Here is a 56,475-nt window from a genome sequence, read left to right on the forward strand (position 1 = left end):
GGCAGCGCGTCCTTCACGCCGCGTGAGGCGGGCCGGAAACCGCCCGACAAACCAGACCGAGCGCCTCCCACCGTCAGCACCGAACCTGCGGAAGAGCCAGTTCCGGATGTCGCTTGATAGCCGGCGGGCTCACCGGGACGACGAGCGACGCAGCTGATGTCTCTGCTGCGCTCAAGCACCAGATCGGCCCCTGGCTACTCGCGGCTTCAGCCAACCTTGGTTATTCCTGGGCCGACAACAAACGACTGATCGACTTCGGTGGCGCTACTGCCACGGCGCGCAGCAAGTCCGGGATCCTCAGCGCGGGCGGTCGGCTGAGGGCGAGTTATCAAATCTTGTTCGGCGATTGGTATCTCAAGCCCTACGCGGATCTCGATCTTCTCTACAGTTTCAGCCCCGCCTATTCCGAGACCGGGGCACCGGGCTTCAACCTCGACATGCGGCCAGTCGCCAAAACGCTGGTGGCATTCAGCCCGATGATGGAGATCGGCGGCCGGATAGACCTCGACGTGGGGCGATGGGTCCGCACCTACGGCACCCTCGGCCTGTTCGCGACGGAATCGGCAATCCCCGATCGCCTCGGCGAGGTCGGTTGGGTTTCCAGATCAGTCTCGGCGGCGGCATCGAGGTGGCCGGCGAGTATCAGGGCTAGATCGGGGACCACTTCCTTTCACATGCCGGCACGGCCCGGATGCAGGTGCGGTTCTGAAGAGATCTGCTGCCAACCGCACCAAGGCCGACCGCGAGTGATCTGATGCGATGGGGCGTCCGCTTGCCACGGCATTCGCCCAGATGCGGACCATCGTCACACCGACAGACGCGGGCTTCCCGCTTTTGATCCATGCCCGCCGTTTGGAGTGCCTTTCCGGCTTCCGGAAAGAGGTCATGCATCGATCGTTCGGCAGATGCGACTGGAGCTGACGTTCGGAGGTTGCGGAAGCCTATCCCGGGGCCGGGCTCGATCGCCGCTTACGGCCGACCCTGCCCGCCCGAATGCGATCGAGGCAGAGCCCCACCTGAGCCAGGCCGCCTTGACACGGCACGCTCGCCCGGAGAACCCGTGTCGAATGGACGAGTCGACCGCTGCAAGCCTTCTCGAGGCGATTGGCAACCCGGTCCGCCTGCGAGCCCTGATCGAGCTCAGGCGTGCAGGGGATGCCGGCCTATCGGTGGGTGCGCTCCAGGAGCGGCTTGGAATCGATGCCAAGTCGACTCTGTCAAATCATCTGCGCCAGCTCGTGCATGCGGGACTGGTCACCCAGGAGAGACGCTCCACAGTGCTGCTGTGCCGCGCCCCGGCCGACCCGTTGGCGGGTCTCATCGACTTCCTGACCCGGGCTGCCCTCACCTCCGTCGATGAGCATACCGCATAGGTACACTCCATCGGCAGCGGAAACCGGGCTGGGTTCGAGCGGCCTCGTCCAGTCAGCAGTGCCCGCAACGCCGAAAGCCTACTGATCCGCCGGCGCCCGCAGACCCATCTCTTCCTCGACCGGGCTGCCATCGAGGGGCGGCAGCTTGACCCGCGCGATGGCTTTCCGGGCAGCGCGCATGGCCGGTCCTTCGCTGTAGACGTCCAGGGTGATGGAGCCGCGCGCGTGGCCGACGATCGCCGCGATCATGGGGCCGGGGACGCCCGCGCGCTCCATGCGGGTGATGAACCACCGCCGGAACGAGTGGAAATTCACCAGGGAACGGCGCTTGCCCGGCACCTGTTCGTCGACGCCCACGTTCCGGCGATAGAGGGTGAAGTGGTTCGAGGTCTTGAAGCTGCGTTCCCGCATCGAGCCGGTCTTCCGCACCGGGGGCCATTCCGGGAACAGGTCGTCCTCGGGAGCTTTGTCCATCCGCCGCCGGGCGACGACCAGCACAAGGTCAGGATGGATTGGCACGTAGCGGTCGCCCGGCTCGCTCTTCTGCGCCTTGAACTTGAAGCAGTTCCTGTCCGTATCCTGCACCTTGAGGTCCACGATCGCATCAAGGCGCGCGCCCGTGAGGGCGCCGATCAGCATCAGATCCTGCATGTGCGGCGAGGCTGGCCCGCGCAGCAGGTCTACGACCTCTTGGTCGGTGAACGCGCGCTCCTTTTTACCGGACTTCCTCTTCGGTCGGCGGATGACGATGCCGGCGAATGCGTTCTTCCCCGCCGCCGCGGGAAGACGCGGCGCCATCCACTGCCAGTAGGCCGCAAGCCGCCCGACGTACTTCTTGCACGTCACGTGGTCGAGGCCAGAGTTCGCCACGAGATGGTCGACGAATGCGTGCGCGACGCTGACGTCGATCGCTTCCAGAATGGGGGGAATCTCCTCGCGCTCGCACCAAGCCTTCAGCATCCTCAGGGCACGCGCGTCGTCCGCCAGCGTGCGTTCCTTGACGTCGAGGCCCTTCAAGTACTCCTCGTGCTTGAGGTCGAAGGGCGTGACGCGGCCATGGGCTACGGCGGAGAAGAGCATCGCCTTCGCCGTCTGCTCCGGAAGGGCCCGCTCGACATGCGTCGGTCCTTCCTCGGGATCTTCCGCCGGGATCCAGCGCGCATCCTTCCACCGGATCTCCGCGTGCCGCTCGTACACGACCCTGTCGAACTCGTCTCGATCCTCGGGGGTGCCGTCACGCTTCAAGTCGCGCGCGACCTTGGACAGCTCGACGGCGAGATTGAGATCGTCCTCCGACGGCTGGCCTACGCTCGCGAGCGCGGCGGCGATCCGGCGCTTGAACCGCTCCACGTGCGGCTTCTTGCGCGCGTTCGCCTGCCGCAGGCTATCCGTGTCCAGGTTGTGAACGAGCTTGGTGGCGCCGACAGCCCTGCGGACCGCGGCCGGCACGAACACCACGACGCGCCAGCTGGCGCCGTGGAACTCCAGGTACGCCTTTCGAGGATCGGCCGGACGCGGCATGCCATCTCCCGTCTTTGAGCGTTGGGGCGGATCGGGCGGCCGCAGACCCACAGAAGCACTTCATCCGCAAAGAACTGGTTCTATGCACCCGCGAGAGCCGAGGCGAACGGAAGGCCGCCAATAATTCCATTATTCGAGGATCTACAAATTATAAGCGCCCGGCGTGCTTTTGTCGAGCCCAGCGATTCGAGCTCATGCCCACCGATTCGTCTCGGCTAAACACGAACTGCCGGTGGATGCTCAAGCCGCGAGGGACGAACGCTGGCGAGTAGGCCTTGAGCTCCGTACGTTCCTTGCGCCTGCGGAAGCCAACCACGCCATGGCGATGCATCCGAAGTGAAGTCGCGTGGGAGCCTGTTTCGGAAGCGCCCAGGGGAGCCGCGCGCCCTTCGCGAGAAAGGCGTGGGACAAGGCGGCTCCCAAATCTCCCGTGGATCGGGTGATCGCGCCTCTGCATTCGTCCAGGCTGTAGCGGCCTACCATACCGATCCCGAGTCCGATGCCGCCAGGAAACCCGGCCGGCCCGAACCATTCGGCCGCGGCGGACCCAGAACCCCAATCATCCGATCGACCGAACCGCGCCGACCGCTGCCGAACGTCGAACCGAACTCGCGGGGTGCCGGATCCAAATCCACGGCGCGTCAACTTCACGTCGCGAACCCCAGGGGCGGCGAAAGGCTGCCCTCGATGCCTGATGAAAGCTCGGGCGACGATGCCAGAACGCCGGCCCATGACGAGGATGCATCGACTCTTTGCCACCTGACACGGCGAACTACGAAACGCCCCAAGCCCCGATCCGACGGTGCTATGGCTCCGATGGCCATTGTTGCCTTCGCCCCCGTAATCAACACCTTTCCGCCCGGCCAAAACTAGACCTCCGACCCATGATGCCGTATAGTTTCATCATTCCAAAAATATAGTACAAGCGCCCGCTTCTTCGCAGGCGGGTTCGGCGTCCCGCCTGCGGCCGGGCGATCGAGGAAGCGCTTCACCTGCTCGGGCCCGTCACGTCGGCTCGTCGAATAGCCCGGAAATGCCCCGCTACCCGGCAGCCGCATCCGGCGATCACTTCGCGCTCGGCGTCGGCGGTTCACCGGACGCCCCATCGTCGACCGGCTGCCGCATCGCGATTCGCCAAAAGCATGGGAGGCATCATGAACGCCCCTGTTCGCATCCGGAGGCCGATCGCGCCGTCCTTGGTGCACCACCGGCTCGTCAGGAGGGCGCTGTCCGACGCCGGAACGGGGGCGATGACCGCTCACCCCGGAACGGGGATCCGCCCGGGACGCCGTGCCTTCTGGATATTCTCTGACCTTCGCCTTGACGAGAATCCCGGATACGTCCTGCCCGAGGCGCCGGATTGCGATGCCATCCTGGTCGCCGGGAACATCGGGGCTGGCCTATGCGAGTCGCTCAGGCGGCTGGCGGCCGCGCTCGGCGGGCGGCAGGCCGGCCGCCCCGTGTTCGTCGTGCCCGGGAACGTCGAGTACCGCTCGGCGACGCCGCTGGTCCAAGCGCTGACCCGTGGGCGGGAACTCGCCGATAGGCTTGGCTTCCACCTCCTCTCCGACGCTGCCGCTCGTTTCGGGCCCCCGGAGGGTAACGGCACCGTCGTCATCGGCGCCACCTTCTGGACGGACTGGCGCCTGGGCGCGTCGCCGGAACTCCCCAGCGCGCGGGTCATGGCACGCACCGCAGGCGAGGATGGGAAGTCGATCCAGCTAAGGCGAGGACGGGCTCTGACGCCGCTCGACTCCCTCGCGATGCACGCGCGTTCGCGCGCCTTCATCGAGGACGCCCTGACCAGCGCGATGATCCAGTCGACAGGTTTCGCGGCCGGCGTGAACGCGTGCATAGACTGTGCACGCAAGGACGACGTCGCGGTGGTCCTAACCTGCCACGCGCCCAGCCCACGTTCGCTGCCCGACGATTGGGAGGGATGGTACGAAGACGGGTGGGTGGCTGCGTCACGGGCCTCGGAGGCCGAGGGCGCAATGGAGGCTTGGGGCGCCCCAAGGCTCTGGGTCCACGGCAACGTGCCACGCGCCGTTGATCGCCGGATCGGCCGGACGCGCGTCGTGGCGAACCCTCGGGTGGGCGAGCGCGGCTATGCCGGATTTGATCCGGCCCTCGTGGTCGAGGCCTGAACCGGCAGGGCGGTCCTGTCGCGGGCGCGCCGGAACAACGGCGTCGCCCGCCCTGCCATCACGCCACGCGAGCCCGGACCTCGGATCCTCGGAAGGCGCGCACCTGTGGATAAAAAGGGCGGCCGTCGCGTTCGGCAGGACGTGGCCGTCACGGAGCTTCGATGGCCAGCCGCTGGAACGACCGGTCGCAAACCTTCGATTCCGACCGATCGAGAGAGCCGATCCCCAGCCTTACGGTCACGCCATCTCGATGTCTCGCAGTGGTGCGGCCTCGGCGAATGCGGATATCAATCGATCTCGCCATGTGTCATTATAAAAATCCCCGGCTGTCGCTCAATAGCTCTGTGCGGTCCAAATCCACGACTAATCAATCTCTTTGAGTTGGGATTCCGCCAGGCGTCATAATATTCGGTCACTCAACGTCAACGATACGATCCCTGCTATTCTTGTTAGGGTTTCGGTAACCTTCCCGGCATGCCTACGGGCCGCCACGTGATGACCGGAGGGTTGGCATCGGCTATAGTTCGATTATTGCGGAACAACAGAACGAAAGGAAGAACAAGGATGGCCAGGATCGCTTACTTTTCCGACGATGAGGCCGGAACGCACTGCGCGCGGCTGACCTGCCTCGGCCTCTCCCAGCTGGACGGGAGCACGATCCTCGCTCTGCAGGAGCCGGTGCCGGTGGCCGGGCACGCGACGCCTCCCGAGGGCGTGTCAGTGGTCACCCTCGAGGACCGCGCCAACGCGTTCGATCTCGAGCGACTGCTTCTCGACGCCGAGCGGCGCGGAGCCGACGTCGTGGCGGCGCTGCCGCTCGCCTACGCGAGGGACAGGGTGGTCCGTCACCAGTTCGAGGCAGCCATCGCCGTGGGACGCGAGCCCGTCTCCGCCACGCGTGCCCTCCGTGCGGCGCAGTACGTCGCGACCGATCCCTGCGGGGCGCGCGGGAGGGCCTACGACCCAGTGCCGGTCTGGTTCCTCGCCGGGACGGATCAGTCGGTCCTCGCGACGAAGGCGAGGCTCTCTCCTGCGTGCGGGCCGCGCCTGCCTTTCGCGGCGCGCTCGCTGCCGATGGCGCTCCCCCGCATGTCGCCGCGCTCGCTGGACGACATGCGCGCCTGGCGGGGGGATGACGCCGTCCTCGGCACGGCGACGTTGCTCGCCGCGCTGGCCCTCGCGATCGCATCGGATCCGACGGCCGCGGCGATCGATGCCGCCGCCATCGCCGCCATGATGGCCTCCAGGCAGCTGCCGGCGGAGCGCCGGCTGGCCGATCGTCTGGTTGGCCTCGCCGAGGCCTACGGGCGCCTGGCGGCTGACGACGGCCCGGGGCGCCCGGAAAGCCCGGGCAGGCAGGCCGCGCGGTCCCGGGACCGGCGGCGCCTCACCCCGCGCCCGCCGGTCTCGGCCGATGCCCGCGAGGCGCGCTGGGCACGGCCGCCCCGAGCGGGCTGCGCCTGAGCGGCCGGCGACCGGAAGGACCCCGAAACTGACGAGGAGGATGGGATGGTTGCCAACGGATCGAGTGCGCCGCGCGCCACCGGCATCGCGCGTGGCGTGCCTACGGGCAGGGGATCGGGGCGGCCCGTGGACCGGGGGCGCCGCCGCACGGTGGTCGGACGCCCTGGGCCGCGGGCGCGGCCGGTGCCGGTCGTCCGGCCCGCCGTCGCCGCGCCGGACGCCGAGGACATGCGTGGCTACGAAGAAACCGACGACGGGATCGACCCCGCGTTCGACGAGTGCAGCGACATCGCCGGCCACATTGATGGCTTGGCCGCGCGCGTGAGGCGCGGGCTGTGCCGCTGGGACGATGACGATCCCTGGACGGAGGCCGACTGAGCGGCCCGTCGACAGCGTCCCGCGCCGCCAGGGCGCGGGCGGAACGACTGCCACGCCCCGAAGGAGTCGCCCATGCAGACCTGCCTCGCCTTCCCGCCCGTCACCGCTCCAACGACGCGTGACGCATCGGCCCGCCGCGCGTCGCGGGGGGCCGCCCCGGCCGGGCCGAGCCGCGGGACCGCGGGCGACGCGGTCCCCGGCTCCGTCCTGGCCCTCGACATCGAGACCGTGCCCGACGCGCGCCTGATGCCGGCCGACTGGCCCGAGGACCGTTTCCCGAAAAACGCCTGGCACAGGATCGTCGCGATCTCCTTCGTCACCGCCGACATCCTGCCCGGCCTCGACGGCCGCGAGTCCTACGCGGTGAGCGACTGCCGGAGCGGTGGCGAGCCGGGCTGGGACGAGGCGCGCCTGCTGGCGGCATTCTGGAGGTTCTTCGACGCGGGCCGGTACCGGGTCGTGACGTGGAACGGCCGCGCCTTCGACATGCCGACGATCCTCGCGCGGTCGATGATGCACGGCATCGACGCGGCCGCCTGGTTCCGCCGGGGAACCAAGTGGGAAGGCTACGGGCACCGCTTCGCCGCCGATTGGCACACGGATCTGATGGACGCCATGTCGGGGCACGGCGCGTCCTCGCGCATGACCTTGGAAGAGGCCGCCGTCACGCTCGGCTTGCCGGGGAAGCTGGGCGAGCATGGGTCGCACGTCGCGGGGTTGGTCTCCGCCGGGGAGATCGACAGGGTCCGGGCGTACTGCGAGACGGACTGCATCAATCTCTTCGCCCTGTACCTGCGCTGGGCTCACCTGACCGGGCGGACGGACGTCGACGCACACGACCGGGCGATTCTCGGCCTGACGGATTTCCTCGACCTCCGGCGCGGGACGCGGCCGCACCTCGGGCGCTTCCTCGATGCCTGGCGACTCTCCGCGGACGGGGCCGTTACGATCGGCGCGAGGCGGGCCGCGGCCGGTCCGCCGGCGGTCGTTCACGGAACCTCGCCGATGACGCGCCAGCCGACCCCGGGCGAGGTTTCCGGCTAGGCGATCGATCCCGTTCCGTCGCCGCCCGTCCGCGATCCCGCCCAGGCGGGCGTCCCGTTGTGCCGCCCCGGCAGGCGGCCGTTCGCTGGCGGCAGGTTCAGGGTCCGGGGCCCACCACGCTTTCCGGTGGTCACAGCGAGGTCCGATGCGCGCCGATCCACGTGATTTCCGACGAAAAGGGCCGCGGCGCCGACGGAGCCGGCGCCGCGAACCGCTGCACCTATGGCGGAGCGCGGGACTCGGCGCGGTCGACCGGCGGGAGGCCGACCGGCTCGCCGAGTGCCTGACGCACGTCGAACTTCTCGGCGAGCCGCGCTGGCGCGCCGCGCGAAGCTGGGATGCCGCCGAAGCCGCCGGCGTCGCCCTGCGCCACCTCCGCCGGCATGGGGCCGCTGGTGCCGGGGCGGACGTCGCGATGAGCGCGGTCCTGCTCCACGCCCTCCGGGGCTGCGAAGCCTCCCGCGCCGTCGTCGCCCATGCCCAACGCCGGCTGTCGTCCAGCGGCCGATGAACCGCCCCGGCCCCCAGACCGATGAAGGAGCCCGAGATGAAGAACGTTGCCCCTACGGATGACGGCCAGGCCCGGATCCTCATGCGTCGCGTCCTGGACTACGCGGCTCGGAGGGCGGGCCGCGAACGGGCGGACCCCGACGACACGGACGACGCGGTGCCACCTCCCCCACCCCGTCCCGACCTCCTGGGGGCGGCCTTCCTGCTCGGCCGCGCCGCGACGGCGGCTGGCGTCGACCTCACCGAACCCTCGTCCCGAACCGGCGCGTACGTGGTCCGGGTGCCCTCGGCGTCCTGGGTGGCGCCGGTGTCAAACGCGTTCGGGATCTGTGTCTTCGGGTCGGCCGATGCAGGGCAGGATGGCGATGCGGGCCGCTCGTCGCGGTGGGTGGTCCCCGGATCCGGGCCGGTGGTGTTCCTGCGCGACGGCACCGGCAAGGACCATCGCCCGGATGCGGGCAACGACGCCGTGGGCGAGGCCGTGCACGTGGGGCGGCCCGTCGTCGGCTTCTCGCCGGATCCGGACCGGTCGTTGCCGGCGGACCTGCTGCGTGTCTGCGACGCGCGCCTCGAGGTGGGCACGCTCGATTCGGTCGCCATCTCGCGGGTGGTAGCCTGCGTGGCCGGTCCGGGGCTGCGGGCTCGCCTCGACGGAAACCTGACCAGGTTGTGCGACCTTTCCGACCTGCGGCTGGCCGTCGCCGCCCGGCGCGGACCGGACGGGTCGATGGCGGCCCTGCGGCGCCTGCTCCGGGCGAAAGTCCCCGCCCGGCCCGGACCGCGCCTGGAGGACCTCAGCGGCTACGACAAGGCCAAGGATTGGGGCCTGGCGCTGGTCGACGACCTGCGCCGGTGGCGGGCGGGGGAGATCGGGTTCTCGGAGTGCGAGAGTTCGATCCTGCTCTCTGGGCCTCCCGGCTGCGGCAAAACGCAGTTCGCGGCCGCGCTCGCCCGCAGCGCCGATCTGCCCTTTCTGGCGGGCTCGCTCGGCCAATGGCAGGCCGCCCGTGACGGCCACCTCGGCCATACGCTCGGCGCGATGCGCGCGTTCTTCGACAGGGCGCGGCGCGGCCCCTACGTGGTGTTGATCGACGAGATCGACTCATTCGGAGACAGGAATAATTCATCTCACGACCATCGCGGCTTCGGCACGCAGGTCGTCAACGCCCTCCTCGAGATCCTGGACGGGGCGGCAGGGCGCGAGGGCATCGTCGTGGTCGCCGCCACGAACAACCCGGAGGCCGTCGACCCGGCCATCCGCCGTTCGGGGCGGCTCGACCGCCACGTCCGGATCGGCCGCCCGGGCATGGACGCGCTGCGGGGCATCCTGCGCACGTGTCTGGGAAGGACCCTGGCCCAGGCAGACCTGACGCCGGCGGCGGCCGAGGCCGCCGGGATGACCGGCGCGGATGTCGCCGCGGCGGTGAGGCGGGCGGCGGGGACCGCCCGCCGGTCCGGGCGGAGGATGGCCATGGCAGACCTGCTGGCGGCCCTCGCCGGCGAGCGCGCCCGCATGCCGACGCAAGTTCGGCTGCGGGCTGCCATCCACGAGGCAGGGCACGGGCTGGCGGTGCTCAGGCTGCGCAACGCCGGGCGGGTGGAACTGTCGCTTCAGGCGGGTGGCGGGATCACGGAGGCGTTCGACGATCCTGACCTGCTCGACCAGACCGAGAGTTCGATCGAGCGCTTCCTGACGGTCCTCCTCGCCGGCCGTGCCGCCGAGGAGGAGGCGCTCGGCGAGGTGTCCGCGGGTGCCGTCTCGGATCTGGCGACCGCCACGCGGGTCGCCGGCCTGATGGAGGCCCGCTGGGGTTTCTCCCGCAAGCATCCCCTGGTGAGCGTGGGGACCGACGCCATCGCCGACGTGGCGCGCATGCCCTGGCTTGCCGGGCCGATACAGGAACGCCTGCAGGCGGCCTACGACCGTGCGCGGAGCCTGATGCGCGACGAGTACGATGCGCTCGGACGGCTCGCCGAGGCCCTGTTCCTGTCGGGCTTCCTCGACGATGCGCAGGTGCGGCGATTCGTCGACGGGCCCGGCCCACGGGAGGGATCTGTGCCCGAGGCCGCGGAGGGACGCGCGAGGCCTTGAGGCGACTTCCCCGGCGCACTCTCGCTGGCGGCATCCGGCGGCGGTCCGTCCCGGGCGTCCCATCGTTGTCGGCCAGGGCCGGACGCGGGGATGGACGGGGCCGCGCACATCCCCGCATCGCGGCTCGACGGCCCTGCCGGTGTGCGGTCGTGGGTGGCCGGCGGCCGCGCCGGGCTCATGGGACAATCCGTGGTTGCCAAGCCGTCCCCCGGCACATCGCCGGCTTCAACGTCCGCAGCCCCGGCCTCGCGACGACGGCGTACCTGGCCGACGCCGTTGGGCGGCGGCCGAACCGCGCCAATCCACGATCGGGCGATGTCGTCGTGTTTTGCCCAAGCGGGGTCCGGGTCGGGTGTTCGGCGCGCGCCGCTCGCACGCCGGCCCGGCGGCAACCGCTAGCCCGTCGGCGCAGCGGTCAGACCGGACCGAGGCATGGCTTGGGGTGAACCAGAGACGTCCAGCATGCAAATCGTCGGTCAATAAAGGCCTGGACCTTCACCGTAAAATGATCAACGATGAGAAGGCCTGATCGGAACGCGGAGACAAAACCGCTTCCGGTCTCAACTGGTTACCGTTGAGATTAAACCTCCTTCGGATCCCGTTTCATTCCATCCGCCTCCAGGTTCGACCGCGGCTGCGGACGCAGTCGACGCGGAGGATCCCGCGAGGTCCTAATCAAGATCGTGTCATGAAGGACCGAATCCCGCGGAATGCCCGCTCCGCAGCCGACCGGAGTCGGGTGGCGGGCCTCGGGCGCCTTCGGCATGACGTCGCGGCGGCGCAGGCGGGCTGTCGCGACGAACCTAGGGCTGACCCGGGACCGGCTTCCCGGCGAACAACGAATCGCTAATCTCGAACGTACGGAGATGGAAGGAACAGCACGTCATGAACGTCGAAGCACGCCTCAAAATGCTTGAAGACAAGCTTGCCATCCTGGAGGCCACCGTCGACGGCAGCGAGGAACAGACGCGTGAGGCAACCGTGTACGTTGTCGGGATCGTCACGCGTTTCCTTCACGAAAAGGGACTGATCGACGAAGGCGCGCTGATGAACTACGTAGAGTCCTTCGAAGGCGCTTCGTCGGATCGCGAGGATTACATGGGGCAGATGGCCGGCCGGCTCGCCGCGATGATCGATTTCCACGAGCGTTATCCGGGGGATTTTGACCTACCCGGGGGCGGCACGGCGCATGGGTGAGAGTCGAGGGACGGTCGCGGCACGATCCGGCCAGGCGGCGGTTGCCGGAAGACCGTTCATCCCAGGCCTGTCGGGCTCGCGCCCTCGCTCTCGCCGTGCTCGACGTTTCCGGCGGCGGTCACGCCTCGAACGCGAGCCGGGCGCACTGCCCCACCGATTTGCAACCGTTTCGTGAGACCACCCGGGATGGAAGCCCGGCACGGGGCTGCCGCCCGGGTCGGCACGGAGATGAGCATGCACGGGGATCTGAAATTCGGGCTCGAGCTCCTCGGAAAGACGGTGGCCCGCGCCGCGACCGGGATCGCGGCGACGAACGACGGCGGACGGGCGGTGAGGAAGCGCATCGTGCGTGCGCTCGAGGCCCTTGAGGCCCAGGGCTTGGCCTCCATCGTGAGGACCGCCGACGGGGCCGTCGCCGGGGCCGAGCTGACCACGGCGGGCCTCGCGCGCGGGCGGGCGATCGCCGCCCGCTCGGCGCCGCCCGAGAGGCTACCGGGCGACGTGATGGATGTTGCGATCGTCCGGGGGCGGGACGACCCTGGGACGTGATGGCGGCAACCGGCTGGCCATTTGCATCCCCAGGGCTGCAAAACAGGACGGCCTAGGCCGCATGCCTACTCATTCGAGCGAGACTCGATCCTTGGGGCGTGCTCCTGCGCGTTCTGTCGGCTCCGGGGCTCGAGCGCGTCCCTGTGAAAGGCGCGCGGGAGTTCGGCGTGATCACCGGGGGCGCGAGGGCGGCTGACCGATCTTGGACGCAAGCTATGCCGATCATCCGGACAAGCGTCGGTAGGCGTGCGCGTACGGCGGGATGCGGGTCCGAATGGCCGAACGGATTCAGGGCTGCAGAGGCCGGCTCCCGATGCGGGCGTGGATCGGAACGGCCGAATGCGTTCCGCAGCTGACGGTGCGAGAACGGTGTGTTCGTCACCGCCGGGATTCAGAGTGGCGGCTTGATGAGGTCGAGTTGCGACCTGTGGCACCATGCGCCTGAGGGCTTCTATCCGCGCCATATCGAGGCCGCGTTCGACGCAATCGAGAACCCGAGCGCTCGCGCGAGGAGAGCGCGAGGAGCCGGCGCTAAGCCTCAGCATGGCCGATCACGCTGGCGACGAAACAGGAAGTTGGATGGCCCCCCACGTCGACCTCCAGCTCTGTCTCGATCAAACCTACGTCGACCAAGTTCTCCCGATCCGGCTGCCGCGAATGCCGCCGATCGTAAAGAATCTGCGCGCTAGCATTGAGAGTATCCGCCGTAGGTGAAGTTGTGGAGCTGATCTCCCTGCGGATCGAGGTTGTGCTGCTTAAGGAAGTCCGCGATATAAGTCCGCGACGCATCGGTACCGACGACGAAAAGCTCATCGCGGCCCTGGCAGCCTTGGATGAAATCGGCCGCGACCCCGGCATCGATGATCTTTTTCGCAAGCAGAAGTATCGCGGGCAGGCTACGAACGTTCTTGTCGTTGACCATCTGTACATCTCCCTATGGCAAAAGCAAGTTCAGTATCGAAGCTCCTGTCGGCGAGGACAAGCTATTCGAAATCTTTTGAAGATCAAGCTGAGATCTATTGGCCGACGCGATGGTGAGGGCGGCGTGAACCTCGTTCCTGGACTGCTCCTGCAGCTTCTTCAGCGGCTTGTCGACCTTCTCCGGCATCGCTAGAGCGAGGGTGACGCGATGTATGTCAGTCCGCGTGTTGTCGAATTTCGCGGTCGCTCCGGTCAATGCGAGCACACGTCCGAGCGGCGTGAACGTCGATCCCGGTGATATACTTCCATTGTAGCTGGTCGTGAACTGCATATCGTCAGTCAGGGATGGGGTTTTGGGAGCTCCCGCCTTGGATGATTTGCTGAGGTCTCCGGATTGATTAAGGCTAAGAAACGTCGAGACGGTGTCTGCGATGCGCGTCTGTCCGGTGATGGGGTAGTTATAGTTCGGTTGGTCAGTGTAGTACATTGTGCAGTATTGCTTATCGTATCCTTTTTCACCCGGACGCAATTCGTCATCAAGGCCAAGAAGCAGCCCCTCGAACGTATCCTCGATCGTGAACGTGCGTGTATTCTGGCGCTTGTGGTCGCTTCCGACATTGAACCCGATGACCTGCGTCCCCCGCGTGATCGGACGCGTCAAGGTGGCGCCACCGGTAAAATTCTGATCCTCGGTCATGTCGAGGCTGAAATCGTATCCGATACTTGCTGCAGCGTATCGCAGCAGGACTTCCTTCAGAATCGGATTTCTTACGGTTTTGATCAGGTCCGCCCATCTCGTCGTACGGTTCTCCAGCTCGCCAATGAGATGCGCATCCTCGTCTCGGCGACTGAGCGCGTATTCGACAGAGTGCTTAAGCGCATTCCGGACTTCACAGCGAACCTGCGCGACAATCCAATAGGTATTAAGCGGCGTAACATCCTGAGGTAGTGGCTGTATGGCACAGCCACCGCTCATTATACTCAACAAAGCCACCGAAAATGGCCCGAGACGAGACATGGATAGGCGCCCGACTGAATTCGGTCGAGCGAAACTAATAGGCCATCAGGCCCGGTCACAAGAACCTTAACGATATGTAGACGACGGAACTGTGGAGTGTGGTCTGGAAGCCACACGCAGCAGTTGCGTTCCCGCTCCAACTTGGAAACTCCCCGCCGGTCCACGGGAGAGCCCATCCCTCGCCAAGGGCCTTCTCCTTCTAAGGTTCCTGATCCAGTTCAACTCCGTCCTTCAGCCAAGCTGCTGCGACCTTCGCCTTGAACGTGGTGATGCTGCGCACCGTCTCGTGCAGGCATCGGGCGCGCGGGATCGGTTTCATCGGACACGGAGTCTTCTTTGCGTCTGGCTATCCTGTGGCCGATGGGTTCGGAAGGATGATCCGGAACGTCTCCACCAATCCCGGTTCGCCTGAGCGGTTCGCCAAGTTCGCCGAGAGCGCGGTTTGCACGGGCGAAATATCCTGGAAGCCGCGCGGTTCGCGGGTGTTCTGGAGGTCGATGCCCTTCGTCGCATTCAGTCAGTCGAACCCTCCGACGATGTCAACTCTGAGCCCATGCCCGCACCGGAGTGGCACTCCAATCGTTCCGGAAGGTGAGCTTTCCGGTTTCCCGGTCACGGATCTGGCTGGCAATCGCCCCCCCCCCGAGCCGCTCGTGTCGCCACTTGCGCCGTGCTGACATCCTGGTCATCACACGGTTGTTGGCGCCCTCGGCACGGGGCGAATAGATGTCGCCATTCTATTATTGTTGTATGCATTAGACAATGCTAGCTTCGACACTATAAAATCATGCCAATTATTGGCTTGAGCCACATTGGTTTCGTCGAGGCTCGCGGCAGTGATTGTCGAGGCCATAAGGGCGACGCGCCGACCTTGCGCGAAATACTCGTACGAATGTGCGTTGCTCGCCCGGTCAATGAATTCGCGCGGCGACAGCAATCCATCGGTTTGCGGGCCGAGATCACGGATCTCGGGCGCGTCACTACCCAGCCAAAGCTGCTGGAAGCACTTCAGCGAGGCCGGGTCTTGCCAACTAAGATAACATCCCTTCAGGACCTGGCGAGGCTCATTAATAGCGCCTGTAAATGAGTAGCGAACGCCGGGGGTTTTGATGGGATCAAAATAATTAGGTGTGTAAAAATCCGATACCATCAGATTATTTACGGTATAGCCGCAGTTCGACGCCTGGCAGGGATCGCAGGCTTCGATCAGGAAGTTCACCCGCCCCTGGTTCGGGTCCGGCGAGTCACCGGGGATGAAGCGACTCCCGAACGGATCCACGAGCATCTCGACCATCTCGTGGCTGCAGATCAGCGACAACGTGTTGATGTCGGGCGTCGCATAGACCATAGCCATCGGCTGTCCGTTCTGGGTTCGGTGAAACCCGGCAGAATTGCCATCCAAGTGATCGCTGATGATGATCGGCCAACTCCCTACTGGAACGTCTTCAAGCCTTTCGAAGGGATCCACCGTCGCTGAGACATCCCATATACCCGCGAGATCACGCGTCGCTTGTTTCTGAAGCGCGGCCAAGACCTGCATGACAATCCTCGGCGGGACAGCTGGGGATGTTGAAACCAGCGCAACCTGTTTGATCAACGCGGCCATGCATATCCTCGATCGTGATTTGGCCCGCGGCTCAGGCCGGAAGATTTCCTGAGCACTGATCGAGCCTGCCCGGAACATAGCTTACGCAAATACATGCTCTCGTCAACTTTGTATTTTTTGGCATCCACGCCCGATTGGCGCTCTTCACTCGGCACGTTTCGGAATGGCTATTGAAGGTCGCGACACCGATAATGTCTACGATCGTAGCGGGCAATGTATTTGCGGGCGCTACGGAGTAGAATGAATCGAGTTGCATGCGTCGGGACTATACCGTCGGCGCCGGCTGCTGCGGCCTGTCGCATCTGGGAGAGGAGGCTCACGGCGTTTGACCGTCGCGTCTCACCGAGACCGCGCCGTCACCGACCGGTACTCACCACGACCGGGAGCCCGGCCGGAACCTGATCGCACTTCCCGCAATGAAAGCTTCGAGCCACGACCAGAACCTCTTCCGCCCCTTGAGCCTGCAGCTGATCCCAGGTCCGCCACGTCATGGTCCGGCATGACGTGCAGCTTGGGATGCGCAGGCCACGGTATCCTTCAACCGTCCAGTCGCTCACCGTCCTCATGCGGACTGAGGTCACCATCGCAAACCATCTCCTGCAGGGCTGCGCCTGGGAAGATCCGGGCGACGGGCTGCAAGAGAGGTGCCTGGCGCTTCGACACCGGCCTCAGTCCTCTCCGCCTCGAGCGCACCGGGGCGAGATCACGGAGCTCCATCGCGCCCGGTTCCCGGACCGACGCCTCGGTCCTTTCAGGAACGGCCCGTGCAGGCAGGCGTTCGCGGCGTCTTCCGTGCAGGCGCCGCACGAGCCATCCCGGCCATCCCGTCGGTCGACGTCGATGGACGCGGCCGTCGACGTCGATTGCATCGGGATCGGATCGTCGTGCCCGACAGGATACGTTCGTACCGGACAGGGCGGCCGCTCGCCGCCGAGCGATGGTCCCATCGCGCTATTAACCACGGTTTGCGTTGGTCGATGTGGGCGGAAAAATATGGACCAGAATCGGATTATTCTTGGATAAGCCCGGCATTATCTCGACTTTTTGACGAGGTATCTCTATAATTCTGCCTCCCAACATTTTCGGACATGCATCGCGGTTCGGCCGCCGATGCGTCGCGCGTCGGGAGTTCCAGACATGGTCATCGGTTTCGCCGGCGCCACCGGGCGCACGGACGCGTCTCATGCTGCGCTCCTGGCAGCGCGCACGATCGCGATGGTCGAAGGGCGGGCAACCCTGCTCCTCGACGACCCAGCCGCAGCGCCGGCCGGGGACGAGACGCTGGACGTGATGGCCGTCCGCCCGACAGGGCGCGGCATCGGGCCGGCCTTGCGCTCGGCCATCGAGGCCAGTCGCGGCGAGGGCCGATCCGTGGTCTTGGACCTCGCGCCGGGCTTGCTCGGACGGACAGGGGTCCGGGCCTTCCTCGACGTGTCGGTCGCAGTCGTCGGCCCGCACGAGGCGGACGAGCGTCGCGCCGCGGGCATGGTCCGCGACCGCGGCGCTGATCCGGCACCGTGGTATCTCGGCTGCCGCCGCGCGGGCGGCGCGCCGGCGGCAGCCCGCTTCGCCTCCGCCATGGCCGAGCTCGCCCCGAACGCACGCGTGCTCCCGTTCGCCCTTCCGCCCATGGGGCGGGGCGAGGCAGCGGCGCTCGGAGGATCCGCCCCCCGGGGCCGGACGCTGCGCTCCGGGCTCCTGCTCCTCGCGGCGCTCCGCGAGGCCATGGCCTCGCCGGTGCCGGCGCGCTTCGTGCCGCTTGAGGCCGCGGCCCTCGACGAGCAGGAACGGATCGCGGTCGCCGCCGACGTCCGGTCCCTCCCGGACCGGCTGCGCGATCTCGCCGACGACATCGAGGCCGTCGAGGCGGGGTTCGGACCGACCCAGGCGGATCTCGTCGGCGCCCCGGTGCTCGATGGCTGGTCGTACGACGCCGTCGCCTCGCCGATCCTCAAGGGGCGGGTGAGCGGGCACCCCTGCATCGCGGAGGGCCACAGGGCGCGCACGAGCGAGGTATTCCTCACCGACCGTGCGACGTGGGCGCGAACGCTGTCCCGTTGGTACGTGCTGCGGGCGCCCGAAGGGGCGCCCACGGACGGCCTGCATTAACCCGTCCACGCCGCCCCCGTCCGAAATCCCACCCGTTCCCGCCTTGACCGGCGTCGGCGCGCCGCCGGCGGCAGGAGACGTGCGCATGCGCCTTTGGATTCTTTCGGACCTCCATCGCGACGTCGGCCCGCCGTGGGATCCGCCGGAGATCCCCGCCGCCGACATCGCCGTGGTCGCGGGGGATGTCTGCGAGGGCGTCGAGGCATCGCTCGCGTGGCTCGCTCGAACGATCCGCCCGCACATGAGGGTGGTGTTCGTCTGCGGCAACCACGAGTTCTATCGCGGCTGCCTGCCCGACGAACTGGCGCGCGGACGGGCCGCCGCCGCCCGGCTCGGCGTCGATTTCCTGTAGGACGAGGTCACTTGGATCGGCGACGTCGTTTTTGCCGGTTGCACACTGTGGACCGATTACGCGATCGACGGCGAGGACGAGGTCGAGGCGGCGATGGACGATGCCCGGCGCATGATGAGCGACCATCGGCTGATCGACCGGACGCGCCGTCCGAGGCCCCTGCCCTTCCGCCCCGAGGACGCGGCCGCGATCCATCGCACGAGTCGCGCCCGGCTCGAGGCGCTCGACGGCCGACGAGCCTGGACGGACGCCCGGGCGCGGGTCGTCGTCACCAACCACGCCCCGACGGCCTCCTCGCTCGACCCGGCCTTCACCGGCAAGCCGCTCAACCCGGCCTTCGCCTCGCGCCTCGACGGGCTCGTCGCGTCGCTTGCGGCCGAGCTATGGGTGCACGGGCACGTCCACGCGAGCCGGGACCATCGCGTGGGGCCGACCCGGATCGTCTGCAACCCGAAGGGTTACGGGGGCGAGAACCCGTCCTTCGAGCCCGGGCTCGTCATCGACGTCGGCGCGACGGCCTGAGCGGCGCCACGCCGCGATCACCACCGCCTTTCGTAGGACTCGACGACGAGCTCGCGCTTGGCCTCGGGGTCCGCATCCGAGGCGTCGTCCTCAACAGGAGCCGGCATCACGTCGAGCGCCCGGTCGAGGCAGAGCTGCGCCAGGACGATGCGGCTGCGATTGACCTTCTCCCACCGCAGATTGTGGCGCCGCTTGCTCGCGGCTTTCAGCAGGCGCTGCGAGAACGACATCAGCTCGGTCGGTCGCCGGGCTCGATCCCGTCCGCGAACGGCCCCCATCGGTCGGCGGGAGCGATCATCGGCGCCTCGGATGCTTGGAGTGCGGCTCGTCGTGCGGAGCTCGGGAGCTCGACAGCGTTCGGATCGAATGCGCGGCTTGAGCCATCGACGCATCACGGCTGCTGACCTTGGCGCTTGGCCGGATCGGATGAGCGTGATCAGGTCGCTTCGTCAGCCCGAGGAGGGATCATGCGCTTCGACACCTACGGCCCGTTTCAGGTCGCGACGGTCGACAGACAAGTAAAGGCCAGCCAGCCGGAGTTCTGGTCAGCGGTCGATTGGGAAGCGATGCGCTGGAAGTACAAGTCCGGCGAGCTGAACGAGCAATCGGCTGCTACGCCCTCGTAATGTACAATCGTGTCTATCGTCCCTGGTACGTGGGTCAAACACGCGCCCAGGCTGGCTTCCGCGGCGAGGTATTCCAGCCGCACAAGCTCGGCATCTACAACGAGTACACGACGGAGCGGCGAGGGACGCCGTACATGTTCCTGTTCCCGCTACTCACTGACAGCGGAGCATTCAGCAAGGCGCGCGCTTCTTCCGGCGACGCCATCGATTGGCTGGAGCGGACGCTGATCGGCATGGCCTTCGCCAAGAATCCGCTGCTGCGCAACGTCTCGCACACCCGGCATCTGCGCAGCGTCACGGTGTCCGGGATCATCGGCCCGCGCGATTCGGGACGACCGAACAGCTACACGGTCGAGGCGCGGCAAGCGTTCCTGGCGACGCCGAGGCCGCCGAAGGCGAAGGTAGCCGCAACCAACGACACGTGAGCGTCCGCCACGTCTACAGAGACCGCGCATGCTCACCGATCTTCAGTCGGACGCGCCTTCGCCGACCTCGATGAAGCTCCGCTTGTTTCGCTTCCCCGATCCCAACCTCCAGGCCGAGCTGGACCTGTCGTGGGTGACGGTCGTCCGCACGGCGAACGCCCATGCCGGCCTGCCGGCCCCCCTGCTGGACCGGATGCGCCTGATCCGGTTACACCTGCGTTTTCCGGCTCGAAGGCCGCGAGCTGGCGGCCGAGCTGTGAGGCACCATGGTCCAGCGGCCATTCTCGTTCCGGACCGCCCTGCCAGATCGCTTCAATCCCACCTTGCCTTCCGCCGCCGCCCAACCCGGCAAGCCGGCCGCCGCCAAGACATCGTTGACCTCCCCGCCCGTCAGTCCATCGAGGCCCGCCGCGCGTAGGGCAGCCAGCATGGCCTGCTCCGCCTGCACCCGTAGGCTGGCCTCACCCGGGGAGCGTGGGCGCTTCCGCAGGCTTTCCTCCGGCGGTGCGTTGAGCTGATCCTCTTGGTCCACGGCGCCGTTCGGAAGGTGCCTCGGCTCAGGCATCGCGGCCGCCTTGTCCGGTTTCGCGGCACGCGTACCGCGGGTCCTTGCCGGAACCCGGCGTTCCGAGGAGACTGGCTTCGTCTCGTCGTGTCGGGGAGAAGTGGCATCGATGCGGCGCGCGATCGCCGAGACCGCTTCCTCGAGCTTTATCATCCTCCGTATCAGTTCGCCGCGTTCGGCGTCGGCGGTCGCCAGGCGCTCCAGCATGGCGTCGAGCGTCTCTGCCTGGGCGGCTGTAGCGGAAAGCAGCCCAGGAAGTTCTAGGTCAGCCGGGGCGGTCGATCGGGATGCTTCGGGCAATCCACTTCCGTCACGCCGGCGCGCGTCACCTCGCAGCCGGAGGTAAGCGGCCGCTGCGTCGACATAGACCGCGCTCTTCGTGCACCCGAGTTCCAGCGCCACCTCCGCCATGGCGCGGCGCATCGCCCGCGGCACGTACACCATCACCTTGATGTTCTTCGAGGCCGGCGGGCTGGAGGGCGGCCGAGCGGCTTTCGGGACCCGCTTCTCCCTTGCGCGGTCTCGAGACCCGCCCGTGGTTCGCGTCGCCTCGGTCGCCATGCCACCCCCGCCCGGTTCACATTGGACAGCATGACAGCTTGTTGCTTTCGCGACGATGAAGGGTCGAGAGGCATGCGGTGGGTGGCCGAGCGACCACATGCCTTCACTACATCTGGTGACATCAAGACAGCAGGCTGTCTGCGCTTCGAATAATGGCGCGGTGCCGGATAGGGCGGTCTTGGTACGCGGTCGACTTTTGGCGATCTGCGGACTCACTGCCTCGACTGCCAGTCACGATGGCCCGGAAGCGTGACCAGCTTCCGGACGCGGTCTCGGAACGCTTGGCCACGGGTCATTTCGACGGCGGACACGAGGTACCCGTACGCTTGGCGGTGCCGGTCGCCGACCTAGCCTTCATTCGGGCAAGCAGCTCGTTCATGCGCAAGATGGCCCCGCCGGCTGTCCGTATGTCGCCTGGGAGCTGCTCTACCTGCCGACAGGCAAGCCGGAGGACCGTTTCCTCGTTCGCCTGGGCGTTTGATCGCCCCTTCGGCGTGGGTTGGCAGCGGCAAGGCACGGCCCGAGGGTGGCGTTCCCGTCTCCGGCACTTGGGTTCCCGCCGACAAGGCCGGGCGACCCACCGAAGGGCGCCGCGACCTCGCCGAGTTGCTGTTCCTGATAGCCATGGGTGCCGGCTGAGCGGCGGGCTGGCGCTGCAGCCGCCAGCGGAAGACCCGCTGCTCCTCCCGTGCGGACGGCTGCGTAGCATGTGACCGTACCGGGTACCGGTCACCAAAGCCCCAACGCTGACAGCAAGCTGTCATAATGGTCTGCGTCACCGGGACAAGACCGCAATGTTGGCGGCCCATGCCCAGGTACAAGGTCCGAAGCTTGCCGCGGTGGGGCAGCCCGACCGACCCGGATCGCGCCAATCGATCTGAGAGGCAGGCAAATTCGCCATTCCCGGAGGCGCAAGGTGTCGCGACGTGGCTGTCGGCACCCTTGCGAGGTCACGGCCACGGGCTTCCGTGCTCGTGTCGGAAATCTCGCCGCTCGCATCCGCGGCGAGCGTCTCGCGCTGGGATCGCGTGAATCCGCATCGGCGCGGAGCGGAAAACCCGCATATTCGCGGCCTTCGTGCTGGCGCACGTGGAGCGCGCTGTCGGCCGCACGATCGGCGCGTTCCCGGCGGCGAAATATGTCACTAGGCTGGCGCCGGAAGCCGGCGATCACAGTGAGGCGCAGGCCTACACCCCCGGGATCGTGAGAGGCGATTGACCGGCGGCGGCTGCCCTGATGACCAAGGCCAGGAAGCTCCCCGACAGCTTCCGCGCCCTTCCCGCCACGAAGATCACCTTCACGATTTTGAGGACTCCGGCCCTGACTCCAAAGGGCGACGAATCCGAGCCGGACGGCACGGGGTTCAAGTCGCGAGGCCTCGGTTGAGCCGCAAATCGCGGGAAGGCAATCCCGGCCGCCGGCATCATGGCCTGGAAAGGCTGCCTCAGGTCATGCTAAACGAAGCTGGGATCGAGGCTATCACCATCAGTCGCGAAGCGCGATTATATATATCAGGATTCAGCACAGGCGCCCATTTGCTCTCTCTATCATAATCAAGAGAGCAAATGGGCGCCTGTGCTGAATGCATTGCAATAGAAACCTTATGCCCGTTCTGGGAGGGCCGCCCGAACGGTGACCACGCAGCCAGCCGCATCACGCTCGTAGCCCCGAGCGAAGTTCGCATCGTGTCGGTGACCTCTGCTGCGCCCGGCACATCGCCCGGCACATCGCCCGTCACGAGGAGGCCATTCGATCACTCGACGCCATCCGAGGCATCCACCACGCCGAACGCCCACTCGATCGCGGGAGTTTCCATCGGCATGTGATGAACCTTCGGCTTCGATCCCGGGTGCGCAATTGCTTTCCCGGGGGCTTCCCGAAATCGCATGACCAAGCCCCGTCTCGCGCACCCTATGGCTGCGGATCGCGTGAGAACACGCCGGTGAGATGGAGTAGATCCCGACCCGGCAAGTCGGGTGCGCCACATCGCAGGCGAAGACGGCTTCGGTTCACCCAACAGCCAGGCGGCCTGATCGACCTCATCATAGGAAACGACCGGGCTCGGACGGAGAGAGCAGAACCGCTTCGGTGCGGATCGCGCGATGCACGAAGGTGGCTGGCAGGCGATGGCGACGTTTGATGAGGAGCGCCGGACCGAGTTAGGCTACGGTCAGGGCGAGAAATCCATTAAGAGGGGAGCGAGCGTCCGAAGGAAAGGGCTGGGCGACGCATGCCCCAAGGCCGAACAAGGCGGTACGGCGATACCTCGTTGGGTGAGCGCCTCAGACGCGCCCGCGTCGGCGCCGGGTTTAAATCAGCGAAGCGGGCGGCGGAAACGTTCGGGTGGCGTGTCGGGACCTACGTGGCGCACGAGCACGCCACGCGCGTCATTTCCAGGGCAGATGCGAATGTGTATGCCAGGGCGTTCGACGTGCCCCTGCCTTGGCTTAACGATGGGAGACTGCCTTCGGAACCTCCGGGAGGCGACCAGCGCGCGAGGCGGAAGTCGGAAAGGCTGCGCATCATTGCGTCGGCTCCGATCGCCGACATCCCGCGCGAGCTAGCTGACCTTGCCGGTGAGGGGAAGTGGTCGTCTCCTTGCGAGAGGCTGGTCATGGCTCGCCAGATGGCGGGTTTTGCCACGAAGGTCGACGCGGTGAGGCATTTCGGTTGGAAGCCGACAACCTATGTGGCGCATGAGAGCGGCCAAAACCGGTTCACGGCAGGAGCGGCGGAGCTGTACGGCCGAGCCTACGGTGTAACCCCGGCATGGCTACTCGGCGAGGCGGTGCCCTCCGGCTTGCCCACGACAGGCGAATGGCCGGATGCGGCCTGGTCCATGTGCCGAATGCTCACGTGGAACCGCCAGATGCCGTCCCCGGACGCAAGCCGGCGTGCCGACCCAGGCGCCCTGGATGAATTACGCTCGTCGCCTCCCGCAGCCAACCAAGCGGCTTCCGGATCGACGAGGGGCCAGTCTGGGCCTGCCGAGGCCGTGCTGTGGGCGGCGACTTTCGGAACCGCGGCGACGTCCTGGCCGGTACCCCGCGGCCGGGCGGCGTCATCAGGCGTCCCGGACGGCGATCTCGCGGTCGCGGTCATCACGGACGACGGTCCCGATGGCATGGCTCCGCGCGCGGGCGATCACGTCCTGATCGATCGAAGCGTTCGGAACCGGGCCGCGCGCGGGCCACTCGTCGTCCGCCGTGGCTCCCAGGTGTCGCCCTCGCCGGGCCATGGCTCCGTCGACCCCGAAGACGAGATCCTGGGGCGCATCATCGCGATCGTCTGGAGGGACATTCAGACGCCGTGAAAGCGCGGCTAGCGGCCGTCCTTGCGAAGACGCGGCGCCTCGGGACCCGGCGGTGATGCCCGGACCACCACCGCAGCGTCCCCGCTCGAACATCGCGCGGGCGTCCAGGACAGGCCGAAGTCCCAATCGCGCGGCGCGAAGCTTCGCGCGATCGTCCGGACCGCGCGCGAAGGCGCGGCCGGCCAGGAGCGCACTCACACGCCTTCGCTACCTGTCATGCCGGATGCGCGATCGGGCGCCATGAGATCGACGAACGCTTCGACCGACACCCGGCTGTCAGGCGTGCGTGGAGGAGCTTGAGCCTAATCCGCCAAGTCGCGGCGCCTGCCGTGATCATGACGCCCGCGAGATCGAGCGTCGTTCGACTTCCTAGGCGATGGCCGGCCGCCAAAGCGGCTGGCGCCACCTTGCTTTCGGCCATGCCTGAGCATGCGGCGTTTGCAGGACCGATTACGGCGGTGCGTGGGATCAGCCGCGCGGACGGCGCCATGGTCCGCCGCTGAACGGCGTCCCCCTGCTTGGCCTCCGGGGCCTGAAGATCGTGGATGAGCACGAACGGCACGCCGGCCTCCTGGCTTCGCACCGGCATCGCGCTTGGAACCGATCAGGCGCCTCTCTTCCGAGTGGCTGCCTCGGCGATCAGGATAGGGATGAAGTCCTTCGACCAGCAAGCCGGGCACAAGTCGCGGCGTGCACGACGGGGTTCGAGGCAGGACAGGGATCATCCCCAACGTTCGCAGCGGTGCTTCGGGCCAAAGCGGATGCGCTTCGATGGACGCTCCCATCCCGTTCGAAGCGGAAGGCCATGGAACTCCGGGTACGGAAACGCCGGAACTCAAGCCTCGGACGCGCGCACTTCCGGGGACGGCCCGTCCGAAGCGGCACGCCGGCGGGCCGCGTATGCCGCCTTGCCGTTGCGCCTCATGCTTTCCAGCCTGTGGAGCTCCGCCGCCTTGAGCGATTCCAACGGCGCCATGTCGGCCCCGTGCAGCAGCCCCGGATGCCGGTCCGTCCAGACGGCGACGATGCGGTCCCACAACCCGGTATAGAGCGCCCGGCCGGCAACCGATCTCAGGGCCCGGGACGCCTCCGGGGACGAGCCCGCACCGAGGATTTCCGCGATCGCCGCCCACGATGCTCCGGTCCGCACCTTGATGAGCATCGCCTCGCAGAACTGCCTGGGGGTCAGGTCGCAATCCTCGGCGTTCCTCGGGCTCACCAAGTCTTCCGGGACCAGGGCCTTCACACTTTCCCAGCGATCGCCGTCCAGCGCCACGGCTCCCTCGTGGCGGAGGCGGCGCGCCACCACGGGCGGAGGCACGTGGGCGCTTTCGCCCGCGGCCAGCCGCGGGGTCCGCCGGGCCCTGCTGAGCGCGTCCAAGTCCAGGCCCACCGCCCAGGCCGGATCCCGCGCGCCGATCTCGCGGAGGAGCATCTCCGGGACGCCGGCATAGATGAAACGCTGCATCGCGTTGAAGACCATCCGCCGGTCACCGAAGACCTTGGGAGGCATGCGCAACGGGATACCTTCCCGCAGCCTGAAGACGATGGCATCGACCACGGTCCGTTCCGAGAGGGGCGGCCGGCCGTGTTCCGTCGCAGGCAGCGGCGGGACGAGGTCCGCGATGAGCTGCCACTGCTGGTCCGTCAGGGCGTGCATTCCCGAGCGGGCCCGATCCTCGGAACGCTCCTGCGCCGGCCGATTATGGGAGTAGTCGCGCTTCATCTGGAGCACGGTATCGACCACGATGATCTCCGGCTGCGGCGCCCCGACATCCTCCGGGTTGTCGAAAAACGCGGCCTCGGGGTGCATCTCGATGCGCAGCCTTAGCGCGCCGTAGGGTAGCGCGTGCCGCTCCAGCCGCACCTGCGGCACCAGCTTCCGGAACGCGTCGACGAACAACTGGTCGGCCGGGCTGCGGATCTCGAAGGGAAGGCGGCCCTCGAGCCCGTCGAGGGCGCGGCCGAGACTCGCGAGCCGGCCAGGCATGTTCCCCAGCGCCGAGGCCAGGTCACGCATCCCGGAGAGCTGCTTGCGCAGCGCGTCCACCGCGGCCTGCTGGTCCAACATCTGGCGCTCGGCGCGTTGACTCAGCGCCTCGTTGCGGAAGACGTGCCTCATGTACGCGTCGGCCACACGCTCCGCCACCTCCAGTTCCTCGCGGAGGCGGATCCTGCGAGCCTCGTGGCTCTGTACCGCCCGCCGCAGGCGCTCTTCGTAGGACTGGGCGAAGATGGCCTCCCCATCGTACCGCTGCAGCCGCTCGCGGACCGCCCTGACCACCTCGCGCTCGACGTGGGTGTAATCCACGCTGTGCCGAGCATGGACGCAGGCGTCCTTGTTGATCGCCAGGCTGCACGACAGGACGGGCTGCGCCCGCGAACGACCGTTGTAGTAGCGCTGGTCCTTGACACCGGGGCAGTCGCAGGTTGCCAGGGCGACGAGCGTCGACTCGTAGAGCTTGGCCCTGTCCTCGCCGACCGGGAGCGGCTTGCTGCCACGGCGTACCTTGTTGTTGGCCTGGAAGAACAGCTCGTCCGAGACGAGGCGGAGCTTTGGGTTCCTCCCCTTTACGACCGCCTCGGGTTCGCGCCGGAGGTACTTCTTCTCCAGAGTCTCACGGTTGGTCTCGACGTACGTGAGGCGATGGCGGACGCGACCGGTGTTGAAGATCTGCCGACGAACCCGGCGGACGGCGCTACCCGACCAATTCAACGTCCCGCTCGGGGTCAGGTACCCCTCCTCGATCAGGCGAACGGCGATCTTCCTGTCCGATACGCTGGCGGCGGCCAGGGTCGTGATGAGGACCACGGCCTCGGACTGCACCGGGTCCACTGCCGGGAACCCCGGCACGCCCGTAGGCTGAAATCCGTAAGACTTGCCGCGAGGATTGCCGCCGGCGTAGACCAGTTCATCGATGCCCCCCGACGTCCAGGCGCGGCGGGCCTTCATGTCGCGCTCCGCGTCCAGCACGCCCCGGACGAGCGCATCCTTGTCAAGGCTCTGGCCGGTGAGCGCGGAATGTACCGCGATCCCCTTCTTCTCCAAGATCTCGCAGATCTGAACGGCATCGTAGGTTTCCCTCGACCACCGACTGAAATGCTCGAAGCAGATGGCGTCGAATTCGTCGAGCCTGCCAAGCAGTTCCTGCAGCTTCTCGCGCCCCGCGGCATTGGTGGCGGTGCGACCCTCGTCGATGAATTCGACCATCTTCGTGACTCCGAGGTCACCGAGGTACTTTCGGCAGCGCCTGACCTGGCGCTTGATGCTGTCGTAATCCTGCTGGTCGCTCGAATAACGAGCATATATGGCGAAGCGCAGGGCAGTGGGAGTCTTCGGCTGTGCCCTCAATATCGGGAGGCGCTTCACCAAGAGCCCGTCGAGCAGGTCGTCGATCCCGTGGTCGGCTACCTCATGGTGCTCGTCCGCCCGATCCTCCGAGGAAGTGAGGCTGATCTCTTCCGCGCGTCCCGGCTCGTTGATCTTGTCCATGATCGGCCCTCCTGATCGAATCGCGCCGGGAGCGTCCCAGCCCCGGTTTCGCCCCGGGGCCCGACCTGGAAAGAGATACACGCCGCGCGTAAACACGCAATTAATTGCGTGTTTGAGAGGCCGAAGCGATCGGGTCAAGGGCGGGCATCACGAGAGATGCGACGCCGGGCGCCGCGACGACCTCAGCCCCTGTCTCGGCGGACGAAGGTCCGTGCGCGAGCCACGTCCGCCTCGGCGAGCATCTGCCCCAGCGCCAAGATCGCGACCGACACGGCGCTCGCGTCCGGGATCGCGCCGCCGAGGACCGAGGTCGCGTCGCTGAACGGCCGCATGACGCCACGCCCGAACCGTCCCCCGCGCGGGCGCCTCGCTCTCACCCGCGCCTGCAGAGGATCCATGTGCGACCGCAAGGGATCTGCGGCCGGCTCAAGCTTCGGGTTGATCCGGTCGAACCGCTTCATTGGCCAACTCACCGTCAATGATCTTGAGGGCCGGGGCGATCGCCAAACGGCCATTCCGTCATTGGCCGCGCTCCCGGAAGGAAAAGCGCCAGCGATGCGAAGGTCGCAAACAGGCGCCGGGCGTCGTCGGACCCGCGCGCCAGGTTCACCGGCACGGAACAGAAGGGGTATCCGGCAGCGCAAGGGATCCGTGGAAAGTCATCTCGCGATCGCAACCCGGCGGCCCGACCATGTTGGCGATGCGCTTGGTGCAGCGAGGTCGTGCGGCGGCAAGGAGCGGACGCGACGGGATTGGATCGAGGACTGCCTCCAGGCGCCCGGATCCCTCGCGTCGAACACCGTCCTTCGGTGCCGCCGTTGGCCGACCCTGCGGCGCGTCAGGCCCCTTTGCGTCGCAGGGGAGCCACCGAGCGAGGAGAGAGGACCGCTTGATCCGACGAAGCGCGGCGGAAAGCGGCAGGAAAGGCTGCCGGCTCAGAACCGGGGTCCCACTCGCCGGCAGGCTCGGCGAGTGGCTGCATCTACGGGCATCTTGCCCTCGTTGGCCGACGATTGGGAACATTCAGGTTCCGGCCCGGACGGACTGGTCCGAGGGCCGGGCCGGGACGGCACCCGGCGCAACGGGACCGCGAAGCCCAGGCGCCTCCCATCGACGATGAGTATCAATCTGCACCGCGGCAAGCCGCCGTAGCGACGGCCGTCGCCTCGCGATCAAGGTGGAGGGTACCGTCCGCGAACCTGCCACATCCTCGGCGACGACGTGCCGGCCTCGCGGTTCTTGATCCAGGCAGCCCACGTCGCGCGGGGTGTGGGCCCCGCACCCGGACTACCTGGGCCGGCGAGACGACGCGGATGACCGCCAGCCCCGCCATCGTTCCAGTGCCAACCACGCGTGCGCCTGCACCTGGGAGAACCGGATCGAGGCATTCTCCGAGAGTCGCAACGGATCCGCTTCCCGCGGCAAGATCACAGGCACACTGAACCGTACAGAATTTGAATTGATGTGATCATTATAGAGGAAGACTTCCGATTTTTCCAGCACTTTCTGCGACGCGTTGTGGGCAGCGTTGGATCGGTGATCGCGCGACATGGAGCAATCGCCGCCAGGCGTCGGTGCGCCGTCGAGGCAGGTTGTGTCCCTGGGCGTGGTGCAGCTCGCCGGGAGCCACCACGATCACCGGCTCGGGCCGGAACGATCGGGCTGCCAAGGCGGACAGGCCGACGCGGGGATCATCTCCGTTCGGGGAGATGCTTTCCGGGAACATCTAGCGCGAGCGCTGGACGGCCCATTCGTCGTTCTGCTCCAGCAGGATCGCTCCGTCGAGGCAGGTGACGGAGGCCTAGTCGAGGAAGATGCCGGCCATTGCGCTCGCGAAGCAACCACGCACGCAGACCCATCGAGGCCATCACGTTACGGCGTGACCGGTCCACATCGACGTCGATATTCCTGCTGAGAAAGCGACGCGGCGATAGCATCTCGCCGCAAGAATCCTGGGCTACGGCATCGCATGCGTAACGGTGCGCCGGGGGTGCTCGTTGCTTTGGAGCGCCGCCGCGGCGGCGGTTGCCACAAGCGTCTCGCAACGCTGCCCGAAATTTGTAGCGAGAGCCTTGGCGCACCTCCTGAAGAGGCGGCCCGGCCGCGGGGCCCGCCCCTCTAGGAGGGGGCAACGTGGCCACTCACGATTTCGTGAACATGGGGTGTGAAGGCCCTGGAAGGGCTGTTTCGACGGCATCCGGCGAAACCGCGGAAGGAACGGCGATTTGCCCGATCGGCACCCGCCAGGGCCGGCGGTGGGCCTTATCGGGCCGCTTTTTCTGGCTTGGCCCCTCTAAGTGCTGCGGACATGCCTGTAAGAACGATTCCCTCCATGATTGTCTTCACGAATATCTTGAAGCTGATAATCTCTATCCATGCCGCATCTGAGATCTATCAACCAAAATCTCCTGACAATGATAGTCTGATATTAGATTATCGGATGCATGGATGTAGGGAAATAATCTTGCGGCGAGATCATAGATCGATGACTATGGGAATAGAGCGGGAGAACCTGTCTCAAGGGGCGGTCCTCGTCCTTCAGATGGCTTACGCGAGCGCGGCGAGGACCATCTACTCCGACCCCTTCGTCTTTCAAACGCTCGGCCTTGGATCGGAGGCTGAGGAGGCCGCGCGTGAAGAGCTGAAGAACCTATCCATTCTGGATCCGAGCATGTCCGACGGAGAGATCCTGCCCACGAAGGAGGGCTGGGCCCTGATCGGCCGGCTTTGGCCGGACGGGCAGATCCCGGGCCCCGGAGGGCGGCACGTCGTCATCGGCAGCTTCGACGGCGAGGAGGATCTGCCCGTGCGCCTGGCCGCACCCGTGCCCGAAATCACGGCCGTTCTGCCGCCTGACAGCCCCTTCGTCCGCGAAACCCTGGATCGGGGCGCCAGATGCAGCGCGTGGCAGCTGCTGTGGCCGACGACAGGCGAGCCGGCGAGCCGGATCATCGTGCGAGTCGAGGGTGGAATGGGTGACGTCGCAGAGACTACCGGTCGAACGGCCAGGTCGTGCCGGACGTTCGCGAATCCGGGCCGGTGGTTCTCGGTTGACCTGTCGGGTGAGACCAGGGAGGCGCGTGCGTCGCTGGAGCAGCTGGTCTTCCTGATCGCGATGGGTGCCGGCTGAGCGGGCGCGACGTGCGACGCCAGCACGGTTCACGTGGCCGACGGCGGGGCACGGATCCTGTTCACCTGCTCGGATGCGCAGCCCCCAGGCGAGCGCAGCCCACGCGTGGCGACGGGGATGTCAGCGCCGACCGCCAACGGGGAACGGCAGGATCTTCACGGCCGCGCTCGCCTCGTCGAAGAGCTGTCCGACGGCGTCCGCACGTTCCCTGAACGCCCCTGACAGCAGGCATTCCCAGTCCACGGGGCGCGTCTGGGGTTCCTGCCGCGCCGCGGCGAGGATTTCGAGCATCATGCGCAGGTGGCGTTCCGTGAAAGGCGGCTCGCCTGGGACGGAATACCCGGCGTTCGACAGGTTGCAGTAGGCCTCCGAGAGTTCGTCCTCCTGCTGCGCCTCGGCCATCCACGCCCGCAGGCTGGCCAGATCCTCGGGGAACAGCCGGTCGTGGACATAATCGCCGACCGGTCGCTCACGACGGGGAGCCAAGGAGGAATCCGTCACGCGGTGATCTCCACGAAGCGCCTTTGGTGGGCGCGCATCAGTCTGAAGCAATTGGGCGGCTCAGAGGCTCGAAAGCGGCTGATCACCTTCGATCTCACGAAGTGGCGCCAACGATCGGCAGGGCAACCACGACAGTCAAGGTCTTCCAACCGACGTGTCGGCCACTCGTGATCCGAGAGTCCGCGACAACGCCGCAGCCCGAGGGAAGACAGGCGAGAGCGACGCCGAGTAACCTATGGCGGTCACCGAAGAGACACGGCGCCGCGGCGATGATGGCTCCACGGCGGCCGGCTATCCTCCGCCAGGACGAAGCGAAGGAACGCTCGATGGTTTGGCTTCCATGTCGCGTGTCCCGGCCTTGAAAGTGACGGTCAGGTTGGTTCGGCTGAAAACGTCGCGCCAGAAATCGCCCCCGGCGTCACCCCCATCTTCATCGCCGATGAAGAAATCAGGTATGCCGACCTTGGCCAGTTCACCCATCAATTCACGGGCCGACGCGAAATCGAGGAGGAGATCGTCAACCCCGCGATCCGAGGCGGCGACGATGAAGTCTGCGTCGAACCGGTCTGTCGGGCGACGTGGCAAGGGGTGGACCTTAAAGTCTTCCCTTTCCAAGTCGTTGTCCTCACGGCTTCATAGCTTGCCGCTCATCTCCTCGAGGAGCGAGGTCACCGACCTGACGGAAGGGGCCGCCGAGGGCCCCTTGCCATCCTTCGATGCAAACCGGAAAAAGTAGCGCACCCACTCGGGATTGCCGTATGCCTCACGATCGAGGCTGATTTTGACCAGCCCTCGGTTTCTGGTTTTGTAAAGCTTGTGGATTTGATGCAGGTCTTCTGGTGGAAGACTGGCTCCCGGCTCCAAGCGCAGCAAGGCGCGCAACCTGATATTGGCGGCTTCGACCTTGTCTTCACGCAGGCGCCTATATAGATCTACTTTGGTCCCAGGCCTTGCCACCTTCGCCTGATATAGCGTGATCCTTAAAAAGTCTTCGTTCGTGAGACGACGGGCGATACCAAAATCCGCTCCTCGCCAACGTTCCACGTGGCGCGGCTGATGGGCCCAGTAGACGTTGCAGTGACGCGGCTCGTCAGCCTCGTCCTGATCGAGCCGGGCAATCAGAGCGTACCACGATAGGCAGGAGGTCAGCCCTCCCATCAGGCTGGCGGTCAGCGGCTCCTCCTCGACGCCAGCATGGGCCACCGTCCAGAGGGCTTCGTGGACCGCCTGGCACATTGCCGCCCTGAAGACATCCGCGCCATCGAGCGAGGCGTGATGGGCCTCATCGCAACCCCAGCCGAACTCCGAGCGGGCCATCCTGCGCTTCAGCAAGCGAAGCGCTGCCTGGAATGCCGTCAACCTCACCTCCGCCTTGGCCTTCCGCTGTCGGAGCGTCACCCTCGTGGCGACCTTCGGCAGGAAGAAGGATTTCATTCCGAGCATCTTGCCGGTGCGCGTCCTACCGACGATCCTCTTGGGAAGGAGATTCGTTCGATGACCAAGGATTCGTGGGGGCCCGGCAGCACGATCTCGAACGAGGCATCACGCTTGATCCTCGAGACGGAAGCCAGCGTGCGCCTTGCCTTTCCCGGCGCATTCCTGGGGTACGAGGAACCGTGTGGTCATGCCGAGAAAGCGATCTCCTCGGAAGCCGATCCGCACGTCCGCGGCGCCGCTGAGCGCGTTCACGACCGGGCGAGGGAGACGTCGAGCTGCATGCACAATCTTTGACGCTTGGCCGATGGAGTCGCAGCGGTCGAGTTTCCAACCGGAGCACCCGACGCGGGAAGGATGGTCATCAAGGACGCGGAACAAGCCCTGGATGAGGCCGAGCGGGTCGTGGATTCGATGGTGAAGGACCTGCATGCCAGTCTTTGGGCCAGCCTGTCGCCGGCTGCGGCGGAAGGCCTGGCCACCAACCTTCTCCAGCAACTGAGATCCTTGAAGAGAGAGGGGACGCGAGCGAGGGATACGCCGGCCGCCTTGGACGCTCTTCAGAGGTGGCATCGTACCGCCGATATCGTCCAATGGTGGAGCCAGCTGGCTCCGGATCCTTTCCGTTCAGCAGGATTCAGGGCGAGCCGGGATCTCCGTCCCTTGATTGTCGCCCGCGGGATCCACGAAGGGCTCGCCGGCCTCAGGTAGGCAGGGTGTTCGGGGAATGCGCGATCGAAACGTCCCGGGCTGCTCAGCTGCCGAGGCCCGATCGTTTCAGCTTCGCCTGATCCGACCTTTCCGGATCGGTCGCCGTACGGCCAGATCCGGTCAAATGATCGACCATTCGCCCGAGAAGGTCGCAGGAAGCCCCTCTCGGCGAATGCCACGCGTCAGACGCGACCCGCTAAACGCCCTCGCCGCCCTCCTCCTCCTCGAACGTGACCGCGACGGCGGCGTTGGCCGAAAGCCTGACCTTCTGTCCCTCCACTTCCGCGAGCAGGGCGAGATCTATGAAGTGGTGATGGCCCTTGTGACGGCCCTCTCCGCTATCCTGCGCCGTGAGCTTGATGCGGTTCCCGACGGCCTCGTCGACCGCGCCGACGCGAACGCCGTCCGCGCCTATGACCTCCATGCCGCGTACGATCCGATCCTTCATCGCAAATCTCCCTGAAGCCGGTGGAAGCCGGACGTTGGTGTAGGATCGAGATCCGGCGCGTCCGGAGGAGGCATCGCGCTCAGTCGCTGGCGTGAATGGCACGATTCAAGATCCGCGCGTCGCACCGTCGCCCAGGGCGGTCAGACATGTATGGTCTCGCGGCCGGCCGCGTCCGGGTAGTATTGCGGTGCCTCACGGCGGTCGAACATCCCGTAATCGCGGATCACGCGGACCCGGCGGACGCGGGCGCCGTCGGGGATGTTGCCGTGGTTCTCGAACCTCCGGGCCGCCGCGTCGTCCGGCCAGGAGATCAGCAGGACGAGATCCCCGGGCGTAAGGACCGCCTCGAAGATGTCCCAGGACGTGGTCTCCGCGACCGTATAGGGGCTGAGGCCCATCCACTCCGCGCAGTCGTACGGATTGGTGGTCTCCTTCCATTCCGGGGGGCGGGTCACGGTGATCAGGGTGACCGCCGTGCCCTCGCCGGCACGCGTCTCGTCGAGGCGCTGCTCGACCAGTTGCTGCCCCTCCGGGAGCCGGCTGTCGGCGACGAACTGCCCGACGCGGAGGTGATAGTCCGACAGGACCTCGCCGCGACCCCGCTCCTGGGCCTCGTGGTGCCGCACGCGCGTCCGCCAGCGCACGAGAGCCTTCTCGTCCTCCCAGTCCGACAACGACAGGATCCAGCCCTCGCGCAGGAGGCTGCGATAGCGGACGTTCTCGAGGAAGCCTTCGATCTCCTCCAGCTCGGGCCGGAGGAGCTTGGCGATGCCGAGGTAGGCGTCCCATTGGGCTTCGCCCGGGTGCACTTCGAAAATCACGGAAAACATGTCTGGGCTCCGTCGTTCCGCGGGTGCTGGGGGATTGGACTTGACCGGTTCGCGCGAACCGACGCGGCTCGTACGGCCTCGCCGCCCGCGCGTCCGGCGTCACGTGCCGCTCGCCGACACGCCGAGAAGGCGCTCCGGGGATGGCCGCGACCCGGACATCCCCGGTCGGGCACGCGGACAGGCTGCGGGATCACCGCCACTGCCGGATCATGTCGCGGGCAAGTTCCGGCAAGTCGCGCCCGATCGCGTTCGGCTGCGGCAGGCCGGGGATCGGCAGCGCCGCGTTGCCCGGGCGCGTGACCAGGCCGGCGGCCATTCCGGCGGCCTGGCCGCCGATCGTGTCCCACACGTGCGTCGCGACCATGCAGCATTCGCCGGGGGCGACGTCGAGTTCCTGCGCGACCATGTGGTAGACGGAGTTCAGCGGTTCGTAGGCGCGGCACGCCTCGATATTGAATTGGCGCTCGAAGAACCGGTCCAGACCGGCGTTCTCGAGCGGGGTCTTGGATCCGGGTGTGGGCGGCGAGTTCGTCAGCGTCACCATGCGAAAGCCGGCTTCCTTCAGGAGTCCGAGGCCCGTCGCAGCGTCCTCGTGCGCCGGCATCGTCTTCATCGCCTGCCGCAGCGCCTCGGTGTCCTCGGGCTTGATCTCGATACCGTGCACCGCGCCGACCATCTGGAAACACCCTCCGCCGATCGCCCAGTAGTCTTTATAGAGCCCCGCCAGGGTGATCGTCATCGAGTACATGATCAGTTGCCCGAGCCACTCGCGCATCACACGCTTGTCGCCGAACACACGTTCGAACAATGGGTGCATCGATTCGAAGTCGATGAGCGTCTCGTTGACGTCGAAGATTAGGATCGAGGGCCTACCTGCCGGCCACTTGTCCTTGTCCCGAATGTCTGGGTTCCGTGCCATCGTGGGTACGCCTCCCTCAAGCCGATCGGGCCTACCTGTCGCCCCTCTCCGACGATCGCCAATAGCCGTTGGTTATCGGGTGGGGCAGACCCGGCCGCCGTCGCTTCGATCCAGGCGTCCGAACACGTCCGCACCGCGGATGGCGACCCTTAGGGCGCGGTCGCTGACGTGGGTATAGATCTGCGTCGTAAGGATGCTTCGGTGGCCGAGCAGCCGCTGGACGAAGCGGATGTCGACCCCGGCTTCCAGCAGCTCGGTCGCGGCGGTGTGGCGGAGCATGTGAGGCGTGACGGTTCGTTTAAGCCCTGCGGCCTGAGCGAGGCGTCGCAGGCGAACCCGGACCGCCGCCGTCGACAAAGACCGCCCGTCGTCAGTCCGGAACAGGTGGTCCGTCGCCCTCCCGGCCGCGTGGCGATCCCGGATGTAGTCGCGGATCATGCCCGTCAGTTGCTCGCCCGGGATGACCACTTGGCGCTGGCGATCCCCCTTGCCCACGATCCGGATGTCACCGCGGTCGAGATCAATGTCCCCAAGCCGAACCGACACAAGTTCCCCGACCCGCATCCCGGTCGCGAACATGAGGAGCGTGGCCAGCCGGGTCAGGGCGGACACGCCTCCGGTCTCCCGTGCCAGGCGCGCCATCTCGTCCGTGGTGAGGCACCGCGGAAGCCGGTCCGGGATCCGGACGCGGATCTCCGTGCCGTCGAACGGGTCCGCGGCGATCTTCGCCGTGCGCGCCAGCCATCGGAACAGGCCCCGGGCGCAGGCGAGCCGCCTCTTCACGGTCGCCGGCGCCAAACCCCGCGCCGTGGACAGGTGGGCCGCGTACGCGACGAGAGCTTGGCCGGTCACGCCACCGACATCGGCTGGGCCGAAATGGCCGACCAGTTCGGCAACGTCCTGCCGATACGCCGCCAGGGTGTTCAACGAGAGGTGACGCTCGAGGCGGCAATGCCGCAGGTAAGCCTCGCCGGCCTCTTTCAGGGTCATCTTGCGTCTCGTCGCGCCTCGGGTCCGATCGGGCGTTATCCGGTCCGAAGTGCGGATATGCTTAAGGCCGCCCAGCTCGGCGCCACAACGCCGAGGGTCGTTCCCTCCGCTGGCCCGTTCGGGTCCCTCGGCGGGATCGCCGGGCCCCCGACGCCGGCGCGGCAACCGATTCGGCAGCGCAGCGTTCGGCGATCGCCCCCCGTCGGCCACGTGCCGTCCGTCCGCGGCGCGGCGCTGCCCCGACGACGCGCCCCGACGGTGTCCCATGCCGTCCCAGGCGGCCATCCTCCGAACTTGGCCGACCGGCGGCGTTGCCACCGCTTTGTGCCATTCTTGCCCGGACGGGATCGTGTGGCCGCCCTCCAAGACGGACCGGTCCCATGATCATCACCTGTGCGAAGACGAACCTCCCGATCCTCGGCGGCCCGGAATGGGCCGGGCATCCGTTCTCGCGAGTCGTCCTGCTTCGAGAGGGCCGCACGTTGGCGGCCGGCTGGTACGACGGTGCCGGACGGCTGAGCGGCCTGGACCTCCTGGCGGCCGGCGTCCGGGACGAGATCGAGGCCGGAACGGCATGCCTCGTCATCGGCGATAGCTACCGGTCCGGCGACGCGCCCTCTAACCTCGGCCGATCCGGGGTGATGCCGGAAGCCGGCTGGCGACCGAGCAAGGAGTTCATTGCCGCGTGCGAACGGCTCGGGGGCTTCGCCACCCCCGAGGGGCTCGTCCTCGCGTGCGCGGGCAAGGTCGCGCCCCATGTCGGCGCCGCGCTTACGCTGGCGCAGGTCGCCGTCCTGGAACGGCTCGGGGCCGAGCTGAGGCAGGCGGTGGCGACGCGGTTGGCTGCTCTGCCGATCTTCAATTTACGCGGGTCCCGACGCGAGGCCGGAGACCTGATCGAACGCGCGGTCGGGTTGGAGATCGTGCCCGTCGACACGGAGCTCCGGACGCTGCGCGTCATGGGCGGCCAGGGGCTCGAGGTCGGCGGGGCCATCCTGCAGGTCGACCATGAACGGGGCACGCTGTCCCCCAGTCCCGATGACCTCGCGGCGGATCTGGTTCGCTGGTTTCCGCCACGGAAGACCCGGATCGCGACCCTGACGCGGGACGGGTCACCGGCGGGGACGCTGACGCGTTACGACGTACCGGAACTCGCTACCCGACTCTTCGCGACTCGGTCGCCCGAGCATGGCGGTGTCTTCGGGTCGCTCGCGGCGGCGGCCGAGGCGTTGGGTCTGGCGGATGACGAGATGGAGGAACTCGATCAGGCGATGGGTACGCTTCGATCGAGCGCGAACATCGAGGTGTCGTTCCCCGCGCGGGCGGGACGATGTCCGTGAGGCATCCTGGTCGATGCCTCACGTGCGGGGATCGGGTCGCTGTCGCTCGGGCTTCGGCCGAATCGATCCTATCCTGGCGATGGGGTCGGGCTCACCGCCAGGGCCCGGGGCAGGACCGACGTGCTTCCGCGCGGGGGCCATGTCCGGTACCGGCCTCAGGGATATGTGTAGCGGAACGGGCGCCAAGCCTCGATCACGCTGCGGATCAAGGGCCAGGACCGCCAGCCGGGCGGTCGACGCACCTCGATCGTGTAGCGGCCACTGCCCACGTTCAGCGCGCGAAACGGCGAGCCGCAGGGGACCTTCGAGAGGGCGAGCAGGATTCCTTCGACGACCTCCGGGGCGAGGTGCGTGCCCCTCGCGACCTCGGTGACGGTGCTGCCGTCCCGGGCAGGCTCACAGAGCGCGGCCAGGATCGGCCGTACGTCGCGCGCCTTTCCTCCAGCCTCCAGTGCCGCCTGATCGATCTCGGGAGGAAGCCGCCAACCCGTGATCTGGTCGCGTCGCACGAGATCGGCGAGAATGGTCAGGGCGACGAACCGCAGGATGCGATCCTGTTGGGCCCAGAGCCCGAACCGGGCGATCTGGCGGACGCTCCATTTGCCGGTCTGCGAGCGGATGAATGGCCCCTTCACGAGTTCGAGCCGGCCCTTGATGCGCATCAAAAGGGTCGTGAAATCCTTCCCGGACATCCTGGGCCATTGCCGCAAAGCCACCTCGCGGCTTAGGTGATCGACGAGCGGCACCAGCATGTATTCCGGCGGCGCATCGGACGCCTTCTCGCCCGGCGCCTCCAAAGGATGATCGGCATAGCGTCCGGAGGGCTTGCGGATCGCCGCGTTATTCGCCGGCAAGCCGAAGGTAGATTGAAGGAAACGTTGGCAGTTGCGCCTTCCCAGCTGGTAGTCGTGCGCGCGGAACTCCTCGTCCAGGAAGCCGCCGAAGCCACCGAGCAGGCCGCAGGCAATGGGAAACTCGGCCGGTCCTTCCTCCTTCAGTGTTCTGCGCGGCGTGATCATGAAACGGCTGTGGTCGTTGTCGTCCATGACGGGAATGAGTTCGGACGCACGGAACCGGGCTTGATTGATCAGGGTCGGAAACAGCGCGCGCAGGGCCGCGGAGAACTCGGGCTCGGGGCTTCCTTCCGGAAGGACGGCAGGTGGTTCGGGGAACGGCGCGACCATGATCACGGCGCGATCCGCCTTCTCCCCGCTCGTCGCGCCAGCGTGCGGAAATCCCATGATCGCGAACTGGACATAGTCGAACGGCGTGTTGTTGACTACGCCGCCATCCACGTTGAGGAACGTGAAGGCTTCCGAAGAACGGATCGCATCCGGAAATTTCGCGGTGATCCGACCGGGCTCGACCGGAAGCGGATATTGCCGTCCGTCATACTGGTTCATCGGCGTGGAGAGGAGCCGCGGAGCCAGTCCGCCGGGGAACGCGGCGGATGCGAGGGCGGTCTCTCCGTAGCCCCGCCATTCATCGGGCATCATCTCGGTGGCCGACCTCGGTAGCGTCGCGATATCCACCTCGATGCATCTGTCCTGCGCCAGCCATGCCTCCTTCGGCCAGGCGGCGGACCCAACTCCGCTCACCGCGAAGTAGAAGCGGTCGCCATGCGTGAGCATCCCGTATTTGGCATTGCCGAAGTTCACTTCGAAGGGAATGCCTCGCAGATTTGAAACGGTCATGTAGACGTGCATCGTCTTCGAGAGATAGGCCGGGCCGTCGTCCCGCGGCTTGGAGCCGTGTAGGGCGGAGTCCTTGATTTGATCGAGAAGCGCGGCATTCAAGATAGATTTGAGCACGACTTCCACTTCGGCCTGCAGATCCTCGCCGCCGAGAAAGTCGAGTCTCTCGCTGTTCTCGCTCACCATCCTGGGACGCGTGACCCAGATGTCGTACAGAGAGGGAAGTACGCAGCGCGTCGGCTCGAACGGCCCCTCCGTGCTGCCTTCCAACTCGTGCAACTCCTCGGTCGTGAAGAGCTGCGTCTCAAGCCCGCGAGACAGGGCGACGACACCCAGCGCACCGGTGATCGCCCCCGCAGACGCCCCGGCGACGGTGCGAAGCGCCACGGTATGCTCGGGCATCGCACCGACCGGCGCATCCTCCCAGGCCTGGAGCGCCTGGAAGAGGAAGTCGAGAACGCCGGCCGTGTAGGCGCCGGCCGAGATGGCCCCGGCGAGCGCCAGGCCGATCTCGAAGTCCGGAGCGCCCTCAACGTGTCCAGTCATCGCTGCCCTCCCTCAATCACAGCCGGTGCGCATCCAATGACCCGGGTCGGGGGACGCTGCTGGGCGGACGCCAGCCAGGTCAAGCCGGAGAACGATAAGTCGCGGCTGCATCTCGATGCCGTTCCTGGCCCGCCGCCGGCACCGGAAGCGATGAATGGTGCCAAGATCCCGCGCCCATAGGCCAGGGCGAGGTCCCGGAACGGGGTCTCTGTGAGTGCGTTCGGGGGCATGTGCGCGTACCTTAGAGGCGCGCGGGCGATTGGCCAGTCACTCCGCCCGAGAGGTCCGGCCGGCTGCGGCTGCGACCGCCCATTCACATCCGCCTTCGAAAGCTTGTCCAACCCTCCTGCAGGACGGGGCGGCCCAACCGGTCCCAAGCGCGAGACCTGACTTGACGTCTGGCTCTGGCGTCACGGAGAGATCACGCTGCGGGCCGGGCCGTTTTGGTTCGGGCGCCAGGGCGCTCGTCCGCGTGGCCACGGTTCGGGTATCGCTACATCATGATGGGTCGGTCGGTGTCCTGCCGATCGCGGGTGCGTGCCCCTGTCCGCTGCGTTTGCCGTAGGTAGCCCGGAAACGTTTCATCGGCGGCCGCGCTGAGCGATACGACGGTGCATTCGTTCAGCTCAGGCCCGCCATACGAGGATGCGATCGATCGACGGCGTCGGATTCCCCTTACGGCCTGTGACGGGACCAATCTCGAAGATGGCCAATTTCCGCGTGGCGAAAGGATATGGATCGAAGACATATCCCCTTCGCGGGCCGACAAAACCTTCAAACGAATCGAGGTCGATCCCGCGCCGCATCCTTTCGGCTGCGTCGCAGCGGACCCATCACCTGGGAACGGCATCGATCGTCGCGCTCGCGCCGGCGTCGGTCGCCACCATACTCCCACGCGCAGGCCATGGTGAACGCGCCAAGGCTTCTCGATGCGATGGTTCCTTACCGTTACACGACCCGCGGCCGCATGGAGTCGCGTGGATCACGGCGCCACGAGTCGAACGAGCGATCGTTGGGGGCTTCGATCAACGAGATTCCGGAGGGACCGGGGACGACTGGCCTCACGACCCTAAGTTGCCCGTCTACGTCGAGTTCCACGTATGGATACAATCCGAGAAACTCCCTCCCTCGGTAGGAGCCTCCCGGAGTCGGTAGCACCGGCAAGACGGCGACCGGCCCCCGTCCGCCGTCGAACCAACCGAGTTCCCAACACATCCACAGGGATTGCACGGAGCCTTCTGTATCGAGGAACAGCAGCGAGTCGCTCACGCCCATCCTGGCGCGGATCAAGGCTGCGTTGGCCGGGATCACCTCCGCGCGATCGGCGCCCGGCGCCTCGATCCAGTCGCAGAAGACCGTGTAGCCGATGCCGGTGAGGACATCGTAGACGCCCAGCACGATCTCGGCGTCGCGTATGGTTTGGGACAGGAAGATGTCGTAACGCGCCGACCGTCGTCGGGCGACGGACCCGAGCGATCGCTCCACGCTCGTGCCCTCTGCCCGGGCCCGCCGGCGGGCTCTGTCGCGCACGTAACCGTCATGCAGGATCGCCATCGGGGATATTCCTTCCTGCGACGCCCTGGCGCCAGAAACGCTCATCCGTCCCGGCCGGCTGGTCGTCCGGTGTCCTGTAGCGCTCCTCCTTGACCGAGATGCCGAGGTGCCGGTGGAACAACGCGACGTAGTCGAGATCGTCGGACAGGTCGTCGGACAGCGGCCCGGCCTGCGCCGCGAGTTCGCGCGTCGCGCCGCCCGTCGAGAGGACCGGGACGACGGCTGCGTGCGGTTGGAGCCGACGGAAGAGCTCAAACTCCTGGACGATGCCGCCCATGCCTCCGATGAAGACGGCCGCCTTGAAACGCCGCTCCGAGAACATGCGCTTGCGCATGGCGAGGAGGCTGCGCTCGCGATCGCGTCCCACATCCCTTGTGAAGGTGACGTTCCGGAAGCGACGGTTGTCCTCGGGGAACTCGTCCTTGAAATGACGGGATTGGTACAGGCGAACCCATTGGCCGTAATCCACGCCGATGTCCTGGGCGACGATCCAGATCATCGGCGTGATGACCGGGTGGCCGCCCCAGACGATCAGCCGTCGGCCCAGCGTCACGTGGACCAGGGCCGACACCGCCGAGGCGATGGCCACGGTATCGGCGGTCCGTGCGTAGTGCGGGGCCCGCTGCGGGTCGGGAACGCTCGCGGACAGGAAGATGGCCTCCTCCATGCTCAGTCCTCCCAGGCCGCCAGCGCCCAGCCCGCCTCCGACACCTTGAGGGCACGAACGGCGCTGATCTGCTCGTCGAGCCAGCGCAGGTGCGCGCTCCAGGCGTCGCGGATGCCAATGTGGTCGTACACGAGCACGGGGGCATCCTTCATGTTGGCGCGGCGGGCCTTGTCCGCGACGTCGTGCAGGATCTCCGCCGTCGGTACGCCCACGATCGGGTAGGCCCAGATCAGCCGGCCATCGGGCAGGCGCAACGAGATCGCCCTGTGGGCCCCAATTCCCTCGACGGTCGCGCCGATCTTCTCCGCATCGGCGCGCAACTTGCCGGTGATCGCCATGTACCGCGCGGCGATGGCGCGGCTTCGCAGCCGTTCCACCTTGCGTGCAATCTCGTCCGCGGTCGCGACCGCGATCGGTCCATCCGCGCCTTCAAGGGCGCCCGAATCAAGGAAGACGGTCTCGGCCATGTTGGTCAACTTGCTGGGGCTGTGACCCGGCCAGACGACGCGAAGCACTTGGATGTCCTTCGCCAAGGCGCGCCCGAGCTCCTGTCGCGTCCATCGGCTGTCGAAGTACGCCGGCGTATCCAGCATCACCATGACGTCCGAATCCACGAGGCGATGCCAGAGCACGTCCTGGAAGGGATCGCCGGGCCTAATATCGTGCGTGTCCAGGAAGACGTCGAACCCGCGGGCGTTGAGGCGATCGTGCAGCTGGTGCGCCGCCGCCCGAGAGTCCGTTCGCCGGTAGCTGATGAACACGCGTCGCTGCGGCCGCAGCAGTCCGACGCATTCGAGCATGGCGGTCGCCGCGTCCACCATGCCGGGATCGTCGCGACGACGCCATGAGGCGTTGGCCGACCGCAAGAAGCCAGGCAGTCGATCCGCCAAGTCCGCTCCTTCCGGAAGGCTCGGTATGATCGGGGCGCTCGAACGAACGAGTTCCTGCGCCGCATCGACGTCACCCGGCGGTTCGCCGCCGAAGTAGATCGCCGCGAACGCTGCCCGCTTGTCCCGCCCGGCGATCGTCCCCCCATCGTGGACGAGCACGTCCTCGCCGACGTCGAGACCGAAATCCCCGATCATGTCGCGGAGGGTCGCGGTCAACGTCTCCCGTTCAAGGGGAGTGGCGTTGCCCAGGATCGCGACCTCGTAAAGGCTCATCGCCGCATCTCAATGACCAGCCGCGGTCGCGGCCGCCTCGATCCAGTTCGACATGTTGTTGTAGCCGTCGTCGCTCACCCAATCGTACGTTCGATAGATGTCGCTCAACTGGGCTTTTCTACCCCCGCGGTCGACGCTCCAATACGACAACGGGTTCTTGCCCCGAACGTCGATTCCGAGCCGTGGATCCTTGACCTTGTGGATGTCGATCGCGAGCAATCCCTTCTTCAGCTGATAGCTTCGCTTTATCTCGTGCCGAACCCACGGTCGATCGTAGGTCTCGGCACCGAACAGAACCACAGTGACCGAAGTTCCCCTAAGTTGTTCCTCGATCCAGTTCTCTATGCCGCCGGCGCGCCTCTTGGCTTCCTCGAAGGCGGCGGTGTCATAGAACGGTTGCGCCTCGCCCTGCGCCCGGATCACCCAGGACTGGCGGATCTGCTGGATCCGACGGACATCGCGGCCATAATGGAAGCTGAAGAAGACTCTACGCGCCATCGGTTTCCCTGGATGCTTGGAGTTTAACAGCACCGTTGTACGCTGTCAGACTAACTGCACGATAGCGGACTGGACGGCGCCACGGCTGATGGCCCCACGTGATACAGGAGGATCCATCGACCCTCGCATCGCGGATCGGCCGACCGACGTCATGTGCCCGGCCGACGGGCGAGCCCGTCCCAGCAGCGGGGCTCAGCGAACCCATGGCCCGCGAGCGCCGGAGCCCGGATCTAACTTGTCGGGCCGTGGCCCGGAACGAGCTGAGCGACCCGGATCTACCGATCCGCGACACGTCCGCACCGCCTCGAGCGCGCGCGGACGGGAGGTCCCCGATCCGCCGCTAACGCGCCGCCACCGCATCGTCCACCCACGTCTCGATGTTCGACGCGATGTGATCGTAGACGTCCGTGCTGGCGCCGTACGGAGGATCATAGACCTTGCCGGCGACGGCAATGCCGTCGACCACCAATCCGGCGAAGGGATCGGATCCTTTGCTGCACTGCTCCTTGTCCGCGTTCCTCAACCTATGGATATGAATGGCGAGGACGCCCAGACCGTCCTTCCACGCTTTCTTGATCTCGTACTTGACCCACTTGCGCCCCGCGGTCTTCGTCCCGACGAGCACGACGAGGCACTCCTTGCCCTTCATGTTGTCCGCGATCCATGCCTTGATCGCGTCATCGCCCTTCTTCTTGATCTCCTCCCACTCGTTCGCCGCGAGCAGCGGCTGTTCGTCGATCGAGCCGATTTGCTTGATCTGCGATACGCGCCAGCTATCGGGCTTGTAGTGAAAGCTCAGGAAGCAGCTCTTCGCCATGGCACCATCGTCCTTACTCATGCCGTCGACGGGATCGGCCCATCGAACTGTCGCGTGCGGGTGAGACGGATCGGGGGCGCCTGCGTCAGCCGCGGCCCGGACGTGATCCGAGGATGCCTCGGAAGAGGGAAGGATAGGCGAGGTTCGTCTCGAGTTCGGCCGGAAATTGCTGGCGATTCCGCTCGAAGATCCGAGCTGCCGCCGCCCCCGTGGAAGCGATCGGCACGGCGGCGGCGGCGGGTTGCATCTGCTTGAAGAGGTCGAACTCGGCCTCGACGCCCTCCATGCCGCCGACGAAGATGCCGGCGTCGAAACGTTCGCTCGCGAGCATTTCCCGTCGCAAGATGGCGAGGCTACGCTCGCGGTTGCCGCGGGCGCTGCGCGTCCATACGACTCGTTCGAAGGCCGTATTGTCGGCCGGTATGTCCTTGCGGAAGAAGCGCGACTGATAGAGCGTCACGCTCTCCGCCCTGGTCGCGCCTATCCCCTCGGCGACGACTCGTATGAGCGGGGTGATGGCGGGATGGCCGCCCCAGACCAGGCGCCCCTTCGGCAGGACCACGGTCGCGAGGGCGCGGACCGCGTCGCGGATGGCTATGACGTCGCTGCTGTCGAAATAGGCCGGGTCACGCGCGGGATCCGGCACGCTGGCGGAAAGGAAAACGACGGTCATTGCTCGACGAGCCTCTCCTCGGCTTGGGTGATGCGCACCGCCTTGACCGGCAGATGCTCGTCGAGCCAGCGCAAGAACTCGCCCCAGGCGGGCCTCAGCCCGCGCCCGTCGTAGAGCAGGAAGATCGCCGCATAGTCCCGGTCGTCATGGAAGCGCTTGGTCGCCTCGTGATACCTCGAGGCATCGAGGACGCCGACGGCAGGTATGGCGGCGACCTTGTCGCCGGACTTGAGCGTCGCCGTGATGAAGCGCTCGGGCTGGACGACCGCCGCCACCAACACGCGTTCAGCGGCGTCGCAGAACTCGCGCACCAGGTTGTCGTGCCGCGCGGCGAGTGATCGCGCGCGCAACGCCTCGACGCGTTCGGCGATCGCCTCGACCATCGCCGGAACGAGTTCGTCCTGCGTCTCGCCCGCGAAATTGGAGGGGTCGAGCCTCAGCCGTTCGGACAGCGCGATGTCGGGCAACTCCTCATGGCCCGGCCATATCACCTGCACGATGCCGATCGTCATCGCGCTCGCCTGCGCCAGCTCCTCCTTGGTCCAGCGACTCTCGACGAACCCTGCCGTATCCAGCAACACGACGACGTCGCTGTCCGAAAGACGATGCCACAGCACCTCCTGGAAGTCGTCGCCCTTCGGAACCGAATGCGTGTCCAGGAAGACGTCGTAGCCTCGTGCCTCGAGGGCATGCCTGAGCTGGAGCGCGGCGGCGGACGAGTCCGTACGCCGGTAGCTGATGAACAGGCGCCGCGACTTGCGCAGCAGCCCCAGGTTCTCCAACACGAGGTTGCACAGGCCGTCAGGCGGATCCGACAGATCCCAAGCCACGCCGTTGATCCGACCGAGCTCGGCTGGCACTTGGCTGCCGTAGACGGAGAGATCCTGGACGACGGGGATCACGACCGTCGCACGCGCCAGCAGGACCTTGACGACATCGTCATCATCGCTCGGCACGTCCGAGCCGCCGAAATAGACCGCGACCGCAGGCATCTTCGTGCCGAGATCGGCCACGTCGCGCCTTCGTGGGAAATCGACATGATCAAGGACGTTCTCCCCGAGTTCGCGAAGCCGCTTCTTGATCGCCCGCTTGAGGCGAGGGCCGTGCGTGGCTGCGCCGGGCCCGAGTATTGCGACGGCGTATCGAGCCGCGGTGATCATGAGGCTATACCGCTCCCCGCATGTCATCTGCATATGGCGTCGGCCGTCCCCGGCGCCAAGGTCGCGGACAAGCTTGGACGAACTGGTTCCGGATCGACACCGCGCCGAGCCGTCGGCGAACAATCGTAGGCAATGCGAGCACCGCCGCCGCAAAGCATCCGGCCTCGCGTCGCGCGCGATCGGGCGGTGCGGCATCTCCCGGGCGCGTTCATGCCCTGCCGGCCAGGGTCAGCGGAGCCAGGGCCGCGGGTTTTGGACCGTGTCGTGCCAACGCGGCGCGACCCAGCCGCGCCTGCATTTCCGCCCCGCCCGCCGCGGGCGTCGCATCGAGACTAGCGGACCTGATCGGGCGCCCGTCGCCGAGCATCGCAACGTGCGGGGAAAGGATATTCGAACGCGCCCGTCCCCTTTGGGTCGACTTGCGTCCGGCGCCCGCTCGCACGGACCTCGAGGTCCCCGATGGTGGCGTCCGGTTTCGCTGCCGTGAGGCGGCAGATCTTTGCGGTTCGCGGGCGGCTCGACCAAACCGAGGCCCACGCCTGAGTCATTGTCCGGAAATTTCGAAGCGGCCGCAGATCTCCGCGCGTGAGAGGAGAGCCGGCACGTCGGAGTCTAGCCGGATCTCAACGAGCGGGTTCCAGCGGCGGCAGATCTGCCTCAGCACCCCATCCGGGGTCCAGTCCCAGAGCCTGAGGATCGCGCCGTCCAAGGTCGCGAGCCGCTCCGTTCCCGATCTTCCGCGGTGGAACGCGATACTTGAAACGGCGCCCGGAGTCGGGAGGTCGGCGATCGCCCGGCCCGTTGCGACATCGATGACCCTCACCCCGGTCTCGCCGGCCGGCACGGCCAGGAGCGAGTCGTCGCGGTTGAACGCATACGGTTGCTCGCTCGACCGCAGGCGGTCGGGTCCGACGCGTCGCGGAAGCCCTCCGAGGCCCGACGCATCGGCCATCTCGAGATGGCTACCGATGTCTATCAGCACCGAGCGGCCCGTCGGCGAGACATGGGCCGCAGTCAGGGACCCGTGCGTGGGTGCGCGGTCGGTGACCTCGTGGCATGCGTATGCGGTGGATCGGGCCACGCACCTGCCGATCGTGTCCCGGCTGGCCGGGCGGGCGCCGGAGGTGCAGGCGCAGGCGGCTCCGCCGCGCAGGCGCACGACCAGCGCAGCCCCGCCACGCGAGAGGTCCACGCCCTCCACGTCCCCCTCGAAGGTCAAGGACCGCGCCGGCGCGGCCAGGCTTCGGACGGTCACGGATCCGGGTCCGTCGACGATGGCCCAGGCGCCGTCCGCGACGGCGCCTCTCGCCGTTCCCTCCCACCGCCCGACGGGTTGGCAGCTCTTCTGATCCCAGACGCTCAGCCACCACGCCTTAGAGGCGCCTGCCACGCCGTGGGTGGATATGTTGGCTGGTCCCGGGCCCGGGACGAGGGCCCGGACCATCTCGACGTCCCCCTCCGAGTTCGGATGCTGCAAGAGCCCGCATCCATCCAGCCGATCGCGCAACGGGAGCAAGTGCACCTTGGTTGACATGCGACCCGCCACGATCGTGACGCCGCCTTGAACGACCGCTTCCCTGGGATCCTCCTCGACGTCCCCGATCCGGCGCGGGATGGCACCGTCCTCCGGGTCGACGGCGAAGACGGCGGTGCGCCGCACGCCGCCCGCGTTCCGCCCGTAGCCCGGTTTCCCTCGGCGGTGCATCGGCCAGACCACCAACTGTCCCTCGTCCCCAGCGGCGAACCCGCCGATCCCGGCTAGCCTGAGGGCCTCCGCCTGCGCCAGGGGCCTGACCACCTGCATGGTGCCGTCATCGGAGAACGTGAGCGCCCGCTCCCCATCCGGGTCGAACAACACGCCCCGCGGAGCGGCGCGGTGGACGGCCGTCCCGAGCGGCGCCAGGCCCGAGAAGGAGACGAAACGGACCGACCGGTCATGGCTAGTGACCGCTAGCGCGCGTTCGTCCCCGCTGATCGCCAAGCCGACATTGGCACTCGAGTCGGGAATCGAGGCACCCACCTTCCCGTCGAGGTCGCGCCCGACGCTCGCGACGGCCGTCGGGCGCGTCTCGGAGCGACGAAGCCGAAGGTCGTCGAGCCCGTAGACGCTCAGGCCGCCTTCAGCGTCCGCCACGGCCAGCTCGTCGCCCCGTCCCGTCACGGCCATGCCGTAGATCGGCTTCGGGTGTGCCGACTGCCGCGGTTGGCCCAACTCGTTCCCGGCGAGGCCGAACACCGAGATGACGCCGTCGATGCCGACCGCCACCAGCCGCCCGCCGCGCACCGCCAGTCCGTAGACGCTGGCCGGCATGTCCGAGACCCCGTTCTCGGCGAAGCGAGGATCCATCACGCGCGCGAGCTTGTTCCCGGGGGCTATGGCGTCGCCCGCGATGGGGAAGCCCCAGATCTCGGCCTTCTGGCTGAGGCCGGCCAGGACGCGTCCCCGGGCGGCGTCGAGGGCCAGGGCGTCCACCCGGTCGCCGATCAGGCCACGCCCGGTCTCCGACAGCAGCGGCGGCCCGCCGTCCGTATGCAGGGAAAGACGAACCAGCCCCCGATCCGTCCCCACGAAGAGGATATGACGCGACGCGTCGTACTCGAGCGACCGTATGCCCGAGCTTTTGAGGTCGAGCGCGGCGTGGACGTCACCGGTCCGCGGATCGACGAGACGCAGCACGCTGCTTCGCCCTCCGACTGCCACCCATCCCGTGTCGCCGAGGTATCTTGCCGTCCAGGCGGAATCGCCGCCGCCGGGCGTCAGGATCGTCTCGATCGGGACCATGCCCTCGCTGGCGAGGTAGCCGGCCTCGATTGATCGCGCGCTTGGGCTCAACTGGAGCGCGCCCGCCGCGTACGCCAACGCCGACGGAAGGGCGCCCGCGCCCTCGCCGACCAGCATGCGCGATCGCTGGAGCCAGGACTCCGCCTTGGCCCGGTCATCCGCGGCTTGGCGCGCCTCCGCCTGGATCCAGACCGCGCCGCTGCCGACGGCCGCGAGCGTGAGGAAGCCAGCCGAGATCACGCGCGTGCGGGTCTTGCGCCACGCCTCTTCGCGCTCCCAGGCCGCCTCGACCTCGCCGACGCTGAGGTCGGCGCCCAGGACATCCGAGAGGAGCAGGGTGGTCAGCCGGGCGGCCTCCTCCCTGAAGCTCCTGACCTTGTCCCAGCGCGGCAACGAGCGCCAGAGCGCGGCGCGGCGGCGCGACGCGCCCGTCGCCCGGATCGCGGACGTCAGCACGCGGTCCTGATACCAGCCCCTCAGGTCGATGTAGATCGCGGTTTCGCCGCCGCCCCGCGCCAGCAGGGCCGGCGGCATCACCTCGCCGAGCGTCGTCTTCCGGCCGTGCGTCAGGGCGAAGTACACGGGCGCGCCCGGCCGGTTCTTCACCCACCAACCGACCTCATGGTTGATCCAGGGGTGGAACCTCGACAGAGGGCCGCAGAACACGATGAGAGCCCGGCTCCTTCCGAGATAGCCCTCGATGATGTCCGCGACATCCTCCGGGCCACCGGCCGCGCGGCTCCGGCGCGGGATCTTGAAGTCCCTGCCGTCCACGCAGAGCTCGAGCTTATGCCGAAGTTTGCTGGGTAGCGTGCGACGTCGGTGGAACCCCTCGACGAAGACCTCTGCGGCACGGACCAGGTCGCGGTCGGGATCCGTCGCGTAGGTCGCGAACGCGTCGTAATCGTATTTCACAGTCGCCCCGCCCCGATCGAGCCGGTTCAGTGTCGACCTGCCGGCGTGACAAGATATTCCGTCTGCCAGCGTCGTAGCACCTTCAGCGCCGGCCGGTCTCGCTGCCTGGACTTGACCTGACGTGCTGTGGGCCCACATCGCGGCCCTAGTGGCACGATGGTTCGGCATCCTGTCCCGGCGCAGAGTCGGAACGGGGACAAAGCAGAGTCGATCGACCGATCGGATCTGCTTGGATGCCAGGCCTCGTCGCAATCGAACGCAGTAAAACACCCGCGACCTGACAAATCTATTTATAAAAACGACGAAGCCGGCGCTCAACTGCTCCGTTTAAGATTTGACCTGATCGGTATTTTGGACCGAGCCGATTGAGCGACTGTCTTGCCAGTCAAGCGGTTTGCCATGGCGTTCCGTCTCTCGAGATGGCGTTGAGGATCGTGATCAGCTTTCGAGGGGTGGCAATCAGGGCGACGAGCCTAAGCTTGCCGGCTGCGATGAGCCGACCACGGAAGGTTTTCAGCGTGGCGTGGTGACGGCTGGCTACCATGGCCCCCATGAACAGCGCCGTGCGGACAGGCGCGCGACCGCCCGCGATAAAGCTACTGCCGCGCCACTGACCGGATTGCCGCATCCAAGGGGCCAGGCCGACAAACGCGGCGACTTGCTTTCGGTCAAGGCCCCCAAACTCGGGCAGCTCTGCGATCAGGGTTCGTGCGATCGTCGGTCCAATACCAGGCACAGAGGTCACAAGGGTCACCTTCCTGCGCCATGCAGGCGACCGGTCTAACGCTGCATCAATGGCGCGCTCAATCACACCCCGCTGCTGCTCCAACGCCTCTTTGACGCGCCGGACGCTGTCTCGAATGTCGGCCAACACGGAGGGCACATAGCGATGCGTGTTGCGGTGCAGACCGACGATCCGGCAGACGTGGCGTTCCGAGAGGCCGTACCTCTCCCGGATGCCCGCAATTGCCTGCCGGCGGCGCTTGGGGGCTACACGTTTCCCGAGGCGACGCCAGAACCTGCGTTTCCAGGGACGGATCCGCCGCAAGCCGCCGCAACCGAGCGTTCTCGCGCTTCAGATCCTTCATCTTCCGCGCCTGATCGACGTTGGAGGCCGCCGTACTCCTTGTGCCAGCGAAAACAGCTCTGCTCGGAGATCCTGTCTCCTTGCAAGCCAGCGCCAAGCTTTTGCCCTGCGCCGGTTGCACCTCGATCTGCCGCAGCTTCAGAACACCCCATTCCGCGCTCGATTCCTGAGCTCGCCAAATGGCTCACTACTCTGGCTCTGGCTGATCCTCTCGATCAGCCCGGTCCAAAGCCAGCCAGTCAGGTCACGTCCGCGTGGCCAGTGGGTTAGATCCGAGTTCCATGCCTATAAATCCCCGATTCATCCCCGTTTTCATCCCAGAAAGTCGAGAGCAGCCAACATGTTGAGGCGCGACAGGGGGTTGGCACCGGGCGGGGTTACCGTCCCCTCAGCTCCACCAGGCTTTCCTGGTGACAAGACAGCGTCCCGGTTCCGCAGCGATAGCGCTGGCGCGGCCGGGACTTAGCGCCGGTCCGCGGAGATCTCTTCCCGCCCCGCGCCACCTGCCCGATCCCACATCCCGACCCGTGACCGCGCCCCGCCCCAGATCTTGGTCCGGGCTGCCCGGGGATCCCCCGCCGCGAGCCGAGGCCGCGTCCGGGCCGGCGGCGAGCCTGCAACCATCGCGGCGCGGCAGGGTTCGGTCCCGATCGGAGACGGAGGAGGTCGCGTGGCGTCCTGGATCGAACAGGCAGTCTGGTGGCAGGTCTTTCCCCTCGGCTTCGTCGGAGCCCCCGACGAAGCCGATCCGGCCGCACCGGTCACGCACCGCCTCGCCCACCTGCACGGCTGGCTCGACTACGCGGTCGAGCTCGGCGCGTCCGGGCTGGCGCTCGGGCCGATCTTCGCGGCCTCCACGCACGGCTACGACACGATCGACCATTTCCGCATCGACCCGCGCCTCGGCGACGAGGCCGATTTCGACGCCCTGGTCGCGGCGGCCCGGGCCCGCGGCCTCCGCGTCCTGCTCGACGGCGTGTTCAACCATGTCGGGCGGGCGCACCCGGCCTTCCAGGACGTCCTGCGGCACGGGCCCGAATCCGAGCGGGCCGGCTGGTTCCGGCTGTCCTGGCCGCGGGGCTCCGGCCCGGGCATCGAGCCGGACTACGCCTGCTTCGAGGGACACCGGCAGCTCGTCACGCTCAACCACGACGACCCGCGCGTCGCTGACCACGTCGCCGCCGTCATGGGCCACTGGCTCGCCCGGGGCGCCGACGGCTGGCGGCTGGACGCGGCCTACGCGGTGCCGCCGCGCTTCTGGGCGCGCGTGCTGCGGCAGGTCCGCCTCGCGCATCCGGAGGCCTACATCGTCGGCGAGGTGATCCACGGCGACTACGCCCGCATCGTGCAGGACACCGGCATGGATTCGGTGACCCAGTACGAGCTCTGGAAGGCGATCTGGAGCGCCCTCAACGATCGCAACCTGTTCGAGCTGGCCCACGCCCTGGACCGGCACAACGGCCTTCTCGACAGGTTCGCGCCCCTGACCTTCGTGGGCAACCACGACGTGACGCGCATCGCGAGCCGGCTCACCGACGAGCGGCACCTGCCGCACGCGCTGGCGATCCTGCTGACCTGCGGCGGGACGCCCTCGATCTATGCCGGCGACGAGCAGGCCTTCCGCGGCGTGAAGGAGGAGCGGGTCGGCGGCGACGACGCTATCCGGCCGGCCTTCCCGCCGACGCCCGCGGATCTCGCTCCCTACGGCTGGCCGATCTACCGGCTGCACCGGGACCTGATCGCCCTCCGGCGGCGCCACGCCGGACTCCACCGCGCGCGGGCGCGGGCGCTGCACCTCGCCAACGCGCAGATCGTGCTCGCGCTGGGCGACGGGAGCGCGCGGGTGCTGACGGCCCTGAACCTCGCCGACGCGGACGCGACGCTGCCGGTGCCGGAAGCCCGGGCGATCGAGGCCGGCACCGGCGATCTCGCCGAGGCCGGCAGCACCGGCGCCCGCGTGACCCTTCCGGCCCACGGCTGGGCCGTCCTGACCGTGTGACCGCCGCGCCTCGGCCGGAAAGGGGCCGGAAAGAGGCCGACCGCCCGCTCTCCCTAGCCGGTGCGGCGGGCCGTCCAGCGCCCCGCGCAGGCACCGAGCCCGGACAGCGTCCAGCGGCCGGTCCCGGCGGACCCGCGCAGGCGGCCCGTGACCGAGACGCTGGCCAGCCCCTTGCGGATCGTGCCGGTGATCCGGCCGTCCGGCCCTGCCCGGCCGGAGGCGTCGACGCCGTTGCCGCCGACGTCGTCCACGGTCCCGTCCCGGATCACGATGGGATAGCTGTAGGGCCCCGTGCAGCTCCCGCTCTCCGCGGTGGCGATGACCGACCATGACCCGTCGAACCGGTTGGCCGCGGAGGCTCCCGTCGCGGCGCAGACGGTCGTGCAGGCGGTCAGGATCAGGGCGGGCGCGAGCCGTGCGGCGCGAAGTCGGGTCATCGTCTCCTCAGTGATGGTCTCGGATCTCGGATGGGATTCCTCCGTGCCGGGGGGATCCGTCGCGCGGCACGGCGCGCGGGCGGACCGTCAGTCGGTGCGGTCGCACGACGGAGCGTCGGGAGCCGGAGCACGGGGTGAAAGGGCAACGGGCCGGACGCGCGCCGGGAGCGGCGCGGGCGCCCGGCCTCGCGGCCGTGCCGGACAAGAGGGCCATCCGCCCGGCACAACCTCGGGAAAGGGGCGCGGAACCCGGCGGCGCCCGACGGCGCACGGCGCGTTCCACGACCGCGATATGGGGCCTAACACATTCGTGGGAATGAGATATTTTTACCAGTACGCCGTGTTTCTCACCGGCTCCGCGGGATGCCACGCGCCGACATGTCTCAGCGGGCCATCCCGGCAGACACGCCGTTCCGCGACAGGCCGGTCGGCCCGGCGCGGCCGCCCGCGGGGCGGCTGCGCAGGAACGTGTCGAGCCATGCGGGCATCCCGGTTCCAGGCCGGAACGCCGCCCGGCGCTCCCAGGCCTTCAGGAGGGTGAGCCGGACGAGGTCGTCCCCCTGGACATCGCCCGCGATGGCGTCGCGGGTCAGCATCAGCGCGCGGCGGCGCAGGTCCGGCACGGCGTCGACCAGCGCCGCCCCGAAGCCGACCGGGACCTGCCCCTCGGCCTCCGCGGCGTCCGCGGCCTCCGACAGGCGGTCGAGCAGGCGTCTTAGACGCGAATTTTCCTCAAGTTCTGCAACTTCTGGAAAATTCTCGCGCCGACTCGTACATGATGTCGCACCCGGGGCGGAGATCACGTCCCCGTGTTCCGCGGTCCCCCGCACTAGTCGGTCAATATCCTGCACGGTCGGCATGGCCACGTCTTCTGGGAAGGGGGGCCGAGAGCGCGCGGGAACGGCGTCGCGGCGTTGCGAGCATTTATCTTTGGCTCAAAACGCCCGCGTCAATGGTGCGCGTATACCAGGAAAATAACTTAGATGAGGGAACCGGCTTGTGCGCAACCCGTTTGTGCCCCGCTGCCGACAGGGCAGTGACCGCGTGAAGGGGTGCAGAAGCTGTGACGGCGGGCGTCGACAGGCATGAGCTCCGGCAGATCATCGCCGGCCTGAGCGAGGGCGTGATCCTGGTCGAGCCCGACCAGACCATCGCCTACGCCAACGCGGCCGCCCTGGCGATGCACGGTGCCGAGAGCCTCGACGAGCTCGGCCCAACCGTCGACGCCTATCGCGACCGCTTCTGCCTCCGATACCGCAACCATATCACGCCCAACCAGTACCCGATCGAGCGCGTGATCGCCGGCGAGCGCTTCCACGACGTGGTGGTCGAGGTGCGGCGGGCCGACAAGCCCGACATGGACTTCGTGCACTCGCTGCGCAGCCTCGTGGCCACGGACCGCGACGGCAACCCGAGCTGCCTCGCGCTGATCCTGAAGGACGTCTCCGACCAGTTCGAGGCCGAGGAACGGTTCGAGCGCACCTTCAACGCCAACCCGGCCCCGGCCGTGATCACGCGGCTGTCCGACCTGCGCCACGTCAAGGTCAATCACGGCTTCCTGGAGATGACCGGCCACACCCGCGACGCCGTCATCGGCCGCAGCGTCTACGAGGTCGACGTCCTGGCCGGCGCGCGCAACCGCGACCTCGCCGTCGCGCGGCTCAACGCGGGCGGCACGATCCCGCAGATGGAGGCCTGCCTCGACCTGCCCGACGGCGGGAGCCGCTTCGTGATCGTCGCCGGGCAGCCGATCGAGATGGGCGACGAGCCCTGCATGCTGTTCACCTTCGCGGACCTGGAACTGCGCCGGAAGGCCGAGGCCGCCCTGCGCCAGAGCGAGGAGCGCTTCGCCAAGGCGTTCCGGATGACGCCGATCCCGACCGTGCTGGTGCGGGCCGAGGACGGCCAAGTCACGGGCGTGAACGAGGCGTTCAGCCGGGTCTTCGGCCTGGGCGGGGACCGCGTCGTCGGCCGCTCGCTGGAGGAGGCCGGCCTGTGGGTCGCCGAGAAGCAGCGCCTGCAGGTCGAGGCCGCCCTGGAGCGGCAGGGCTACGTGCTGGGTCTCGAGGTGTGCCTGCGCCACGAGAGCGGCGCGAACCTCGACTGCCTGGTCTCGGCCGAGCGGGTCGAGATCAACGAGACGGCCTTCGTTCTGCTGGTGCTGCAGGACATCACCGCGCGCAAGCACTCGGAGCGGGAGCTGTTCGACGCGATCGAGACGGTGATGGCCGACACGTCGTGGTTCAGCCGCGGGCTGATCGAGAAGCTGGCGAACCTGCGCCGGCCGGCCCGGGAGGGCGGCGACGCGGCGGCGCCGAGCCTGACCGTTCGCGAGCGCCAGATCCTCAACCTGATCTGCGCGGGGCTCGGCGACGACGCGATCGCGCGCAAGCT

General features: G+C 67.3%; 50 protein-coding genes and 2 pseudogenes (1 of these 52 only partly in view). 22 read left to right on the forward strand and 30 right to left on the reverse strand.

Features of this window, described 5'->3' with window-relative positions; genetic code table 11:
- Positions 1-113: 113 nt before the first annotated feature.
- Both ABIC30_RS25685 and ABIC30_RS25690 read left to right on the forward strand, forming a co-directional pair.
- Positions 114-755, forward strand: coding sequence for an autotransporter outer membrane beta-barrel domain-containing protein (locus ABIC30_RS25685; RefSeq protein WP_354456247.1), 642 nt, complete (start codon positions 114-116; stop codon positions 753-755).
- Positions 756-1,067: 312 nt separating this feature from the next.
- The gene (locus tag ABIC30_RS25690) at positions 1,068-1,373 is read left to right on the forward strand and encodes an ArsR/SmtB family transcription factor (RefSeq protein WP_354456249.1); all 306 of its coding nucleotides are present in this window, start codon (positions 1,068-1,070) and stop codon (positions 1,371-1,373) included.
- A gap of 78 nt (positions 1,374-1,451) precedes the next feature.
- Here the strand turns inward: ABIC30_RS25690 and ABIC30_RS25695 are convergent, their stop codons facing one another.
- Positions 1,452-2,894 carry a tyrosine-type recombinase/integrase gene (locus ABIC30_RS25695; RefSeq protein ID WP_354456251.1) on the reverse strand — a complete coding sequence of 481 codons (1,443 nt, stop codon included), beginning with the start codon at positions 2,892-2,894 and terminating at the stop codon, positions 1,452-1,454.
- Between the two features lie 1,154 nt (positions 2,895-4,048).
- On the opposite strand from ABIC30_RS25695, the gene ABIC30_RS25700 reads away from it, so the two are divergent.
- The 4 genes from ABIC30_RS25700 to ABIC30_RS25715 all read left to right on the forward strand — a co-directional run bounded on the left by ABIC30_RS25700 (position 4,049) and on the right by ABIC30_RS25715 (position 7,927).
- The gene (locus tag ABIC30_RS25700) at positions 4,049-5,041 is read left to right on the forward strand and encodes a metallophosphoesterase family protein (protein ID WP_354456252.1); all 993 of its coding nucleotides are present in this window, start codon (positions 4,049-4,051) and stop codon (positions 5,039-5,041) included.
- A 564-nt stretch (positions 5,042-5,605) separates the two neighbouring features.
- Positions 5,606-6,505, forward strand: coding sequence for a hypothetical protein (locus ABIC30_RS25705; RefSeq protein WP_354456254.1), 900 nt, complete (start codon positions 5,606-5,608; stop codon positions 6,503-6,505).
- Between the two features lie 45 nt (positions 6,506-6,550).
- Positions 6,551-6,883: a hypothetical protein gene (locus ABIC30_RS25710; protein ID WP_354456256.1), complete on the forward strand. Its 333-nt coding sequence runs from the start codon at positions 6,551-6,553 to the stop codon at positions 6,881-6,883.
- A 72-nt stretch (positions 6,884-6,955) separates the two neighbouring features.
- Entirely contained in the window at positions 6,956-7,927 is a 972-nt protein-coding gene (locus tag ABIC30_RS25715; protein ID WP_354456258.1) for a 3'-5' exonuclease, read from the forward strand.
- A gap of 220 nt (positions 7,928-8,147) precedes the next feature.
- On the opposite strand, the gene ABIC30_RS25720 is transcribed toward ABIC30_RS25715, so the two are convergent.
- Positions 8,148-8,405, reverse strand: a complete 258-nt coding sequence (locus ABIC30_RS25720; protein ID WP_354456259.1) for a hypothetical protein — start codon at positions 8,403-8,405, stop codon at positions 8,148-8,150.
- A gap of 69 nt (positions 8,406-8,474) precedes the next feature.
- On the opposite strand from ABIC30_RS25720, the gene ABIC30_RS25725 reads away from it, so the two are divergent.
- From ABIC30_RS25725 to ABIC30_RS25735, 3 genes are all read left to right on the forward strand, one after another.
- Entirely contained in the window at positions 8,475-10,529 is a 2,055-nt protein-coding gene (locus tag ABIC30_RS25725) for an AAA family ATPase (RefSeq protein ID WP_354456261.1), read from the forward strand.
- An 885-nt stretch (positions 10,530-11,414) separates the two neighbouring features.
- On the forward strand, positions 11,415-11,726 hold the full coding sequence (locus ABIC30_RS25730) for a hypothetical protein (protein ID WP_354456262.1): 312 nt from the start codon (positions 11,415-11,417) through the stop codon (positions 11,724-11,726).
- Between the two features lie 234 nt (positions 11,727-11,960).
- Positions 11,961-12,275 carry a hypothetical protein gene (locus ABIC30_RS25735; RefSeq protein ID WP_354456263.1) on the forward strand — a complete coding sequence of 105 codons (315 nt, stop codon included), beginning with the start codon at positions 11,961-11,963 and terminating at the stop codon, positions 12,273-12,275.
- 685 nt (positions 12,276-12,960) lie between these two features.
- Here the strand turns inward: ABIC30_RS25735 and ABIC30_RS25740 are convergent.
- The 3 genes from ABIC30_RS25740 to ABIC30_RS25750 all read right to left on the reverse strand — a co-directional run bounded on the left by ABIC30_RS25740 (position 12,961) and on the right by ABIC30_RS25750 (position 15,820).
- Positions 12,961-13,197 carry a hypothetical protein gene (locus ABIC30_RS25740; RefSeq protein ID WP_354456265.1) on the reverse strand — a complete coding sequence of 79 codons (237 nt, stop codon included), beginning with the start codon at positions 13,195-13,197 and terminating at the stop codon, positions 12,961-12,963.
- A gap of 12 nt (positions 13,198-13,209) precedes the next feature.
- Positions 13,210-14,172 carry a Y4kA family protein gene (locus tag ABIC30_RS25745; RefSeq protein WP_354456266.1) on the reverse strand — a complete coding sequence of 321 codons (963 nt, stop codon included), beginning with the start codon at positions 14,170-14,172 and terminating at the stop codon, positions 13,210-13,212.
- 730 nt (positions 14,173-14,902) lie between these two features.
- Entirely contained in the window at positions 14,903-15,820 is a 918-nt protein-coding gene (locus ABIC30_RS25750) for a hypothetical protein (RefSeq protein ID WP_354456268.1), read from the reverse strand.
- Between the two features lie 1,137 nt (positions 15,821-16,957).
- Between ABIC30_RS25750 and ABIC30_RS25755 the strand changes: the two genes are divergently transcribed.
- From ABIC30_RS25755 to ABIC30_RS25765, 3 genes are all read left to right on the forward strand, one after another.
- The gene (locus ABIC30_RS25755) at positions 16,958-17,929 is read left to right on the forward strand and encodes a DUF6634 family protein (RefSeq protein ID WP_354456270.1); all 972 of its coding nucleotides are present in this window, start codon (positions 16,958-16,960) and stop codon (positions 17,927-17,929) included.
- A 43-nt stretch (positions 17,930-17,972) separates the two neighbouring features.
- Positions 17,973-18,281, forward strand: coding sequence for a metallophosphoesterase (locus ABIC30_RS25760; protein WP_354456272.1), 309 nt, complete (start codon positions 17,973-17,975; stop codon positions 18,279-18,281).
- A gap of 111 nt (positions 18,282-18,392) precedes the next feature.
- Positions 18,393-18,803 (forward strand): metallophosphoesterase family protein, encoded by a 411-nt coding sequence (locus ABIC30_RS25765; RefSeq protein ID WP_354456273.1) that lies wholly within the window; start codon positions 18,393-18,395, stop codon positions 18,801-18,803.
- A gap of 17 nt (positions 18,804-18,820) precedes the next feature.
- Here ABIC30_RS25765 and ABIC30_RS25770 read toward each other — a convergent pair whose 3' ends face one another.
- Positions 18,821-19,033 (reverse strand): hypothetical protein, encoded by a 213-nt coding sequence (locus ABIC30_RS25770; RefSeq protein WP_354456275.1) that lies wholly within the window; start codon positions 19,031-19,033, stop codon positions 18,821-18,823.
- A gap of 237 nt (positions 19,034-19,270) precedes the next feature.
- Between ABIC30_RS25770 and ABIC30_RS25775 the strand changes: the two genes are divergently transcribed.
- Complete coding sequence (locus tag ABIC30_RS25775) at positions 19,271-19,429, forward strand: hypothetical protein (RefSeq protein ID WP_354456276.1); 159 nt, start codon at positions 19,271-19,273, stop codon at positions 19,427-19,429.
- Positions 19,429-19,854: a hypothetical protein gene (locus ABIC30_RS25780; protein WP_354456277.1), complete on the forward strand. Its 426-nt coding sequence runs from the start codon at positions 19,429-19,431 to the stop codon at positions 19,852-19,854. Before ABIC30_RS25775 ends, ABIC30_RS25780 begins: the two co-directional genes overlap by 1 nt.
- Positions 19,855-20,062: 208 nt before the next feature.
- Here ABIC30_RS25780 and ABIC30_RS25785 read toward each other — a convergent pair whose 3' ends face one another.
- Positions 20,063-20,980 (reverse strand): hypothetical protein, encoded by a 918-nt coding sequence (locus ABIC30_RS25785; RefSeq protein WP_354456279.1) that lies wholly within the window; start codon positions 20,978-20,980, stop codon positions 20,063-20,065.
- A gap of 1,236 nt (positions 20,981-22,216) precedes the next feature.
- Here ABIC30_RS25785 and ABIC30_RS25790 point away from each other — a divergent pair.
- Positions 22,217-22,366, forward strand: coding sequence for a hypothetical protein (locus tag ABIC30_RS25790; protein WP_354456280.1), 150 nt, complete (start codon positions 22,217-22,219; stop codon positions 22,364-22,366).
- Positions 22,367-23,594: 1,228 nt separating this feature from the next.
- Positions 23,595-24,293 (forward strand): hypothetical protein, encoded by a 699-nt coding sequence (locus tag ABIC30_RS25795; RefSeq protein ID WP_354456281.1) that lies wholly within the window; start codon positions 23,595-23,597, stop codon positions 24,291-24,293.
- A 214-nt stretch (positions 24,294-24,507) separates the two neighbouring features.
- Here the strand turns inward: ABIC30_RS25795 and ABIC30_RS25800 are convergent, their stop codons facing one another.
- The 4 genes and pseudogenes from ABIC30_RS25800 to ABIC30_RS31850 form a co-directional block, all read right to left on the reverse strand.
- Positions 24,508-24,855 (reverse strand): hypothetical protein, encoded by a 348-nt coding sequence (locus ABIC30_RS25800; protein WP_354456283.1) that lies wholly within the window; start codon positions 24,853-24,855, stop codon positions 24,508-24,510.
- 273 nt (positions 24,856-25,128) lie between these two features.
- The gene (locus tag ABIC30_RS25805; protein ID WP_354456285.1) at positions 25,129-27,786 is read right to left on the reverse strand and encodes a transposase; all 2,658 of its coding nucleotides are present in this window, start codon (positions 27,784-27,786) and stop codon (positions 25,129-25,131) included.
- Between the two features lie 182 nt (positions 27,787-27,968).
- Complete coding sequence (locus tag ABIC30_RS25810; protein ID WP_354456286.1) at positions 27,969-28,118, reverse strand: hypothetical protein; 150 nt, start codon at positions 28,116-28,118, stop codon at positions 27,969-27,971.
- A gap of 1,328 nt (positions 28,119-29,446) precedes the next feature.
- Positions 29,447-29,587, reverse strand: a pseudogene (locus tag ABIC30_RS31850) (IS256 family transposase); the annotation flags it as partial.
- A 741-nt stretch (positions 29,588-30,328) separates the two neighbouring features.
- On the opposite strand from ABIC30_RS31850, the gene ABIC30_RS25815 reads away from it, so the two are divergent.
- The gene (locus ABIC30_RS25815) at positions 30,329-30,916 is read left to right on the forward strand and encodes a hypothetical protein (RefSeq protein WP_354456288.1); all 588 of its coding nucleotides are present in this window, start codon (positions 30,329-30,331) and stop codon (positions 30,914-30,916) included.
- 120 nt (positions 30,917-31,036) lie between these two features.
- Here the strand turns inward: ABIC30_RS25815 and ABIC30_RS25820 are convergent, their stop codons facing one another.
- From ABIC30_RS25820 to ABIC30_RS25830, 3 genes are all read right to left on the reverse strand, one after another.
- Entirely contained in the window at positions 31,037-31,417 is a 381-nt protein-coding gene (locus ABIC30_RS25820) for a hypothetical protein (RefSeq protein WP_354456289.1), read from the reverse strand.
- A gap of 291 nt (positions 31,418-31,708) precedes the next feature.
- Positions 31,709-32,032 carry a hypothetical protein gene (locus ABIC30_RS25825; RefSeq protein ID WP_354456291.1) on the reverse strand — a complete coding sequence of 108 codons (324 nt, stop codon included), beginning with the start codon at positions 32,030-32,032 and terminating at the stop codon, positions 31,709-31,711.
- Positions 32,033-32,050: 18 nt separating this feature from the next.
- A complete protein-coding gene (locus ABIC30_RS25830) occupies positions 32,051-32,851 on the reverse strand; it encodes a hypothetical protein (RefSeq protein WP_354456292.1) in 801 nt (266 codons plus the stop codon).
- 60 nt (positions 32,852-32,911) lie between these two features.
- Between ABIC30_RS25830 and ABIC30_RS25835 the strand changes: the two genes are divergently transcribed.
- Positions 32,912-33,148, forward strand: a complete 237-nt coding sequence (locus ABIC30_RS25835; RefSeq protein WP_354456294.1) for a hypothetical protein — start codon at positions 32,912-32,914, stop codon at positions 33,146-33,148.
- A gap of 60 nt (positions 33,149-33,208) precedes the next feature.
- The gene (locus ABIC30_RS25840) at positions 33,209-33,562 is read left to right on the forward strand and encodes a hypothetical protein (RefSeq protein ID WP_354456296.1); all 354 of its coding nucleotides are present in this window, start codon (positions 33,209-33,211) and stop codon (positions 33,560-33,562) included.
- Positions 33,563-33,758: 196 nt separating this feature from the next.
- On the opposite strand, the gene ABIC30_RS25845 is transcribed toward ABIC30_RS25840, so the two are convergent.
- The 4 genes from ABIC30_RS25845 to ABIC30_RS25860 all read right to left on the reverse strand — a co-directional run bounded on the left by ABIC30_RS25845 (position 33,759) and on the right by ABIC30_RS25860 (position 36,749).
- A complete protein-coding gene (locus tag ABIC30_RS25845; protein ID WP_354456298.1) occupies positions 33,759-34,010 on the reverse strand; it encodes a DUF2171 domain-containing protein in 252 nt (83 codons plus the stop codon).
- 140 nt (positions 34,011-34,150) lie between these two features.
- On the reverse strand, positions 34,151-34,840 hold the full coding sequence (locus ABIC30_RS25850) for an antibiotic biosynthesis monooxygenase family protein (protein WP_354456300.1): 690 nt from the start codon (positions 34,838-34,840) through the stop codon (positions 34,151-34,153).
- Between the two features lie 190 nt (positions 34,841-35,030).
- Positions 35,031-35,759 (reverse strand): haloacid dehalogenase type II, encoded by a 729-nt coding sequence (locus ABIC30_RS25855; RefSeq protein WP_354456301.1) that lies wholly within the window; start codon positions 35,757-35,759, stop codon positions 35,031-35,033.
- A 72-nt stretch (positions 35,760-35,831) separates the two neighbouring features.
- Positions 35,832-36,749, reverse strand: coding sequence for a tyrosine-type recombinase/integrase (locus tag ABIC30_RS25860; RefSeq protein WP_354456303.1), 918 nt, complete (start codon positions 36,747-36,749; stop codon positions 35,832-35,834).
- 380 nt (positions 36,750-37,129) lie between these two features.
- Between ABIC30_RS25860 and ABIC30_RS25865 the strand changes: the two genes are divergently transcribed.
- On the forward strand, positions 37,130-38,089 hold the full coding sequence (locus ABIC30_RS25865; protein ID WP_354456305.1) for a hypothetical protein: 960 nt from the start codon (positions 37,130-37,132) through the stop codon (positions 38,087-38,089).
- A 155-nt stretch (positions 38,090-38,244) separates the two neighbouring features.
- Here ABIC30_RS25865 and ABIC30_RS25870 read toward each other — a convergent pair whose 3' ends face one another.
- The 10 genes and pseudogenes from ABIC30_RS25870 to ABIC30_RS31855 form a co-directional block, all read right to left on the reverse strand.
- Positions 38,245-40,329 carry a patatin-like phospholipase domain-containing protein gene (locus tag ABIC30_RS25870; RefSeq protein WP_354456307.1) on the reverse strand — a complete coding sequence of 695 codons (2,085 nt, stop codon included), beginning with the start codon at positions 40,327-40,329 and terminating at the stop codon, positions 38,245-38,247.
- 948 nt (positions 40,330-41,277) lie between these two features.
- Complete coding sequence (locus ABIC30_RS25875) at positions 41,278-41,883, reverse strand: toll/interleukin-1 receptor domain-containing protein (RefSeq protein WP_354456309.1); 606 nt, start codon at positions 41,881-41,883, stop codon at positions 41,278-41,280.
- A complete protein-coding gene (thcA, locus tag ABIC30_RS25880; protein WP_354456311.1) occupies positions 41,867-42,550 on the reverse strand; it encodes a Thoeris type III anti-phage system protein ThcA in 684 nt (227 codons plus the stop codon). Before thcA (ABIC30_RS25880) ends, ABIC30_RS25875 begins: the two co-directional genes overlap by 17 nt.
- 2 nt (positions 42,551-42,552) lie before the next feature.
- The gene (thcB4, locus tag ABIC30_RS25885) at positions 42,553-43,713 is read right to left on the reverse strand and encodes a Thoeris type III anti-phage system protein ThcB4 (RefSeq protein WP_354456312.1); all 1,161 of its coding nucleotides are present in this window, start codon (positions 43,711-43,713) and stop codon (positions 42,553-42,555) included.
- A gap of 9 nt (positions 43,714-43,722) precedes the next feature.
- The gene (locus tag ABIC30_RS25890) at positions 43,723-44,211 is read right to left on the reverse strand and encodes a TIR domain-containing protein (protein WP_354456314.1); all 489 of its coding nucleotides are present in this window, start codon (positions 44,209-44,211) and stop codon (positions 43,723-43,725) included.
- 340 nt (positions 44,212-44,551) lie between these two features.
- The gene (locus tag ABIC30_RS25895; protein WP_354456316.1) at positions 44,552-45,049 is read right to left on the reverse strand and encodes a TIR domain-containing protein; all 498 of its coding nucleotides are present in this window, start codon (positions 45,047-45,049) and stop codon (positions 44,552-44,554) included.
- 64 nt (positions 45,050-45,113) lie between these two features.
- Complete coding sequence (gene thcA / locus ABIC30_RS25900) at positions 45,114-45,701, reverse strand: Thoeris type III anti-phage system protein ThcA (protein ID WP_354456318.1); 588 nt, start codon at positions 45,699-45,701, stop codon at positions 45,114-45,116.
- The gene (gene thcB4, locus ABIC30_RS25905) at positions 45,698-46,861 is read right to left on the reverse strand and encodes a Thoeris type III anti-phage system protein ThcB4 (RefSeq protein ID WP_354456319.1); all 1,164 of its coding nucleotides are present in this window, start codon (positions 46,859-46,861) and stop codon (positions 45,698-45,700) included. Before thcB4 (ABIC30_RS25905) ends, thcA (ABIC30_RS25900) begins: the two co-directional genes overlap by 4 nt.
- 544 nt (positions 46,862-47,405) lie before the next feature.
- On the reverse strand, positions 47,406-50,558 hold the full coding sequence (locus ABIC30_RS25910) for a WD40 repeat domain-containing protein (protein WP_354456321.1): 3,153 nt from the start codon (positions 50,556-50,558) through the stop codon (positions 47,406-47,408).
- A 385-nt stretch (positions 50,559-50,943) separates the two neighbouring features.
- Positions 50,944-51,826, reverse strand: a pseudogene (locus ABIC30_RS31855) (transposase).
- 489 nt (positions 51,827-52,315) lie between these two features.
- Between ABIC30_RS31855 and ABIC30_RS25925 the strand changes: the two are divergent.
- The gene (locus ABIC30_RS25925) at positions 52,316-53,644 is read left to right on the forward strand and encodes an alpha-amylase family glycosyl hydrolase (RefSeq protein WP_103985951.1); all 1,329 of its coding nucleotides are present in this window, start codon (positions 52,316-52,318) and stop codon (positions 53,642-53,644) included.
- 53 nt (positions 53,645-53,697) lie between these two features.
- Here the strand turns inward: ABIC30_RS25925 and ABIC30_RS25930 are convergent, their stop codons facing one another.
- Positions 53,698-54,081 carry a hypothetical protein gene (locus ABIC30_RS25930; RefSeq protein ID WP_020096299.1) on the reverse strand — a complete coding sequence of 128 codons (384 nt, stop codon included), beginning with the start codon at positions 54,079-54,081 and terminating at the stop codon, positions 53,698-53,700.
- Positions 54,082-54,464: 383 nt separating this feature from the next.
- Positions 54,465-54,884, reverse strand: coding sequence for an RNA polymerase subunit sigma-70 (locus ABIC30_RS25935; protein ID WP_234081646.1), 420 nt, complete (start codon positions 54,882-54,884; stop codon positions 54,465-54,467).
- Positions 54,885-55,144: 260 nt separating this feature from the next.
- Here ABIC30_RS25935 and ABIC30_RS25940 point away from each other — a divergent pair, with 260 nt between their 5' ends.
- Positions 55,145-56,475, forward strand: partial view of a helix-turn-helix transcriptional regulator gene (locus ABIC30_RS25940; protein ID WP_205833901.1) — the 5' portion only. 130 nt of this gene lie beyond the right edge of the window; only the first 1,331 of its 1,461 coding nucleotides appear in the window; its start codon is at positions 55,145-55,147; the stop codon falls past the right edge of the window.

The organism is Methylobacterium sp. 1030, assembly GCF_040544715.1.
In the GTDB taxonomy this organism is placed as follows: domain Bacteria; phylum Pseudomonadota; class Alphaproteobacteria; order Rhizobiales; family Beijerinckiaceae; genus Methylobacterium.

Bases quoted from the DNA above. Each gene is read 5' to 3' on its own strand.
- ABIC30_RS25735 (WP_354456263.1), top strand. From the start codon at position 11,961: ATGCACGGGGATCTGAAATTCGGGCTCGAGCTCCTCGGAAAGACGGTG.
- ABIC30_RS25785 (WP_354456279.1), bottom strand. From the start codon at position 20,980: ATGGCGACCGAGGCGACGCGAACCACGGGCGGGTCTCGAGACCGCGCA.
- ABIC30_RS25715 (WP_354456258.1), top strand. From the start codon at position 6,956: ATGCAGACCTGCCTCGCCTTCCCGCCCGTCACCGCTCCAACGACGCGT.
- ABIC30_RS25725 (WP_354456261.1), top strand. From the start codon at position 8,475: ATGAAGAACGTTGCCCCTACGGATGACGGCCAGGCCCGGATCCTCATG.
- ABIC30_RS25765 (WP_354456273.1), top strand. From the start codon at position 18,393: ATGATGAGCGACCATCGGCTGATCGACCGGACGCGCCGTCCGAGGCCC.
- ABIC30_RS25750 (WP_354456268.1), bottom strand. From the start codon at position 15,820: ATGGCCGCGTTGATCAAACAGGTTGCGCTGGTTTCAACATCCCCAGCT.
- ABIC30_RS25815 (WP_354456288.1), top strand. From the start codon at position 30,329: ATGGCTTACGCGAGCGCGGCGAGGACCATCTACTCCGACCCCTTCGTC.
- ABIC30_RS25790 (WP_354456280.1), top strand. From the start codon at position 22,217: ATGACCAAGGCCAGGAAGCTCCCCGACAGCTTCCGCGCCCTTCCCGCC.
- ABIC30_RS25705 (WP_354456254.1), top strand. From the start codon at position 5,606: ATGGCCAGGATCGCTTACTTTTCCGACGATGAGGCCGGAACGCACTGC.
- ABIC30_RS25840 (WP_354456296.1), top strand. From the start codon at position 33,209: ATGGTCATCAAGGACGCGGAACAAGCCCTGGATGAGGCCGAGCGGGTC.
- ABIC30_RS25875 (WP_354456309.1), bottom strand. From the start codon at position 41,883: ATGGCGATCCTGCATGACGGTTACGTGCGCGACAGAGCCCGCCGGCGG.
- ABIC30_RS25830 (WP_354456292.1), bottom strand. From the start codon at position 32,851: ATGAAATCCTTCTTCCTGCCGAAGGTCGCCACGAGGGTGACGCTCCGA.
- ABIC30_RS25770 (WP_354456275.1), bottom strand. From the start codon at position 19,033: ATGTCGTTCTCGCAGCGCCTGCTGAAAGCCGCGAGCAAGCGGCGCCAC.
- ABIC30_RS25930 (WP_020096299.1), bottom strand. From the start codon at position 54,081: ATGACCCGACTTCGCGCCGCACGGCTCGCGCCCGCCCTGATCCTGACC.
- ABIC30_RS25845 (WP_354456298.1), bottom strand. From the start codon at position 34,010: ATGAAGGATCGGATCGTACGCGGCATGGAGGTCATAGGCGCGGACGGC.
- ABIC30_RS25805 (WP_354456285.1), bottom strand. From the start codon at position 27,786: ATGGACAAGATCAACGAGCCGGGACGCGCGGAAGAGATCAGCCTCACT.
- ABIC30_RS25890 (WP_354456314.1), bottom strand. From the start codon at position 44,211: ATGGCGCGTAGAGTCTTCTTCAGCTTCCATTATGGCCGCGATGTCCGT.
- ABIC30_RS25755 (WP_354456270.1), top strand. From the start codon at position 16,958: ATGGTCATCGGTTTCGCCGGCGCCACCGGGCGCACGGACGCGTCTCAT.
- ABIC30_RS25810 (WP_354456286.1), bottom strand. From the start codon at position 28,118: ATGCGGCCGTTCAGCGACGCGACCTCGGTCCTCGGCGGCGCGATCCCG.
- ABIC30_RS25730 (WP_354456262.1), top strand. From the start codon at position 11,415: ATGAACGTCGAAGCACGCCTCAAAATGCTTGAAGACAAGCTTGCCATC.
- ABIC30_RS25835 (WP_354456294.1), top strand. From the start codon at position 32,912: ATGACCAAGGATTCGTGGGGGCCCGGCAGCACGATCTCGAACGAGGCA.
- thcA (WP_354456311.1), bottom strand. From the start codon at position 42,550: ATGGAGGAGGCCATCTTCCTGTCCGCGAGCGTTCCCGACCCGCAGCGG.
- thcB4 (WP_354456319.1), bottom strand. From the start codon at position 46,861: ATGATCACCGCGGCTCGATACGCCGTCGCAATACTCGGGCCCGGCGCA.
- ABIC30_RS25695 (WP_354456251.1), bottom strand. From the start codon at position 2,894: ATGCCGCGTCCGGCCGATCCTCGAAAGGCGTACCTGGAGTTCCACGGC.
- ABIC30_RS25850 (WP_354456300.1), bottom strand. From the start codon at position 34,840: ATGTTTTCCGTGATTTTCGAAGTGCACCCGGGCGAAGCCCAATGGGAC.
- ABIC30_RS25690 (WP_354456249.1), top strand. From the start codon at position 1,068: ATGGACGAGTCGACCGCTGCAAGCCTTCTCGAGGCGATTGGCAACCCG.
- ABIC30_RS25720 (WP_354456259.1), bottom strand. From the start codon at position 8,405: ATGGGCGACGACGGCGCGGGAGGCTTCGCAGCCCCGGAGGGCGTGGAG.
- ABIC30_RS25775 (WP_354456276.1), top strand. From the start codon at position 19,271: ATGCGCTTCGACACCTACGGCCCGTTTCAGGTCGCGACGGTCGACAGA.
- ABIC30_RS25870 (WP_354456307.1), bottom strand. From the start codon at position 40,329: ATGACTGGACACGTTGAGGGCGCTCCGGACTTCGAGATCGGCCTGGCG.
- ABIC30_RS25745 (WP_354456266.1), bottom strand. From the start codon at position 14,172: ATGAGCGGTGGCTGTGCCATACAGCCACTACCTCAGGATGTTACGCCG.
- thcB4 (WP_354456312.1), bottom strand. From the start codon at position 43,713: ATGAGCCTTTACGAGGTCGCGATCCTGGGCAACGCCACTCCCCTTGAA.
- ABIC30_RS25795 (WP_354456281.1), top strand. From the start codon at position 23,595: ATGGCTCGCCAGATGGCGGGTTTTGCCACGAAGGTCGACGCGGTGAGG.
- ABIC30_RS25780 (WP_354456277.1), top strand. From the start codon at position 19,429: ATGTACAATCGTGTCTATCGTCCCTGGTACGTGGGTCAAACACGCGCC.
- ABIC30_RS25855 (WP_354456301.1), bottom strand. From the start codon at position 35,759: ATGGCACGGAACCCAGACATTCGGGACAAGGACAAGTGGCCGGCAGGT.
- ABIC30_RS25865 (WP_354456305.1), top strand. From the start codon at position 37,130: ATGATCATCACCTGTGCGAAGACGAACCTCCCGATCCTCGGCGGCCCG.
- ABIC30_RS25710 (WP_354456256.1), top strand. From the start codon at position 6,551: ATGGTTGCCAACGGATCGAGTGCGCCGCGCGCCACCGGCATCGCGCGT.
- ABIC30_RS25895 (WP_354456316.1), bottom strand. From the start codon at position 45,049: ATGAGTAAGGACGATGGTGCCATGGCGAAGAGCTGCTTCCTGAGCTTT.
- thcA (WP_354456318.1), bottom strand. From the start codon at position 45,701: ATGACCGTCGTTTTCCTTTCCGCCAGCGTGCCGGATCCCGCGCGTGAC.
- ABIC30_RS25740 (WP_354456265.1), bottom strand. From the start codon at position 13,197: ATGGTCAACGACAAGAACGTTCGTAGCCTGCCCGCGATACTTCTGCTT.
- ABIC30_RS25700 (WP_354456252.1), top strand. From the start codon at position 4,049: ATGAACGCCCCTGTTCGCATCCGGAGGCCGATCGCGCCGTCCTTGGTG.
- ABIC30_RS25860 (WP_354456303.1), bottom strand. From the start codon at position 36,749: ATGACCCTGAAAGAGGCCGGCGAGGCTTACCTGCGGCATTGCCGCCTC.